The sequence below is a fragment of the Marinibaculum pumilum genome, from assembly GCF_042646425.1.
GTDB lineage: Bacteria > Pseudomonadota > Alphaproteobacteria > Ferrovibrionales > Ferrovibrionaceae > Marinibaculum > Marinibaculum pumilum.
This window is the reverse complement of sequence record NZ_JBHRTR010000054.1, coordinates 348,357-391,668: the sequence shown is the minus strand read 5'-3', so window position 1 is coordinate 391,668 and position 43,312 is coordinate 348,357. Positions and strand designations below refer to the sequence as shown.

35 protein-coding genes are annotated in these 43,312 nt (G+C 69.6%); 20 read left to right on the top strand and 15 right to left on the bottom strand.

Annotated features, from left to right (window positions below):
- Nucleotides 1-246: 246 nt before the first annotated feature.
- Nucleotides 247-1,236, bottom strand: coding sequence for a hypothetical protein (locus ACFOGJ_RS28695; RefSeq protein ID WP_379906727.1), 990 nt, complete (start codon nt 1,234-1,236; stop codon nt 247-249).
- Nucleotides 1,237-1,294: 58 nt separating this feature from the next.
- Between ACFOGJ_RS28695 and ACFOGJ_RS28690 the strand changes: the two genes are divergently transcribed.
- Genes ACFOGJ_RS28690 through ACFOGJ_RS28680 form a run of 3 tightly spaced genes read left to right on the top strand, consistent with a single transcriptional unit; the run spans nt 1,295 to nt 2,528 of the window.
- Nucleotides 1,295-1,642: a hypothetical protein gene (locus tag ACFOGJ_RS28690; RefSeq protein WP_379906726.1), complete on the top strand. Its 348-nt coding sequence runs from the start codon at nt 1,295-1,297 to the stop codon at nt 1,640-1,642.
- 4 nt (nt 1,643-1,646) lie between these two features.
- Complete coding sequence (locus ACFOGJ_RS28685) at nt 1,647-2,057, top strand: D-Ala-D-Ala carboxypeptidase family metallohydrolase (protein ID WP_379906725.1); 411 nt, start codon at nt 1,647-1,649, stop codon at nt 2,055-2,057.
- Nucleotides 2,058-2,072: 15 nt separating this feature from the next.
- Nucleotides 2,073-2,528 carry a hypothetical protein gene (locus ACFOGJ_RS28680; RefSeq protein WP_379906724.1) on the top strand — a complete coding sequence of 152 codons (456 nt, stop codon included), beginning with the start codon at nt 2,073-2,075 and terminating at the stop codon, nt 2,526-2,528.
- A 58-nt stretch (nt 2,529-2,586) separates the two neighbouring features.
- On the opposite strand, the gene ACFOGJ_RS28675 is transcribed toward ACFOGJ_RS28680, so the two are convergent.
- Nucleotides 2,587-3,582, bottom strand: coding sequence for an NADPH:quinone oxidoreductase family protein (locus ACFOGJ_RS28675; protein ID WP_379906723.1), 996 nt, complete (start codon nt 3,580-3,582; stop codon nt 2,587-2,589).
- A 118-nt stretch (nt 3,583-3,700) separates the two neighbouring features.
- Here ACFOGJ_RS28675 and ACFOGJ_RS28670 point away from each other — a divergent pair, with 118 nt between their 5' ends.
- Nucleotides 3,701-4,240 carry a nucleotidyltransferase family protein gene (locus tag ACFOGJ_RS28670; RefSeq protein WP_379906722.1) on the top strand — a complete coding sequence of 180 codons (540 nt, stop codon included), beginning with the start codon at nt 3,701-3,703 and terminating at the stop codon, nt 4,238-4,240.
- Here ACFOGJ_RS28670 and ACFOGJ_RS28665 read toward each other — a convergent pair.
- The 3 genes from ACFOGJ_RS28665 to typA all read right to left on the bottom strand — a co-directional run bounded on the left by ACFOGJ_RS28665 (nt 4,194) and on the right by typA (nt 8,473).
- Nucleotides 4,194-5,021 (bottom strand): hypothetical protein, encoded by an 828-nt coding sequence (locus ACFOGJ_RS28665; protein ID WP_379906721.1) that lies wholly within the window; start codon nt 5,019-5,021, stop codon nt 4,194-4,196. The genes ACFOGJ_RS28670 and ACFOGJ_RS28665 overlap by 47 nt on opposite strands.
- A gap of 29 nt (nt 5,022-5,050) precedes the next feature.
- Complete coding sequence (gene dacB, locus ACFOGJ_RS28660; protein ID WP_379906720.1) at nt 5,051-6,529, bottom strand: D-alanyl-D-alanine carboxypeptidase/D-alanyl-D-alanine endopeptidase; 1,479 nt, start codon at nt 6,527-6,529, stop codon at nt 5,051-5,053.
- 126 nt (nt 6,530-6,655) lie between these two features.
- The gene (gene typA / locus ACFOGJ_RS28655) at nt 6,656-8,473 is read right to left on the bottom strand and encodes a translational GTPase TypA (RefSeq protein WP_379906719.1); all 1,818 of its coding nucleotides are present in this window, start codon (nt 8,471-8,473) and stop codon (nt 6,656-6,658) included.
- A 220-nt stretch (nt 8,474-8,693) separates the two neighbouring features.
- On the opposite strand from typA, the gene ACFOGJ_RS28650 reads away from it, so the two are divergent.
- Together ACFOGJ_RS28650 and ACFOGJ_RS28645 are read left to right on the top strand one after the other, a co-directional pair.
- Complete coding sequence (locus ACFOGJ_RS28650) at nt 8,694-9,698, top strand: ABC transporter substrate-binding protein (RefSeq protein WP_379906718.1); 1,005 nt, start codon at nt 8,694-8,696, stop codon at nt 9,696-9,698.
- 4 nt (nt 9,699-9,702) lie between these two features.
- Nucleotides 9,703-12,045, top strand: coding sequence for an ATP-binding protein (locus tag ACFOGJ_RS28645; protein WP_379906717.1), 2,343 nt, complete (start codon nt 9,703-9,705; stop codon nt 12,043-12,045).
- A gap of 13 nt (nt 12,046-12,058) precedes the next feature.
- Here ACFOGJ_RS28645 and ACFOGJ_RS28640 read toward each other — a convergent pair whose 3' ends face one another.
- The 9 genes from ACFOGJ_RS28640 to ACFOGJ_RS28600 form a co-directional block, all read right to left on the bottom strand.
- Nucleotides 12,059-13,690 (bottom strand): glucan biosynthesis protein, encoded by a 1,632-nt coding sequence (locus ACFOGJ_RS28640; RefSeq protein WP_379906716.1) that lies wholly within the window; start codon nt 13,688-13,690, stop codon nt 12,059-12,061.
- A gap of 150 nt (nt 13,691-13,840) precedes the next feature.
- Complete coding sequence (locus tag ACFOGJ_RS28635) at nt 13,841-14,998, bottom strand: aminotransferase (RefSeq protein ID WP_379906714.1); 1,158 nt, start codon at nt 14,996-14,998, stop codon at nt 13,841-13,843.
- 133 nt (nt 14,999-15,131) lie between these two features.
- On the bottom strand, nt 15,132-16,118 hold the full coding sequence (dgcA, locus tag ACFOGJ_RS28630) for an N-acetyl-D-Glu racemase DgcA (protein WP_379906713.1): 987 nt from the start codon (nt 16,116-16,118) through the stop codon (nt 15,132-15,134).
- Between the two features lie 4 nt (nt 16,119-16,122).
- Complete coding sequence (gene dgcN / locus ACFOGJ_RS28625; protein ID WP_379906712.1) at nt 16,123-17,121, bottom strand: N-acetyltransferase DgcN; 999 nt, start codon at nt 17,119-17,121, stop codon at nt 16,123-16,125.
- 181 nt (nt 17,122-17,302) lie between these two features.
- Nucleotides 17,303-19,084: a putative bifunctional diguanylate cyclase/phosphodiesterase gene (locus ACFOGJ_RS28620; protein WP_379906711.1), complete on the bottom strand. Its 1,782-nt coding sequence runs from the start codon at nt 19,082-19,084 to the stop codon at nt 17,303-17,305.
- A 248-nt stretch (nt 19,085-19,332) separates the two neighbouring features.
- Nucleotides 19,333-21,558: a CHASE2 domain-containing protein gene (locus tag ACFOGJ_RS28615; protein ID WP_379906710.1), complete on the bottom strand. Its 2,226-nt coding sequence runs from the start codon at nt 21,556-21,558 to the stop codon at nt 19,333-19,335.
- A 36-nt stretch (nt 21,559-21,594) separates the two neighbouring features.
- A complete protein-coding gene (locus tag ACFOGJ_RS28610) occupies nt 21,595-22,842 on the bottom strand; it encodes an HD domain-containing phosphohydrolase (protein ID WP_379906709.1) in 1,248 nt (415 codons plus the stop codon).
- 122 nt (nt 22,843-22,964) lie between these two features.
- The gene (locus ACFOGJ_RS28605) at nt 22,965-23,426 is read right to left on the bottom strand and encodes a c-type cytochrome (protein WP_379906707.1); all 462 of its coding nucleotides are present in this window, start codon (nt 23,424-23,426) and stop codon (nt 22,965-22,967) included.
- Nucleotides 23,427-23,454: 28 nt separating this feature from the next.
- The gene (locus ACFOGJ_RS28600; protein ID WP_379906706.1) at nt 23,455-24,246 is read right to left on the bottom strand and encodes a hydroxypyruvate isomerase family protein; all 792 of its coding nucleotides are present in this window, start codon (nt 24,244-24,246) and stop codon (nt 23,455-23,457) included.
- Between the two features lie 230 nt (nt 24,247-24,476).
- Here ACFOGJ_RS28600 and ACFOGJ_RS28595 point away from each other — a divergent pair, with 230 nt between their 5' ends.
- From ACFOGJ_RS28595 to ACFOGJ_RS28570, 6 genes are all read left to right on the top strand, one after another.
- Nucleotides 24,477-25,616, top strand: coding sequence for an MlaE family lipid ABC transporter permease subunit (locus ACFOGJ_RS28595; protein ID WP_379906705.1), 1,140 nt, complete (start codon nt 24,477-24,479; stop codon nt 25,614-25,616).
- 364 nt (nt 25,617-25,980) lie between these two features.
- Nucleotides 25,981-26,754, top strand: coding sequence for an ABC transporter ATP-binding protein (locus tag ACFOGJ_RS28590; protein ID WP_379906704.1), 774 nt, complete (start codon nt 25,981-25,983; stop codon nt 26,752-26,754).
- 12 nt (nt 26,755-26,766) lie between these two features.
- Nucleotides 26,767-27,741: an MlaD family protein gene (locus tag ACFOGJ_RS28585; protein ID WP_379906703.1), complete on the top strand. Its 975-nt coding sequence runs from the start codon at nt 26,767-26,769 to the stop codon at nt 27,739-27,741.
- Nucleotides 27,742-27,830: 89 nt separating this feature from the next.
- Entirely contained in the window at nt 27,831-28,529 is a 699-nt protein-coding gene (locus ACFOGJ_RS28580; RefSeq protein WP_379906702.1) for an ABC-type transport auxiliary lipoprotein family protein, read from the top strand.
- An 81-nt stretch (nt 28,530-28,610) separates the two neighbouring features.
- Nucleotides 28,611-29,810, top strand: coding sequence for an MFS transporter (locus ACFOGJ_RS28575; RefSeq protein ID WP_379906701.1), 1,200 nt, complete (start codon nt 28,611-28,613; stop codon nt 29,808-29,810).
- 161 nt (nt 29,811-29,971) lie between these two features.
- Nucleotides 29,972-31,018 (top strand): Fe(3+) ABC transporter substrate-binding protein, encoded by a 1,047-nt coding sequence (locus ACFOGJ_RS28570; protein WP_379906700.1) that lies wholly within the window; start codon nt 29,972-29,974, stop codon nt 31,016-31,018.
- A gap of 75 nt (nt 31,019-31,093) precedes the next feature.
- Here the strand turns inward: ACFOGJ_RS28570 and ACFOGJ_RS28565 are convergent, their stop codons facing one another.
- Entirely contained in the window at nt 31,094-32,830 is a 1,737-nt protein-coding gene (locus ACFOGJ_RS28565) for an ABC transporter permease (protein WP_379906699.1), read from the bottom strand.
- Nucleotides 32,831-33,049: 219 nt separating this feature from the next.
- Here ACFOGJ_RS28565 and ACFOGJ_RS28560 point away from each other — a divergent pair, with 219 nt between their 5' ends.
- The 8 genes from ACFOGJ_RS28560 to fabF all read left to right on the top strand — a co-directional run bounded on the left by ACFOGJ_RS28560 (nt 33,050) and on the right by fabF (nt 42,893).
- A complete protein-coding gene (locus ACFOGJ_RS28560) occupies nt 33,050-33,310 on the top strand; it encodes a hypothetical protein (protein WP_379906698.1) in 261 nt (86 codons plus the stop codon).
- 112 nt (nt 33,311-33,422) lie between these two features.
- Nucleotides 33,423-35,354: an SEL1-like repeat protein gene (locus ACFOGJ_RS28555; protein WP_379906697.1), complete on the top strand. Its 1,932-nt coding sequence runs from the start codon at nt 33,423-33,425 to the stop codon at nt 35,352-35,354.
- A complete protein-coding gene (locus tag ACFOGJ_RS28550) occupies nt 35,351-36,046 on the top strand; it encodes an NnrU family protein (protein ID WP_379906696.1) in 696 nt (231 codons plus the stop codon). Before ACFOGJ_RS28555 ends, ACFOGJ_RS28550 begins: the two co-directional genes overlap by 4 nt.
- A 5-nt stretch (nt 36,047-36,051) precedes the next feature.
- Entirely contained in the window at nt 36,052-36,783 is a 732-nt protein-coding gene (locus ACFOGJ_RS28545) for an alpha/beta fold hydrolase (protein ID WP_379906695.1), read from the top strand.
- A 34-nt stretch (nt 36,784-36,817) separates the two neighbouring features.
- Entirely contained in the window at nt 36,818-37,552 is a 735-nt protein-coding gene (locus tag ACFOGJ_RS28540) for an alpha/beta fold hydrolase (RefSeq protein WP_379906694.1), read from the top strand.
- Nucleotides 37,549-38,481 (top strand): isopenicillin N synthase family dioxygenase, encoded by a 933-nt coding sequence (locus ACFOGJ_RS28535; RefSeq protein WP_379906693.1) that lies wholly within the window; start codon nt 37,549-37,551, stop codon nt 38,479-38,481. Before ACFOGJ_RS28540 ends, ACFOGJ_RS28535 begins: the two co-directional genes overlap by 4 nt.
- Nucleotides 38,482-38,582: 101 nt before the next feature.
- Nucleotides 38,583-41,489 carry an ATP-binding protein gene (locus ACFOGJ_RS28530; protein ID WP_379906692.1) on the top strand — a complete coding sequence of 969 codons (2,907 nt, stop codon included), beginning with the start codon at nt 38,583-38,585 and terminating at the stop codon, nt 41,487-41,489.
- A 138-nt stretch (nt 41,490-41,627) separates the two neighbouring features.
- A complete protein-coding gene (fabF, locus tag ACFOGJ_RS28525; RefSeq protein WP_379906691.1) occupies nt 41,628-42,893 on the top strand; it encodes a beta-ketoacyl-ACP synthase II in 1,266 nt (421 codons plus the stop codon).
- Nucleotides 42,894-43,312 lie beyond the last annotated feature (419 nt).

Here is a 43,312-nt window from a genome sequence, read left to right as displayed (position 1 = left end):
GGCGGTCCCCCCCCCAACGCATCATCAAACGGAGCGGCCGGAGAAGACGCGGTGCCCCCACTTGGGGGCGTCGGAGGGGCCGCCGAAATTGCCCCGAGTGGTTCGGGTGGGATGGGGGCCGACAATCCAGATGGTACCGGTGAAGTCGGCCAAGTTTATGGTGGGGGAGGTGGAGGTTCTGCAGGCAACCCGGCTGGCTATGCCGATGGTGGGAGCGGTTTAGTACGAATCAAAGAATATGGGTAATTACGCCATTGGCCAATGAAACTTAGCGCATAGGCCCTGAGGCAACAGAGAGTTCATCCATTTTTGAATGGCGGGGGTGAAGCAATCTCGCCATTCGTCATTCAAGCCTCTTCGAAAATGGGCCTTTCCCACCTCAGGTTCTTGGATTTTTTGAGGATCGAAGTGCATGCTTTTACCAAAATTTTCTACGATGATTTTTATCAATCCACTGTTGCTCTTCTCAAATTCCGAGTGGTCTGTGAAAGTTATATTGAAACGGTTGTCTGACTGTGAAACAGCCAACCATTGAACTATCCATCTTATGCAAGACGGATAGTGGTTCGTTGCAAACCACTCAAATTTGATAGCTTCCGGTAGTTCATCAAAGCCTTTGGGCAATGGCGGGTCGGCAAGATGACGCTGATGAGATAGCTTCCCAACCACTTCGTTTGACAGGTATTTTGCCCATGAGACAGTTGCTTGTCTTGGATCTCTTACGTGTACATGGATGTGCTTGATTCCTGCGCGATGAAGTATTTCCAGATTTTCCATACTAGGATCAAGATGGGTTTGAGAAACAGCCCCTCCCATGGCAAATATTTTTAATGATTCGGAAAGAATATAATCGTTTGGAAATCTCGCAAGGCTAATCTGAATATGGGGTATTTTTAAAGAAATAGATAAATTGTTTTGAATATAAACACTGCCTGATTTCGGCAATGTCACGACCATAATAGGAGGGATTTCTTTTCTAATCCCATCTAGCCTTAATTTTTCTTCTTCAGAAGACCAGTATCGAAAGCCGTTTAAAATGAGACTGTCGTGCAAATTCTGAGCTGATCGAAAGTCTCTATTCTTTGAGAATTTTGTGAAAAACGGGGAAACGACGTTTGTGTGGTAGTATCCGTTTTTTAGAACAAGATCTGTTTTTCTGAATGCTTCCTCTTCTCCAAATAATTCATTGTCCAGATCGACGCTATGTAGATATTTTTCGAAAATTTCGTTTTTCATATTATTCTCCGACAAATCATTTTGTCACATTTCTATTGAGCTGCGAAATGTTTCCGGATTGACGAATGTAATTCGCAAAATCGTGCATTTTATTCCACTCAAGAGACCGTTCTCCAATCAGATCAAGGTTAACTCCAAAATGCCCGAAGATCACGAAGCAAGGCAAATCGCGGCTATGGCGCTGACTCGGATCGAGAGCCACGAAGACCACTGTGCAGAGCGCTGGAGCGAAGCCCGCGACGAACTGCGGGAACTGCACCGGCGGTGGTGGTGGCTGCTGACGAGCACGATCCTCGCCGGGGCTGGGGTGCTCCTCGGGTTGTTCCGGATTTGGGCCGAACTGCAGCAGACGTTGTCGACGATTCAAATCGCGCTGCACGGGCTGCGGCAGGGCGCGGGAGGGTAGGGCAATGCCTTTGAGCCGAACCGCCATCTACGCGCGGCCGCATTTTCGCTGGGATGAACTGCGTTGCCGAGGCTGCGACGGTTCCTGCCTGCACAGCCGCGACGGCAAGCCGTTAGCGAACCCCACGGAGGCCAGCCTGGACAAACTGGAGGCGTTGCGCAACGCGGTCGGCATCCCTTTGCACCTGAACTCCGCCAGCCGCTGCCCGCTGCACAATGCGCGGGTCGGCGGCGCACCGCTGTCACAGCATCGGGCGACGGCGGTGCGGCAGTCCACGGCCTACGACATCCTGATCCGAGGTATCGATAAGTGGCAGCTGATCCGGGCCGCGGAAGATGTCGGCTTCGGCGGCATCGGTACCGGCTATCGCAGCTTCGTCCATGTGGACGATCGCGGCCATCGGGCCCGCTGGTAGGAAAGGCGACCAGAAATGATCGAGATGCTGTTCTCTGCACTTTTCGGTGGAGCCACCGGCCTCATCGGCACCCTGGTCGGCAAGGTGTTCGGATGGCTGGAGCTGCGCGAGAAGAGGAAGACCCTCGTCCTGGAACAGGCCCATGAGCTGGCGCTGTTCGATCGCCAGGCTGAATTGCGCCAGACGGAGCTTGAGTCGGAGCGAGTACTAGCCGAGACGGAAGCTTGGCGCAGTGCCCGGGTCGCCAGCTACAGCCATGACGGCGCGGCCGGCGAGAGCTATCGCTGGGTGGCCGCGGTGCTGCGCCTCGTCCGGCCGGCGCTGACCCTCACCCTGCTGCTGCTGACCGGCTGGGTGGTGATGCGGGTCACCGACCTGGGCCTGCGGGCCGAAGTGAGCAGCCAGATCGTCTACCTGGCCGCGATGGCGGTCGCCTGGTGGTTCGGCGACCGGGCGCCTGTCCGGCGGTAGATCCGCTGCACCTCTATCCGACAGTCGTGCGGGGGCGTCCCGGCATCACCCCGCCCCCTCACCCCGCCCCCGGTATCGACAGCACGATCTTGCCGGCGACCGTGCGGTCGACGAAGCGCTGCAGCGCGGCGTTGGCCTCGGTCACCGGCATGGTGTCGGTGATCAGCGGCTTCAGGTGGCCGGCATCGGCCAAGGCCAGCATGTCCTCCTTCATCCGGCGGCCGGCGAGCGGGTCCTGGCGGCCGAATTCGCCGGCGCGGACGCCGACGATGTCGCAATCCTTCAGCAGCACCCGGTTGGCGGGCGCCGCCGGCAGGGTGCCGCTGGCGAAGCCGATCACCAGCAGCCGGCCGCGGCGGGCCATGCAGCGCAGAGTCTCGGTGAAGATCTCGCCGCCGACCGGGTCGTAGGCGATGTCGACGCCGCGGCCGCCGGTCGCCTCCATCACCGCGTCGCGGAAGCTGGTGCGGTTGTCGATCGCCAGGTCCGCCCCCTTCGTCAGCGCCGCCTGGCGCTTTTCCGGCGTGGAGGCGCAGGCGATCACCCGGGCACCCATCAGGTGGCCGATCTCCACCGCCGTCAGCCCGACGCCGCTGCCGGCGCCATGCACCAGCAATGTCTCCCCCGGCCGGATCCGGCCGCGCGGCACCAGGGCGCAATAGGCGGTCGAGGCCGCGACCGGGAAGGCCGCGGCCTCCGCCATGCTGAAGCCCCGGGGTACCGCCATCAGCGCGCCTTCCGGCACCACGACCTCTTCCGCGAAGGCGCCGACCCGCAGGTTCACGATCACCGAATCGCCGACCGCGAAGCGCCGAACCTCCGGCCCCGCCTCGATCACATGGCCGGCGCCCTCGAAGCCCGGCACGAAGGGCAGCTCCGGCTTGTATTGGTACTCCCCCCGCAGCATCAGCATGTCGGGGAAGTTCGCGGCGGCGGCGGCGAGGCGGATGCGCAGCTGGTCCGGCTTCAGCGGCCGGCGTTCCTGCGCCTCCCAGGTCAGGACCCCGGGGCCGCCCAGCCGGCGGCAGATCATGGCATGGTAGGTTTCGGTCATGCCCCCGATCCTACCGACAGCCGCGCGCCCGCGCGACAGGATGATGCGCCGGCAGCCATCGGAAGCCGAACGCCGCCGCCTCGGGCGCCTCGTGCTGGCCGCACCTGGGCGCCTGGCCATGCTGCGCGGCCTGCAGCGGCTGGACCTGCCCGATGCCTGGATCGCCGCCGGCGCACTGCGCGAGGCGGCCTGGGACCAGCTGCACGGCCGGCCCCTGCGGCGGCCGCGCGGCGATGTCGACGTGATCTGGTTCGCAACCGGCGGCGATGCCGCCCTGGACCGCCGGCTGGAAGCACGGCTGCGCGCAGCGATGCCGCACATCGCCTGGTCGGTGAAGAACCAGGCCCGCATGCATCTGCGCAACGGCGATCCGCCCTATCGCGACTGCGCCGCGGCGATGCGGCACTGGCCCGAGACGGCGACAGCCGTCGCGCTGCGGTTGCGCGGCGGGCGGCTGGAGGTGCTGGCGCCATTCGGGGTGGCGGACCTGTTCGGGTTGCGGCTGCGACCGACCCCGGCCTTTGCCGGGGAAAAGCATCGGCAGTTCCGCGCCCGCCTGGCTGCGAAGCGCTGGCGCCGCCGCTGGCCCCGATTGCGGCTGGCCCGGCCGCTCAGGCCGGCGCACCGCCGCCGCGACGCGGCCGCAGCGCGCGGCTGACCAGCCAGTAGGCCAGGAGATAGGCCAGTCCGGCCGCCATCGACACCGCGCTGCCGGCGACCACCCCCAGGGCGCCGAAGGCGAAATGGGCGCAGACGATATAGGCGGTGACCGAGCCCAGGCCGAACGGGAAGTTGCGCAGCAGGCCATGCGCATGCTGCGCCGAATAGCTGGCATGGATCACCAGCAGCAGCGGGAAGAAGGTGAGCGGGAAGCCGGAGAGCAGGCCCGCCCAATGGGGCCCGATCAGGTCCGCGGTGCCGGTGACCGCCAGCACCACGGCGACCGCGGTTCCGGCCCGCACCAGCAGCATGAGCGGGGTCAGGCGCACCCGCCGGACCATCGCCTGTTCCGGGATCGCATGCATCGCCGCCATCGCCGCCGCGATGGCGACAAGGGTCAGCCCGGCGGCGGCGGCAAAGCCCAATTCCAGCAGGGAGAGCAGCCAGGCGGCGAGGCCGAAGGCGGGCAGAGCGGCGAGGCAGGCCCGCGCCAGGCCGCGAAGCCGCCGGGCCGGGTCGGTGGCGTGCCGCGAGGCCTGCCAATAGGCGTAGCAGAGCGCCAGGGTCGCGATCAGCCCGCCCAGGGTATGGCCGGCGGCGGCCACGACGAAGCCCGGCCCCTGTTCCAGCCCGATGAAGAAATAGAGGATCGCGGTGCCCAGCGGCAGGCCGGCCAGCACGCCGGCGATCCGCGGCCCGGCGCGTTCCGCCAGGATCGACAGGCCGATCACGACGCTGCCGGTCACCACGGTCTTGGCCAGCAGCAGGCCGTCGAGCATCGCCTGCCCCCTCCGCCCTCGAGCCCGGTTCAGTACTGCTGCAGGATGGCGCTGATGTCGCTGCGCACCGCGTCGAAGGCATGGCCGCGGCCGAAGGGACGGCCCTTGCGGCTGTTCACCAGGAAGGCGAAGGCGCCGAAGCCGCCGCCGCGCGCCCGCCAGTAGCCGGCGAAGCCGAACACCGAGCGCGGCTCCGACAGCCAGCCGGTCTTTCCCGCAACCCGGGTGCGCCAGTCGGTATTGCCGCGCTTGATGGTGCGGCCGCGGGCGCTCATCGGCACTTCCAGCCCGGCATAGAAGTCGGGGAAGCTGGCGGTGTCCAGGTACATGCCGTGCAGCAGGGCGACGATCGCCGCCGCGCTGACCCGGCTTTCCGGGCTCAGCCCGCTGCCGCTGAAAAGCTGCGGGTCCTGCCCGTCGCCGGGGCCCAGCACCGTCTCTCCCAGGCGGCCGGAGGCCGCGGCCAGGCTCTGCCGCTGCCCCGGCCGCAGGTCGGCGGCCAGGTCCAGGGTCAGGATGTCGGCGATGGCATTGTTGGAAAAGCGCAGCATGTCGGCCAGGATCAACCCGAGGCGCTGGCCGTTGAAGGCCATCAGCTGCCGCGCATCCGCCGGCACCGGCGCATCCTCCACCGTGACACCGCCGTCGATCCGGATGCCGCTGCGCTGCAGATAGCCGTGCAGGATCTGCCCCAGCACCAGCGGCGGGTTGCTGATCGCGCGGTGGAAGATGAAGGGGGCAGCGCCGGCCGGCATGGAGCCGCTGACATTGATGGTGTCGACCCCGTCGGCGGTCTGGCGGCCCGCGTTCAGGGCCATGCTGCTGGCATGGGTCTTCACCGCCGCGTTGATCCGCACCGCCGGGATCGGGAAGGGCAGCATCGACACATTCGCCGGCGCGCCGGCGCCGCTGCCCGGCGTGACCATCACCGCGACGGTGCCGAAGTCGGTGGCCGCGGCGGCCAGCGGGGCGTCATAGGCATGTGCGGAGCGTCGCAGCGCCTGGCAGCGGTCCTTGATCTCGCAGTCCAGCGGGCCGAAGCGCAGCAGGTTCACCCGCAGCCGGCCGGTGATCCGCTGCACGCCGCTGGCGCGCAGCATGTCGGCCATGCGGCCCAGATCGTCCTGGGTGATCGACGGATCGCCGGAGGCGACATAGATCAGGTCGCCCTGCAGCACGCCGCCCTGCACCGGGCCGGTGCCGTAGAGCGGGGTGGAGAATTCATGCCCGGCGCCATAGGTGCGCAGGGCGTCGGCGGCGACGAACAGCTTGCTGACCGAGGCCGGCGACAGCGGCTGGTCGGCATTCATCGAAGCGATCCGGTGGGCGCGGCCCTGGTCGTCGAAGCGCACCACCAGGGCGGTGACGTCGGCGCCCATCGCGGCCATCGCCGGCAGGCCCGCCGCTTCCTGCGCGCGGAGCGGCGCGGCGTTGGACAACAGGGATGCCAGCAGGGCGAGCAGGTAGAACACCGGCAGCCAGCCGGCCGGACGCAGGCCTTTCAGCACTTCCCAACCTCCATGCGGCACCTTCTCCCGGCGCCCCTTCGGCGGGGCGCGGCCGGAGAGTGGCACGGGGCGCGGGCGGATTGGAAGCCGGCCCCCGCCTGAAGATCGGAGGGCGGCCGGAAATGGTCAGGAAGCGGCGCGGCTGGCCTTGCGGCGCTCGTGCGGCAGCAGGTGGCGCTTGCGCAGGCGGATCGCCTTCGGCGTCACCTCGACCAGCTCGTCGTCGTCGATATAGGCCAGCGCCTTTTCCAGAGTCATCCGCAGGGGCGGGGTCAGCTTCACCGCATCGTCCTTGCCGGCAGCGCGGATGTTGGTCAGCTGCTTCGCCTTCAGCGGATTCACGTCCAGGTCGTTGTCGCGGCTGTTCTCGCCCACGATCATGCCCTGGTAGACCTCGGTCCCGGGCTCCACCATCAGCGCGCCGCGCTCTTCCAGGTTCCACAGGGCATAGGCCACGGCGGCGCCGTCGGCGTTGGAGACCAGGACGCCGTTGCGGCGGCCCGGGATCGGGCCGCGATGCGGCCCGTAGGCATGGAACACCCGGTGCATGATGCCGGTGCCGCGGGTGTCGGTCAGGAACTCGCCGTGATAGCCGATCAGGCCGCGGCTGGGGGCGATGAAGGTCAGCCGGGTCTTGCCGCCGCCGGAGGGGCGCATGTCCTGCAGCTCCGCGCGGCGCTCCGACATCTTCTCCACCACCGGGCCGGTATAGGCGTCGTCGACGTCGATCTGCACATTCTCCAGCGGCTCCAGTTCCTGGCCGGTCTGGGGATCGCGGCGCGACAGCACCCGCGGCCGGCTGACCGCGACCTCGTAGCCTTCCCGCCGCATGGTTTCGATGAGCACGCCGAGCTGCAGCTCGCCGCGGCCGGCGACCTCGAAACTGTCCTTGTCCTCGCTCTCCGTCACCTTGATCGCGACATTGCCCTCCGCCTCGCGCTGCAGGCGGGCCCAAAGCACCCGGCTGGTGACCTTGTCGCCGTCGCGGCCGGCCAGCGGCGAGGTGTTGACGGAAAAGGTCATCGCCAGGGTCGGCGGGTCGATCGGCGTGGCGGGCAGGGCGGCTTCCAGGTCCAGCGCGCCCAGGGTGTCGGCGACGGTGGCCTTCTGCAGGCCCGCGATCGCGACGATGTCGCCGGCCTCGCCGCTTTCGACCGGCACCCGCTCCAGCCCGCGGAAGGACAGGAGCTTGCTGATCCGCGCGCGCTCCACCTCGGTGCCGTCGGGGCGCAGGGCGCGGACCATCTGGTTGACCGCGACCCGGCCGGCCTGGATCCGGCCGGTCAGGATGCGCCCCAGATAGGGATCGGCCTCCAGGATCGAGGCGAGGATCGCGAAGGGCGCGTCCGGTTCCGCCTTCGGCGGCGGGACATGGTCCAGGATCAGGCGGAACATCGGCGCCAGGTCCTTGCGCTCCTCGTCCAGCTCGGTCACCGCCCAGCCTTCCCGGCCGGAGGCATAGAGCATCGGGAAGTCGAGCTGCGCGTCGCTCGCGTCCAGGGCGGCGAACAGGTCGAAGACCTCCTCGTGCACCTCTTCGGGGCGGGCGTCGGGGCGGTCGATCTTGTTGACCACGACGATCGGCCGCAGGCCCAGCCGCAGCGCCTTCTGGGTGACGAACTTGGTCTGCGGCAGCGGCCCCTCGGCGGCATCGACCAGCAGGATCACGCCGTCGACCATCGACAGGATGCGCTCCACCTCACCGCCGAAATCGGCATGGCCGGGCGTGTCGACGATGTTGATCCGCACGTCCTGCCAGTCGACCGCGGTGCATTTCGCCAGGATGGTGATGCCGCGCTCACGTTCCAGGTCGTTGCGGTCGAGCGCGCGCTCCGCCACCTGCTGGTTGGCGCGGAAGGCGCCAGACTGGCGCAGGAGGGAATCGACCAGGGTTGTCTTGCCATGGTCGACATGGGCGATGATGGCGATATTGCGACGGTCCAAGGGGCACACTGTCTGAAGGTTCGGGGGCGCCGCACAGGGCGCGCGCGCTGCCTTATACCCGGCGCGCTGCGGCGCGACAACGCGCATGCTGCAACTGCGAGATCGCGGGGCGCCGGGATTCTGCGCGGGGTATTGCCCGGAATACTGCTCCGAAAGGTTTGAACGGAAATTTAACGCACCCGCCCCATCCTTCCCCATGTCGGCAATCCGGAGTACCCGCATGGGCCTCTACCCCATCTTCGCGCCTGTATCGTGCCGCCCGGCGATCCGCGCCGCTGCCCTGACGCTCGCGCTGGGCCTCGGCCTTGCGGTCGCGGTGCCTGCGCGTGCGGAAGAGCCGTTCCGGATCGGCACCTCCGGCACCGGCCTGCTGGTCTGGATCGCGCAGGCCATGGGTGCCTTCGACGATGCCGGGGTCGAGGTGGAGATCGAGCGCCTGACCTCCGGCGTCGAGGGGCTGGACCGGACCGAGAACGGCACACTGGACCTGGCCGCCAGCTCGGAGTTCGCCTTCACCACCCGGGTCGCCGGTGGCGCCGACCTGTGCATCTACGGCACCCTTTCCGCATCCCGCACGGTGCAGCTCCTCGCCCATGCCGGCAGGGTCGGGCCGGCCCCGGCGGACCTTGCCGGCAAGCGGATCGGCGTGACGCAGGGCAGCGTCGCCCGCTTCTTCCTCTGGCAGTACCTGGCGCTGGAACAGGTGCCGGAGGAGGATGTCGTCCTGGTCGACCTGATCCCGAAGGACATGGTCCGGGCGATGCGCGACGGGGAGATCGACGCCGCGATCGTCTGGGAGCCGCACGCGACGCAGATCCGTGAACTGCTGCGGGACCGGCTGGTCGACTACAGGGATCAGAGCATGCAGCACTATTATTTCGTCCTGCAGGGGCCCTGCGACCTGGAGCGGCGGCGGCCGGAGGCCCTGCGCGCGGTGCTGGCGGCGCTGATCGAGGCGGACGCCCTGGCCCGGCGCGATCCCGAGCGGGCCAAGCGCTACATCATGCCGGTGCTCCGGCTGGGCCCGGCAGAGGTCGACCGGGTCTGGCCGAAACATTCGCTGGGCGTCGTGCTGCCGCAGGACCTGCTGCTGCTGATGGAGATGGAGGCGCGCTGGCTGCAGTCGGCGGGTCTGGCCGGCGACGGCGCGATCAATGCCCTGCAGCGGGTCCGGCCGCAGCCGCTGGCCGACGTTGCACCGGCGGCCGTGCAGATGGTGTGGTAGCGGCATGAAGCTGCGCACCAAGGCCCTGCTGTTCAACCTCGGGGTCAGTGCGACCGCGCTGTTCCTGGCGGCCGTGATCGCGACGGCCATCGTCCTTGTCGTGCGCATGGAGGAGAGGTCGTCGAGACTGGCCCTGCTGCGCGCCGACATGCTGCGGGCGGAGGGCCTGACCTCGGAGCTTCTCCTTGACGGCGCGGGCGAGCGGCCGCTGCAGCAATGGCGGAAACTGTCCCTCGACCTTCAGACGCGGCTGCTGGGCGAAGAGGGGCCGCTGCCCGACATGCCCCAGCTGCGGGAAGAGTTCCTCAGCCGGATCCGTGCGATGGACCAGTCGTTCGAGCGGCTGGGCCAGCTGAGCGGGGCGGAACCGGCGATCATCCGCAATGTCCTCGTGATGCGTCTGCGGACCAACAAGGACGCCCTGCTGTCCCGCATCGAGGAAATCGAGGGCGAGACGATCCTGAGTACCGCGGAACAGCACCGCTGGCTGGTCGCCGCCGCATTGGCCGCGATCGCCGTCCTGCTGGTCCTCGCCGGCAGCCACTACTGGGTCACCCGGCGCTATCTGCTGTCGACCTACGAGGAGCTGGGCGGGACGATCCGCGGCCTGGCCGACGGCCAGCTGGCCGTGCCGATCCCGGCGACGGGGAGCGGGGAGGCGGGCGAGCTGCTGGGGCGGCTGGAGGAGATGCGGGCGCGCCTCTTCGAGGCGATGCAGCGCGAGGCCGAGCAGCGCCGGCGGGCCGAGGACCTGAGCCGCGCGAAATCCAACTTCGTCGCCTCCGTCAGCCACGAGCTGCGTACCCCCCTGAGCGGCCTGCTGGGGCGGCTGGAGCTGGCAGCGGGCCGGACCGCCTTGCCGGCAATCGCCGCCGACCTGGCGCTGGCCCGCACCGCCGGCAGCCATCTGCTGGCCCTGGTCAACCAGGTTCTCGACTTCTCGCGCATGGAGGCGGGGCATTTCGAGCTGGCCGTGGCGCCGTTCGACCCGGACCAGCTGGTCCGCGGCGTGGAGGGCCTGCTGGCCGCCGAGGCGGCGGAGCGGGGCCTGCATCTGCGGACCGCCTTCGCCTTCGAAGGGGGCGAGGGTTGCCGGCTCCAGGGCGACGAGCCGCGGCTGCGGCAGGTGCTGATCAACCTGGTCGGCAATGCGATCAAGTTCACCCCGTCGGGCGAGGTCGAGGTTGCGGGCGGGGTGACGGCAAGCGGCTCCGGCCGCCGGCTGCTGTCCCTGACGGTCAGCGATACCGGGCCGGGGGTCCCGGCGGAGGCGCGGGAGCGCATCTTCGGGGAATTCGTGCAGCTGGAGCAGAGCGGCGATGCCACGCAGTCGGGTGCCGGCCTGGGGTTGGCGATCACCGCCCGCATCGTGCACCGGATGGGCGGCGTGATCAGCGTCGGCGAGGCGGCGGGCGGCGGCGCCTGTTTCCGCGTGGCGGTGGACCTGCCGCTGGCACCTGCGGCGGCGGCCCGCGAGAGCGCCGGCGCAAAGCTGCCCGACGCCCCGCTGTCGGTCCTTGTGGTTGAGGATGTCGCCTTCAACCGCGATATCGTCCGCGAGTTCCTCACCGCCGCCGGCCATCGTGTCGAAGAGGCCGGCGACGGCCGAGAGGCGCTGCGCCGCCTGGCCGGTTCCGGACCCTTCGACGTTGTCCTCATGGACATCAACATGCCCGTCATGGACGGGATCGAGGCCACCCGCCAGATCCGTGCAAGCGGTGCGGACTGGGCGGATCTGCCGATCCTGGGCCTGACCGCGAATGCCTTCCACGAACAGGTGCAGACCTATCTGGCAGCCGGCATGACCGGCTGCCTCGCCAAGCCGGTGGTGTGGGACGAGCTCTATTCCCGCCTGTCCGAGGTCACCGGGCGCAATGTCTCGCGGGTTCGCATCGATCGCCGCGACCGTGCCGCGACGCCTGCCTCCGCCGCGCCGGTTGTCGCCCCTGTTCCTGCATCGCCGCCGGTTGCAGGGATCGTCGACCGGCAGCAGATGGAGGATCTGCTGACCTATCTGGGCGCCGACCAGGCCATCGCCTCGCAGCAGGAGGCGCTGGCCCATCTCGAGGACCGCATGCCGCATCTGCCGGACCTCTGCGGCAGCCCGGTCCAGTTCACCCGGGAGGTGCATGCCCTGGCCGGCGTCGCCAGCAATTTCGGCTTCGCCGCGCTGGCGGCGCGGCTGCGGCAGCTGGAACAGGGCGGGCCCGGCGGCGGTGACGGGGCCGCGGCGATGGCCGACCTGCCGGACCTGGTCGCGGTCACCCGCCGGGAGACAGAGCGGCTGATGGCTACGCTGAGCGGAGATGCCGTCAGTTCTGCCGGTGCGCGGACCGCCGGCGGCTAGTGGGAGCGCGGCGCTAGTAGCCTTCCGCCTCCGGAAAGTACTGGTAGAGCCAGGTCTCCGTCAGGGCGCCGGCAGCCCGCCGCTTGCCCGCGCCCTTCAGATAGAGCCGCATGTCCACCGGCTCCGCGCCCGCCGCCTGCACTTCGAAAAAGGCACGGATCCGGCCCGGGCGGCCGACCACCGGATGGGCGTCCTGCAGTCCGGCGGCGCCGCGGGAGAGGGTGACTTCCGGGGCGACCTCGCCGCGGCCGAAGGCGGCCAGGTCGCCGCCCTCGAAATCCACCACGAAGCGGGTGACCCCCTCCGGGCGCGGCTGCCCGGGCACGCCGCCGGCGCCGCTCCAGGTCGCCACGGTCCGGCCCAGGGCGCGGGCGGCGGGGATCGCCCCGTCCCACAGCAGCCGATAGCCGAACGCCAGCCGCTGGCCGGGTTCCGCCGGCGCCTCCGGCACCCAGTAGGCGACGATATTGTCGTGGATCTCGTCGTCGGTCGGGATCTCGACGAGCTGCACCTGGCCGCGGCCCCAGTCCCCCTTGGGCGCCACCCACAGGGAGGGGCGGCGATCGTAGAACACGCCATCGTCCTGGTAATGGTCGAAGGCGCGATCGCGCTGCAGCAGGCCGAAGCCCTTCGGATCGCTGTCCTGGAACGAATTGGTCATCACCCGCGGCGGGTTCTTCAGCGGTCGCCAGATCCGCTCGCCGCTGCCGGTCCAGATCGCCAGGCCGTCGGAATCGTGGATCTCCGGCCGCCAGTCCCGCGCCTGCCGGCCATGGGTCTCGCCATACCAGAACATGCTGGTCAGCGGCGCGATCCCCAGGCGCCGGATCGGCGTGCGCGGGAACAGCGCGCAGTCGACGTCCATCTCCACCCCGTCGGCCGCCGTGCCGCTCTGGCCATGGTTGCGGCAGTCGATGCGGAAGGCGCCGGCGATGCTGGGGCTGTCCAGGCGCGCATAGACGATCACGCGGCCCTGTTCGCCGGGGATGCGCTGCAGCCAGAAGCCGGTGAAGCGGGGGAATTCCTCCGGCGTGTCCAGGCCGGTGTCGATCGCCAGGCCGCGGGCCGACAGGCCGTACTGGCCGCGCGCGCCGGCGGTCCGGAAATAGGAGGCGCCGAGGAAGGCGATCCAGTCCCCCTGCTGGCCCGGCATGGCGATCCGGAAGCCGGAAAAGCCGATATCGTCCGGCAGGGCCCGCGCCACATGGTCGGCCGGCATGTCGAAATAGTCCTGCCGGTACAGGATCTCCCGCGCCGTACCGTCGCCGACCACCCAGATCCGGCAGGGATCCTGGAAATAGCGGCCGAGATGGAACAGCTGCACCGGGTCGCCGCCGCCGCCATCGGCCCAGAGCGCGGCCGCCTTGCGGAAGCGGATCGCCTGGAAGGCGTCATAGTCGATGCGATCCAGGATCTCCCGGTGCGGGTTGGGGCCAGCCTGCCAGGGCCGTGCCGCGGCCGCTTCGGCCTCCGCCTTCAGGCGCTCGAAGCTGAACGGCACCGGCGGGCCGAGGATCAGGGGGCCGGCCGGCGCAGCCGGCGCGGCGGTGCCGGCGCCGTTGCCGGCAGCGGCCTGCAGGGAGCCGGGCAGCAGGCCCAGAGCGGCAAGGCTGATGGAAGCGCTCAGGATCTCGCGTCGGTTCATCGGTGGTCGTCTGTTGCGGGGCGGGCCGGCAGTGAAGCGGGCCGGCAGTGAAGCGATCTGGCAGTGAAACGGTCTGGCTGTGAACAGGGATAACAGCGAAGCGGTGGCAATGTTCCATCGCCGCGCGGCGGCCGGGTCCGGTGTCCGCGGTCAGCGGAAATGGCGCTCCATCCGGTCCAGCGCCGCATCCAGCGTAGCGGTGGACTTGCAGAAGCAGAAGCGGGCGGTGTCGGTGATCGGCGTCTCGTGGCAGAAGGCGGAGACGGGGATCGCGGTCACCCGCGCCTCCTCCGTCAGGTGGCGGCAGAAGGCGACATCGTCGCCGTTGAAGCCGGTGGAGCCGATGTCGATGTTCACGAAATAGGTGCCGGCGCAGTCGTGGGTGGCGATCCCCATGCGGCGGAAGCCGGCCACCAGGTGGTCGCGGCCCGCCTGCATGCGCTGCGCCAGTCCGTCGAAATAGCCGTCCTCCTTGTCCAGGCCGACGGCAACGGCTGCCTGCAGGTTGGGCGGCGTGGTGAAGGTCAGGAACTGGTGCGCCTTGATGACCGGCGCCAGCAGATCCGCCTGGCCCGTGATCAGGCCGATCTTCCAGCCGGTCAGGGAGAACATCTTGCCGGCGGACGAGATCTTCACCGTGCGCTCGAACATGCCGGGCAGGGTGTTGAACGGCACGTGCCGCAGCCCGTCATAGACCAGGTGCTCGTAGACCTCGTCAGAGATGACATAGGCGTCGCTCGCTTCCACGAACTCCGCGATCAGCGCCAGTTCTGCAGGCGAGAAGACCTTGCCCGTCGGGTTCAGCGGGTTGTTGAGGATCACCGCCTTGGTCTTCGGGCCGAAGGCGCGGGCCAGGTCGTCGCGGTTCAGGGTCCATTGCGGCGGGCGAAGGGTGACGATCCGCGGCACGCCGCCCGCCCGCTGCACCATCGGCACATAGGCGTCATACATCGGCTGGAACATCACCACTTCGTCGCCAGTGTCGATCAGCGACAGGATCGCGCAGATCAGCGCCTCGGTGGCGCCGGAGGTGATCAGGGTCTCGGCGGTCCAGTCCAGGTCCAGGCCGTAGAAGCGTTTCTCGTGGCGGGCCAGCGCCTGCCGGACCTCCGGAATGCCGGTCATCGGCGGGTACTGGTTCCAGCCGTTCATCAGCGCATCGGCTGCCGCCTGGCGCAGATCCTGCGGCCCGTTGTCGTCGGGAAAGCCCTGGCCCAGGTTGATGGCGTCGTGCTGCCGGGCCAGGTCGTTCATCGCCTGGAAGATGGTTGTGCCCATCCGGTCATAGATCGGATTGACCGCTCGCATGATGTTCCCTTCCCCGACTGCGCGACGCGCAGGAAGCCGACACAACCTTGTCACGGTTGCCGATTCCGCTGTCTTTAGCCGGGCAAGGCCAGGCCTTGCAATCGGAGTTTTCGGGCGCGAGGCGGCTTTCGGCTCAGCCCCAGAGGGCGGCCGGCGGGGGCATCATCCGGCTGTCGTCGAACTGGATGCCGGGATCGCGGTCGCGGGCCAGCAGCAGCGGGCCGTCCAGGTCCACGAAGTCGGCACCCTGCGCCACCAGCACCGCCGGCGCCATCGCCAGGGATGTTGCCAGCATGCAGCCCACCATGACCTTCAGGCCGGCCTCGCGGGCCGCCTGCCGCAGGTCCAGCGCCTCGGTCAGCCCGCCGGTCTTGTCCAGCTTGATGTTGACGGCGTCGTAGCGCCCGACCAGCGCCTCAAGCCCGGACCGGTCGTGGCAGCTCTCATCGGCGCAGAAGGCGACCGGGTGCGGGATGCCGGCCAGGCCCGCGTCCTTGCCGGCGGGCAGCGGCTGTTCGATCAGGGAGACGCCGAGCCGGGCGAGTGCCGCCGGCATGACGGCAAGCTCGTCGGGGCCCCAGGCCTCGTTCGCATCGACGATCAGGGTGGCGTCGGTGGCCGCGCGCACCGCGGCGACCCGGTCCAGGTCCGCCGTTCCGCCGCCCAGCTTCAGCTTCAGCAGCGGCCGGTGGCGATTGGCCGCCGCCTGTTCCCCCATCGCCGCCGGATCGTCCAGCGACAGGGTGAAGGCGGTGATCAGCGGCTGCGGCGCCGGCAGTCCGGCCAGTTCGTGCACCGGCCGGCCGGCCAGCTTCGCCTCCAGGTCCCAGAGGGCACAGTCGATGGCATTGCGCGCCGCGCCCGCCTTCATGCGCCGGCGCAGCTCCTCCCGCCCCAGGCCGCCGGCGATCGCATCGGCCTGTTCGGCGATGGCGGCGCAGACGCTGTCCACGCTCTCGCCGTAGCGGGCATAGGGGACGCACTCGCCCTGGCCGACAACATCCCCCTCGGCGATCCGGCAGACCACGGTACGGACCTCGGTCCGGGCATCGCGGCTGATCCGGAACACGCCCCGGATCGGCCAGGCCTCCGCCCCCGCGGTCAGGCTGCGCTGCGCCATCGGCTCAGGCCAGCAGGTTGTCGAGGATCGGGTCCACGCCGAAGCGCACCGGGTCGGTGGCCGGCAGGCCGGTCTGCGCCTCGATCTCCTTCAGACAGGCGCGCGCCGCCGCCTCGTCGGGCAGGTTGTGGGTGTCCACCGCCACGCCGACGAACTTCACGTCCGGGCTGGTCAGCCGGCTGCAGGCCAGGTTGTGCGCCATGCAGGCCTGCAGGTCCGGGATCGGGTAGTGCGGCAGGCCGCGCATGTGGGTGCGGGTCGGCTCGTGGCACAGCACCAGGGCGTCCGGCGCCGCGCCGTGCAGCAGGCCCAGGCTGACGCCCGCGAAAGAGGGATGGAACAGCGAGCCCTGGCCCTCGATCAGGTCCCAATGGTCGGGCTCGTTGTCCGGCGTCAGCCATTCCACCGCGCCGGAGATGAAGTCCGCAATCACCGCGTCCAGCGGGATGCCGCGCCCGGCGATGAAGATGCCGGTCTGCCCGGTGGCGCGGAAATCCGCCTTGATGCCGCGGTCGGTCAGCCCCTTCTCCAGGCTCAGCGCGGTGTACTTCTTGCCCACCGAGCAGTCGGTGCCGACGGTCAGCAGGCGCTTGCCGCTGCGCCGCTTGCCCTTGCCGGTGGCGAAGTCCTGGGTCGGGTGGCGCACGTCGTACAGGCTGCGGCCCAGCGCCTTCGCCCGCTCCGCCACCTGCGGGATGCTGCCCAGCTTCTTGTGCAGGCCGCTGGCGATGTCGAAACCGGCCTCCAGTGCCTCGAGGATCGTCTCGATCCAGCTGTCGGGCAGGACGCCGCCGGAATTCACCACCCCGATCACCATGGTCCGGACACCCTGCGCCTTGGCTTCCGCAATGCCCATGTCGGTCAGGCCGACATCGGCCTTGCAGCCCTCCAGGCGCAGCTGGCCGACGCACCAGTCCGGGCGCCAGTGCACGATTCCCGCCGCGGTCTTTGCCGCGAGCTGGTCATGGGCATCGCCGAGAAACAACAGATAGGGCTTTTCCATTCGCTCAACTCCTGCAGCGCGGCCGCCGGCCCCGGTCCTACCGGATGTCTCCAGGCTCTTCCCGGAGGCCGGCGCGGGGTCGTCGGTGGCCGGTGTCAGCCTGTGCATACCGCTGGATGATGGGGGAAGCCAAGCGCGATCTGGCAGCGCCTGCCGGGAGAAGGCCCTCGGCCGGCCACCGCTATCGTGTCCGCAGGCGCGGCTGCTCCGGCTGGTCCAGCTGCAGGGCCGGCACGGGCTGTTCCGTGGCCACCGGCGCCGGCCGCCCCGCCCAGGGAGAACTGTCCAGCCAGGCGAGGAACGCGGTCTCGTCCAGCGGCCGGCTGACGAAATATCCCTGGATCGTATCGCAACGCAGGTGACTCAGATGCTCCAGGGTCGGCTCGTCCTCGACCCCCTCCGCGGTGACCTTGAGGCTGAGGTTGTGCGCCAGCTCGATCATCGTGCGGGTGATCACCTCGTCGTCCGGCACCCGCTGCATGTTCATCACGAAGGACTTGTCGATCTTCAGCTCGCTGATCGGCAGCCGCCGCAGATAGCCCAGCGAGGTATAGCCCGTGCCGAAATCGTCGATCGCGATGCAGACCCCCATCCGGTCCAGCCGGTTCAGGGTCTCCGTTGCGCGCGCGGCGTCGGATATGATCGCCGTCTCGGTGATCTCCAGCACCAGGTGATCGGGCGCCACCTGGTGCCGCGCGAGGCTGTTCTCCACGCTGCGCGGAAAGCCGGGATTGTGCAGGGTCAGGGCGGAGATATTGACCGACACGGTCAGGTCCCAGCCCTGCTTCTGCCATTTCGCGCAATGCCGCAGCGCGGATTCCAGCACCCAGCCGGTCAGGGCGGCAATCATGCCCGTCTGTTCCGCCAGCGGAATGAACAGATCGGGAAAGATCATGCCGAGCTTCGGGTGCCGCCAGCGCAGCAGGCATTCAACCCCTTCGATCCGGCGGTGCGTCAGGTCGATCTTGGGCTGGAAGTTGAGCTCCAGCGAATCGTCGTCCACGGCCCGCCGCAGGTCATGGCTGAGCGCGAGCTCGTCATTCTCCTCGCTTTCCGGGTCGCCCTCGAAGATGGCGAAGCCGGTGCTCTGCCGCTTGGCGGCCCGCATCGCGGTCTCCGCGCTGCGCATCAGGCCATGCGCCTCCAGCCCGTGATGCGGCGCGTGGGCGATGCCGATGCCGACACCGACCATGAACTCGCTGCGGCCGATCTTGAACGGGGCCTGCATCCGCTCGACGATCTGGCTGGCGACGGTCACCGCATGGGCGAGGCTGGTCCCCGGCGGCAGCAGGATGCCGAACTCGTCGTCCCCCACCCGTGCCAGCCGGTCGCCCGCCTGCAGCACCTCGCGCAGGCGGCCGGAGGTCAGTTCCAGCAGCTTGTCGCCCGCTTCGTGCCCCAGGGACTGGTTCACCCTGTTGAAGCCGATCAGGTCCAGCAGCAGCAGCGCCAGCGGATCCTCGGTGCTGGCATGTCCCAATGCCTCCTGCACGGCGATCAGGAACTGGCTGCGGTCGGGCAGCCGGGTCAGCGGGTCGTAGATCGTCTGCTCGGCAAGATGGCTCTCGGCCCGTTCCAGCTGGCGGCCGATCTCCGCCTGGCGGCGGGCGCCGCAGACCGCGCGCAGAAGCGCGGAGGGGGAGAGATCCTCTGCCGACAGACAGTCGGCGGCACCGGCTGCCAGCACCCGCCGCAGCCCGTCGGCCGCGGTCTGGGTGGCGAAGCAGATGATCGGCAGGGCCGGCACCGGGCTGTCGAACTCCGCCAGCAGGTCGCAGATCTCGCCATGGCTCAGCGGCGGCCAGAGCAGCAGGCCGTCATGCTGGCGCTCGGCCATCTCCTGCCGCGCGGCGGCGACGCCGTCGACCTCGTCCAGGCCCAGCGGCAGTCCGGTGGCGCCAAGCGCCGCCCGGAGGATTTCCGTCGATGCCGTGCCGCGCAGGCGGCAGATCAGGAAACGCACCGACAGCCCCGCTCGGAATCCGGGCGGGGGGCAGGCGGCGCGCGGCGCGGCGCGGCGAATGCAAGTGACGGCGCTGCAGCCCTGTCGCCGATCATCCCCATGCCCATCGTATCCCGGCCCATCCTGTCCCGGCCTGCGGACGCCCCCACCCGGCGCGTCGAACCCGGCCGTCTCGAATCCCGCATCTCGCGGCGCATCTCAGGGCGCCATGGCGCCGTCGGCGCAACTATTTGCTTGTTGCATGGCAACTATTTGCTTGTTGCATGATAAACCCCGTCCCAATCGGGACCCGGTGGAGTCTGCCGGTATTCGCGGATTCTTTCCAGGTATAGATCGTAGAGGACGGACAGATCCGGTGCCTGACGCTGGCAATTTACCGCCATTTTCTCGGCACGGTCCCAGTCCTGTGCGCGATAGGCGTGCAGCATCTGGGCGTGGTTCGCGGCCAGGCTGCGGAAGCCCTCCGACCCGGCCAGCGACTCATCGCCGAGCAGCGCGAAGATCCGTTCCGCTTCGGTCTTGCCCTTGACCGCGATGAGGTCGATTTCCAGCAGCGCGAAGCCGCTGGCACCGGCGGCCGTGTTGTCGCCGATCACGACGTTGACGCCGTAGGTCTTTGACTGTCCCTCCAGCCGCGACGCCAGGTTCACCGCATCGCCCAGCACCGAATAGTCGAAGCGCTGTTCGGAGCCCATATTGCCGACCACCACCTCGCCGCTGTTCAGGCCGATGCCGATGCGCAGCGGCACGAATGGCGTCCCTGCCGCCTCCGCCTCCGCCTTCAGTGCGGCGTTCAACTCGTCCAGCCGGGCGAACATGGCCAGCGCCGCGCCGCAGGCCTTGGCCGGATGGCCCGGCACGTCCAGCGGAGCGTTCCAGAACGCCATGATGCAGTCGCCCATATACTTGTCGATGGTGCCGCCGCTCTCCAGGATCAGGTCGGTCATCGGCGTCAGGAAGCGGTTGATCAGCCGGGTCAGGCCCTGCGGATTGCTCTTGAACTGTTCGGAGATCGTGGTGAAGCCGCGGATGTCGCAGAACAGGAAGGTCATGTCCCGCATCTCGCCGCCCAGCCGCAGCCGGCTCGGGTCGTCGGCGAGCTGCTCCACCAGCGCGGGGGAGAGGTACTGCCGGAAGGCATTGCGGACCCGGGACCGCTCCGCCTCGCTCTGCAGGTAGTTCAGCAGCGAGGAGCTGAGATAGACCAGCAGCACCGCGACCGACGGCGTGACCGGGTCGAGCAGCACAAGCTGCGTCTCGTAGCCCCAGATCGAGACGCCCACCGCCAGGGCGATGCCCGCCACGCCGATCACCGCGCACCACATCGCCCCCAGGCGGCGCATCAGGAAGATCAGCAGCAGCGACAGCACGACGACATAGACGAATTCCAGCCCGTCGAACCAGTCCGGCCGTTCCAGGAAGTGCTCCAGCAGGATCTGCTCGATCGCCATCGCATGCACCTCCACCCCCGGCAGGACCGGATCGACGGGGGAGGTGCGCAGGTCCTTCAGCCCCTCCGCGCTGGTGCCGATCAGGACGATATTGCCTTCCAGCAGCGCCGGGTCGAATGCGCCGTCCAGGACACGCCAGGCCGGCAGGAAGCGGGCCGGCTCGCTGCGGGTGAAATGCACCCACAGGCGGCCCCGGCTGTCGGTCGGCACCTCAAGCCGGCCGATCCGTATCGCCGTGATGCCGGTATTGATGCCGAAATTCTCCTGCTGGTTGGCGCCGGACGCCTTCACGATGGAGGTGGAGGCGCCCTGCGCGACCCGCAGCGCCTCCGTGGTCAGGGTGCCGTAGCGCTTGTCGCCGACCCGCACGATCAGCGGCACCCGCCGGATGATGCCGTCCCGTTCCGGGATCAGGTTGAAGCTGCCATTGCCGGCGGCCGCGGCGGCGAGGCCCTCGACATTCGTGATCGCCCCGTTGAAGCCGGGGATGAAGGCCGCCGGATCGTCCCCGGCGATGGCGAAATTCCCTTTCTGGACCGGCATGCGCGCGGTCTTCTCGGCAGTGGCGACGAAACCGGTGACGACCGGCGTCTGCGCCACGATGTCCTTCAGGACATCGTCATGGTCCGGCAGCTCCGCCAGGTTCTCCTGCAGCTTCGAGGTGTCGGACAGCCGGTTCCAGACCTCGACGATGTTGCGCGGGCTGGTCTGGTCGGGCTCGGCGAAGACGATGTCCATCGTGATCACCGCCGCGCCGGCATTGGTCAGGTCGGCGACCAGCTGCGCCACCAGTGTACGCGGCCAGGGCCACTGGCCGTAGCGGGCAAGGGTCTCGTCGTCCAGGTCGACGATGCGCACCGGCAGCGGCTCGTAGGCCCGCGGCGCGAAGCGCTGGAAATAGTCGAAGACCTGGTTCCGCAGGTCGGCCAGCACGCGGCCGGGATCCGTCACCCGCCAGGCCAGGATGGCCACCAGCACCATCAGCGGCACCACGACGGGCACCTGCCTGCGCCAGCGCCTCATCGCAGCCTTCCCCGCCCCCGGGCGGGGAAGGCCCGGTCAGTCGTGAAGCCGGCGGTAGATTTCATCGAATTCCTGGTGGTGGTTGCGGAACAGGTCCAGCAGCGCCGGGTCGAAATGTTCGCGCGGGTCCAGCCTGTCATCGCCCTCGGTCATGATCGCCACGGTCTTCTCGTGGCTGAAGGCCGGCTTGTAGGGGCGTGCCGAACGCAGGGCGTCGTAGATGTCGGCCATCGCGACGATGCGGGCGGAGAGCGGGATCTGCTCTCCCTGCAGCCCGTTGGGATAGCCGCCGCCGGCCCATTTCTCGTGATGGCCCTGCGCGATCTCCGCCGCCATCGCCAGGCGCGGCGCGGCGGCGAGGATCTGGTGGCCATAGACCGGATGGCTGTTCATCTCGTGCCGCTCCTCCGGGGTCAGCGGCCCCTTCTTGCGCAGGATCGCGGCATCGACGCTCATCTTGCCGACATCGTGCAGCTGCGCGGAATAGCGGATCTCGTCGCACCATTCCGCGGGCTGCCCGGCCATGCGGGCCAGGTGGTAGCTGTATTCGTTCACCCGGACGATATGGTTGCCGGTTTCCTCGTCATGGATCTCCGCCGCGCGGGCCAGCAGGCTGATCGACAGCATGAAGGCGTCCTCGGTCTCCGCCTGCAGGGCGGCGATGCGGGCACGGCCCTCCTGCAGCTGCCGGTTGCGCACCTGCAGCTCCCGGTTCTTGGCGCGGATGCGGTCCGCCATGTCGGCCCGTTCCACCAGGTCCGCCAGGATCCGGGAGACCGGCAGGACCAGCTCCTCCTGCGCGGTGTCGAACGGAATCGGCGCCGCGTCCGGAGCGGCCTTTTCCGGCAGCCGGTTGATCAGCTGCACCACGCCGGTGACGGCATTGCGGAAGTTCTTCAGCGGGAAGCACATCACCGACCGGGTGACATAGCCGGCGCGTTCGTTCGCCGGGTTGAACCGGTAGGGCCGGTTCTTCGGGATCTTGTAGACGTCCGGAATCCGCAGGGTCTTGCCCGTGGCGCCGACATAGGCGGCGATCGCCGGCGCGTCGAGCGGGATCTCGAAGCCCTTGGCGCGGATCCGCACCCGGTCGTTCTGCACCCGCATCGCCTGCAGCCGGCGCGACCGGCCGCGGCCGCGCACGATGAAGATGCTGCCGGCCTCGGCGTTGGTCAGCAGGCGGCATTTCAGCAGGATCTTGTCCATCAGCCGGGGCATCGGCTGCGGACCCTGCCCCTCGACGAAGTTCAGGAAATCCAGGACGGTGTTGGACGACGCTTTCATGGCCCCGCTTCGACATCTTGGGTGAACCCCACCGGCCCCCGCCGGCAGGGTAGTCATTCCAGACAAGCAAACAAGATGCCGGGGTCGACGGGTGGCGGCCACCCGGTGCCGCCTGGCGGGCGCTATGGCGCCGCGGTTTCGGCCTTCAGATAGGCGAGCAGCGCGGTCAGCTCGCTTTCCTTCCTGATGCCCGCGAACGCCATGCTGCCCTTCGGCACGACCTTCTTCGGGTTTTCCAGATAGGCCGCCAGGGTCTCGTCGTCCCAGACGATGCCGCTTGCCTTCATCGCGTCGGAATACTTGTCATAGCCCTCGTAGGTGCCGGCCTTGCGGCCGAACAGCCCCTTCAGGTCAGGCCCCATCCTCTTTGGCCCGGAGACCAGGTTGTGGCATGCCTTGCACTTGTTGAAGGACCGGGCGCCGTCCTTCATCAGCTTCGCCTGGTCGTCTTCGGCGCGGGCCGCGCCCTGGGGCATTGCCAGGGCGGAAAGAAGTGCGGCCGCGGCCAGCGCTGCGGCCGGAAGAAGCAGGCGCGGGCGCCGGGCGTCCGGATGCGCCAGGCGGGGGTGTCGGGCGTCGGTCATGATGCGGTCCTCCGCTGCGTCTTGCCGGTCAGCCGGCGGGGTGGATGCCGAAGGGGCGGGCCCAGGCCAGGCCGCCCTCGGTAGGGCCGGCCGGGCGGTATTCGCAGCCGACCCAGCCGTCATAGCCCAGCCGGTCCAGCTCCCGCAGCAGCCAGGGCAGGTCCAGTTCGCCATCGCCCGGTCCGTGGCGGCCGGGTGGGTTGGCGATCTGCACATGGCCGACATGCGGCAGTGCCGCCGCCATGCGGCTGGCGACGTCGCCGCCCTCGACCTGCGCATGATAGATGTCGAACTGCAGCCGGACATTGGGCAGGGACAGATCGTCAAGGATCTGCACCGCCTGGCCCACCTGCCAGAGGAAATAGCCCGGCATGTCCCGCCGGTTGATCGGCTCTATGGTCAGGACGATGCCGCGGGGACGGGCCTGCGCCGCCGCCCAGGTCAGGTTCTCGCAGAAGGTGTGCCGGCAGGCCGCCGGATCGGCGCCGTCCGGCGGGATCCCGGCCATCACGTGGATCAGGCCGGCCTGCAATCCGCCGGCCAGGTCGAGGGCGGCGCGCATCGCCTCGCGGAAGCGGCCCTCCTGGCCGGGCAGGGCGGCCAGGCCACGTTCCCCTGCCGCGAAATCCCCGGCAGGCGTGTTCAGCAGCACCCATTGCATGCCGCTGTCCGCCAGGCGTGCCGTCAGGGCCGCCGGCGCCACATCTTCCGGGTACATCGATTCCACGCCGCGAAAGCCGGCGGCAGCCGCCCGGTCGACGCGCTCCAGGAAGGGCGCGTCGGGAAACAGGAAGCTCAGATTCGCGGCGAGCCGCGGCATGTCGCCTTCTCCCCCTGGGATCCTCGCACATTGCGCCGATTGTTTGCCCGCGGCGCTTTGCCTATTGTGCGTCGTCCGACACGCTATCGCCGAACGCCGCCCGGGAACAAGCCACCGACAGCGCGGTCCGCTGCGGGTGGCGGCGTGTGGCGGGACGTCAAACGGGCAGCCGGGATATCGGTGCGGCGGCAGGGGGCAGGGACCTTAGGGGTGCAGGGCAGCGCGTTCAGATGACCGAGGTCGAGGCTTCGCCGTACATGCGCTTCGCCCGCGATGGCGATACTGCCGTGCTGGCCCCGTCCGGGGACTGGCGGGTCCAGGACGCGGCGCGGATCGATGCGGAACTGGGCAGGGTGCAGCGCGAGGCCGGCCAGCGGCTGGTGGTGGACCTGCAGCGGCTGCACAGCGTCGACACTGCGGGCGCCTGGCTGATCTACCGTACGATTCGCGACGTGCATGCCGCCGGCGGCGCGGTCGATGCGGTCAATGCCAGTCCCGGCGTGGCGCAGATGCTGCAACAGGCGGCCCGCAACGACCGGCAGTGCGAGGTCGAGCCGAACTGGGAGAACCCGCTGCTCCACATTGTGGGCCGGGTCGGCCGCGCCACGATCTCGACGGGGCGCGACGCGCGCAGCCTCATCGCCTTCGTCGGCGCGGTGACGGAAGCGGTGATCCTGTCGCTGCTGCGGCCCTGGCGGATCCGCTGGACCTCCCTGATCCACAATATCGAGCAGACCACGCTGAACGCGGTCCCCATCATCTCGCTGATCTCGTTCCTGATCGGTGTGGTGCTGGCCTATCAGGGATCGCAGCAGCTGCTGAAATTCGGCGCGCAGATCTTCGTCGTCGACCTGATCGCGATCTCGGTCCTGCGGGAGATCGCGATCCTGCTGACCGCGATCGTCGTGGCCGGCCGGTCGGGCAGCGCCTTCACCGCGCAGATCGGCTCGATGAACGTCAACGAGGAAGTCGACGCGATGCGGACCCTGGGGCTGGACCCGCTGGAGGTCCTGGTCCTGCCGCGGCTTCTGGCGCTGGTGATCGGCATGCCGATCCTGGCCTTCATCGCGGACATCATGGGCCTGCTGGGCGGCGGCCTGATGGCCTGGCTGTCGCTCGACATCTCGCCGCGGATCTTCCTGGACCGGCTGCAGTCGACGGCGGACTTCTGGACGGTGTTCACCGGCCTGGTGAAGGCACCGGTCTTCGCCGTCGTGATCGCGGTCGTCGGCTGCTTCGAGGGCATGCGGGTAGAGCGCAATGCCGAAAGCGTGGGCCGGCGCACCACCGTCGCGGTGGTGAAGGCGATCTTCCTGGTGATCGTCATCGACGCGGCCTTCTCCATCTTCTTCGGAATCATCGGTGTCTGAGCCCCGCGACACGCGCAGCCCGCCGCCGGCGGGTGACCTGCCGCTGCCCGGTGTGCCGCCGCTCGCCGGGCTCCAGGGCCGGCCCGCCGGCGTCGCGACGGCCGCACCTGCCGGGCCGGCGCCGGCCGGGGCGCCTCCATCGGGCCCGGCTTCGGCAGGCGGAGACTGGCTGCCGCCGCCCGGTGCAGGTCTGCCGCCCGGCGCCGGACAGCCGGGCGCCTTTGCCTCCGGCCAGGCCCGGGCGTCGCGGGCCGAAGCGGAGCCGATTCTCCGGCAGGACCCGGCCAGGGGTGATGCGGCCGGGCGGGATGACGACAGGGAGGCGCCCGCGCGGGGGGATGTCGTCATCCGCGTCCGCAATCTGGTGAACCGCTTCGGCAGCCAGGTGGTGCATGACGACCTGAACCTGGACCTCTACCGGGGCGAGGTCCTGGGGGTGGTCGGCGGCTCCGGCACCGGCAAGTCGGTGCTGCTGCGGACCATCGTCGGTCTGAACCGGCCGCAGGCGGGCCGCATCGAGGTGTTCGGGCAGGATGTGCTGTCGCTGCCGGTGGCGCAGCGGCGAAAGCTGGAGGCACGCTGGGGCGTGGCCTTCCAGGATGGCGCGCTGTTCTCGTCGCTGACCGTGGCGCAGAATGTCGAGGTGCCCCTGCGGGAGCATCTGCGGCTGCCGCAGCGGCTGATGGACGAGATCGCGGCGATGAAGATCTCGATGGTCGGCCTGGCGCCGGAGGCCGGCGCCAAGTTCCCGTCCGAGCTTTCCGGCGGCATGCGCAAGCGCGCCGCGCTGGCGCGGGCCCTGGCGATGGACCCGGAGATCGTCTTCCTGGACGAGCCGACCGCCGGCCTTGACCCGATCGGGGCCGCTGCCTACGACAGCCTGATCAAGCAGTTGCAGGAAAACCTGGGGCTGACCGTCTTCATGGTCACCCACGACCTGGATTCGCTCCATGCGATCTGCGACAGGATCGCGGTGCTGGCCGAGAAGCGCGTGCTGGTGACCGGCACGATGGAGGACATGATGGAACAGGACCATCCCTGGATCAGGGAGTATTTCCACGGTCCCCGCGCCCGGGCGGCGATGCACGATATCGCCGCGCGCAGCGGCACGCCGCCGCCGGCGGCGCCTACAGCCTGAGGAGGGTTGCCCATGGAGACCCGTGCCAACCATCTCCTGATCGGCAGTTTCGTCATCATCCTCGTCGTCGCGGCCTTCTTCTTCATCATCTGGCTGGCGCAGCTGCGGATCGATCAGAAGCAGGTCTACTACGAGATCCAGTTCACGGAATCGGTCGCCGGCCTGACGGTCGGCGGCGATGTCCGGTTCAACGGCATCCAGGTCGGCACCGTCCAGGCGATCAAGCTGAACGCGCAGAATCCCGACCTGGTGACGGTTATCATCGGCGTCGATCCGTCCACCCCGGTCCGCAAGGATTCGGTGGCCAGCCTTGAGCTGCAGGGCATCACCGGGGTTTCCTTCGTGCAGCTGTCCGGCGGCACGCCGGAGGCGCAGCGGGTTCCCGGCGCCGGCTCCATCACCGCCAGCCTGCCGACGATTACCGCCCGGAAATCGTTCATCGCGGAGGTCTTCTCCGGTGCGCCGCATCTGGTGCGCAACGCCTCGGACCTGCTGGGCAATGCCTCCAAGATGCTGGACGACCAGACCCGCGACGATTTCCGCAAGATCGTCGCGAACATCCGGACGGTGACCGACGCGATGGCGCGGAATTCCGGCCAGATCGACACCTTCGCGGCCAATCTGGGGGCGATCAGCGAGGACACGAAGGCAACCCTGGCGGAAGCGCGCACCACCTTCGCACGGCTCGACAGCATTGCCGCGAACGCCGATGTCGCGATGAAGCAGGACATCCGGCCGATGCTGCGGGATGCCCGCAAGACGATGGCCGAGCTGGACCAGCTGGCCGGGCAGCTGAACGCGGTGGTGGCGGAGAACAAGGAGTCGATCAACGTCTTCACCGAACGCGGGCTGCCGGACCTGCGCAACCTGATCAACGAGTCGCGACGCATGGTCGACAACATCAATCGCGTGGCGGAGCAGCTGGAGGATGCGCCGGGCAACATCCTGTTCGGCATCTCCGACAACGGTTTCCGGCCGGGAGAGTAGGCATGATGGCATGGCGGGCAGAAGCGCGACGGGAACGGGGGGCAGGACCCGGACGGAACCGGCCGGCGGGCCTGCGACGGGGCGGCAGGGTGCTGCTCCGCCTGGCGTCGCTTGCGCTGGTCGGGGTCGGCCTCGGTGCCTGCGGCTCGATCATCGGCGGGCCGCCGCCCCAGGTCTATTCCCTCAGTCCGAAGAGCAGCTTCAGTGCCGACCTGCCGACGATCGGCGAGCGCGCCCAGCTGGTGGTCGAGCAGCCGGAGACGGCGGGCGGCCTGAACACCACCCGGATCGCGGTCAAGCCGAAGCCCCTGCAGCTCGACTATTACGCGGGCGCGCGCTGGACGGAGCGTGCGCCGCTGATGGTGCAGACCCTGCTGCTGGAGAGCTTCGAGAATACCGGCAAGATCATCTCCGTCGGCCGGCAGGCGCTGGGCCTGCGGCCGGATTTCGTCCTGCGCGGCGACCTGCGGGAATTCCAGGCCCAGTATTATGAGACCGACGGCCGGGAAGCGACGGTCCCGTACATCCTGGTGCAGTTCAACGCCAAGCTGATCGAACAGCCGGAGGAGCAGATCTTCGATTCCCGCAACTTCGAATCCTGCGTGCGCGCCGACAGCGCCGCCATCGAGGATGTGATCCGCGCGTTCGACGTGGCGCTGGGCGACGTGATGAAGGATGCCGTCCAATGGTCCCTGCGCGAGATCGCGGGCCGCGGCCCGTTCCGGTCGCTGCGCGACGTACCGGATGCCATGCATTCTGGCGGCAGCAATGGATGCCGGCCCGGCTGAACGCCGGCCGATGCCTGCCGGCGGGTCGCCGGCCTTCCCAGCGCAGGGATGACGTGCAGGACCTGAGGCACAGGCGCTGAGGTGCAGGAGCTACTGGGCAGCCGCTGGGCCTTCCTGATCCTGTTGCTGGTCGGTCGCATCGCGATGGGCTTCCAGCTGCAGGCGGTCGGGTCCGTGACACCTTTCCTGGTCGAGGAGTTCCAGGTCGACTACGCCCAGATCGGCACCCTGGTCGGGCTGTTCCTGCTGCCGGGCATCGTGCTGGCGCTGCCCGGCGGCTTCCTGGGGCAGGCGGTGGGCGACCATCGCCTGCTGCTCGCTGGCCTGGCCTGCATGGCCGCCGGCTGCGCGGTGGTGGCCTCCTCCGCCGACTTCGATACCGCCGTGATCGGCCGGCTCGCCAACGGGGTCGGCGCGGTCCTGGTGACCGTGATCGGCACCAAGATGGTGGCCGACCGCTTTTCCGGCCGCATCCTGATCCTGGCGGTGGCCCTGTTCGGCAACGGCTTCGCGGTCGGCGTGGCGACCGGCCAGGTGACCCAGGTGGCGATGGCGGACGCCTTCGGCTGGCGGGCCGTGTTCTGGGTTGCCGCCATCATCGCCGCGATCGGCTTTCTCTGCGCCGCCGCCTACCGGCCGCCGGGCGGGGTGCGGGCGACCTGGCGCCTGCGGCTCAGCTTCGGCCTCAGCCTGCGCCAGTCGGCCGCCGTCTCCATGGCCGGCCTGTGCATCACCATGCATTTCGGCGCGTTCGTCATCATGGTGGCGATGGCACCTGTCTTCCTGGCCCGGCAGGGCCTGGCGCCGGAGCTGGCCGCCGCGCTGGTGGGCATCAACACCTGGGTGGCCATCGTCGGCATGCCGCTGGGCGGCCTGGTGGCCCAGAAGGTGCCGCCGCGCCTGCTGGTCTCGCTCTGCATCCCGGTGCAGGGCCTGGCCCTGGCGGCACTGCCGCTGGGCCTGGTCGGTTTCGAGCCGGTCGCGGTCGGCGCGTTGTTCGCGGTGGTCGGGATCGCCGGCGCGCTGCCGGCCGGCACCATCATGTCGCTCGCGCCCACGGCGGTACCGCCGTCGCTGCTGGGGGTCGGGATGGGCCTGTACTGGAGCTGGTTCTACCTGGGTGCCGCCCTGCTGCCGCCGGTGGCGGGCTGGTCGGCCGACGTCACCGGCAGCCTGGGCACGCCGCTGCTGGTCTCTGCCGCGATGACCGGCGCGGTGCTGCTGGCCTTCTTCGCCTATGGCGTCATCCGGCGCGGCCTGGATCCCGCGGCGGGGCGCTGATCAACTCGGCGTGAGAACCGCCGGAGCGGCGGGGTCCCTCCTCTTTCTGCAACTCAAAGTCACTTGCATGCGCAAAGAGCCTATGGTCGATTGGCTGGCCAAGCGCGTGTCCAGCCGAGCACGTGCCCTGTCTTTCACGCGGCTTTCTTGGGAGGGGAGTCATGAATCTGAGCGGACGCATCGCCGGGCGGGCGATCGCCACCTGCGGCCTTGCGGCGGCGATCGCCGTCGCGGGCCAGGCCCTGGCGGACGACGCCAAGGAACTCAACATCTACTCGTCGCGCCACTACCAGACCGACGAGGCGCTCTACAACGGGTTCACCGAGCAGACCGGCATCAAGATCAACCGGATCGAGGACGATGCCGACAAGCTGATGGCCCGCATGCAGGCGGAAGGGGCGGCAAGCCCGGCCGACGTCTTCATCACGGTCGATGCCGGCCGGATCTGGCGGGCGGAGGAGGCCGGCCTGCTGCAGCCCGTGGAGTCCGCCGTCCTGAACGAACGGATCCCGGCAGCCCTGCGTGACCCCAACGGCCAGTGGTACGGCTTCTCCCGCCGGGCGCGGGTGATCTACTACGACAAGGACCGGGTCGATCCGGAGCTGTTCCAGACCTACGAGGATCTGGCCCGGCCGGAGGCCAAGGGGCTGGTCTGCATCCGGTCCTCCAGCAACATGTACCAGCTCTCCCTGATGGCCTCGATGATCGAGCGTCACGGGCCCGAGAAGGCCAAGGAATGGGCGGAGAAGGTGGTCGCCAACATGGCGCGGCCGCCGACCGGCAACGACACCGCGCAGATCAAGTCCATCGCCTCCGGCGAATGCGGCCTGTCGCTGGGCAACACCTACTACTATGTGCGTCTGCTGACCTCCGACGATCCCGCCGACAAGGCGGTGACCGAGCGGGTCGGCGTGATCTTCCCGAACCAGGACGGCCGCGGCACCCATGTGAACATTTCCGCCGCGGGCGTCGCCGCGAACGCCCCGAACAAGGCGGCGGCGGTGAAGTTCCTGGAATACCTGTCCAGCCCCGAGGCGCAGGGCTATTTCGCCCGCGGCAACAACGAGTACACCGCCGATGGCGGCACCGCCGGCAATGAGGCGCTGGCCTCGATCGGCACCTTCAAGGCCGATGACCTGAACGTCCGGGTCCTGGGCGAGCGCCAGTCCGAGGCGCAGATGACCTACGACGAGGCCGGCTGGAAATAGCCCGGCACCGTCACCCGACGGAACGAAGGGTCGCGTGGCAGCCGCCGCGCGGCCCTTTTTTCGTGCCTGCCTTGCTCAATCCTCGCTGCGGGCCATGCTGCGGGTCAGCAGGATGACCGGCAGCAGGCCGACGGCGACGATCGTCAGGGCGGCGGTGGAGGCTTCCCCCAGCCGTTCGTCGGAGGCCAGGTTGTAGGCCTGGATCGCCAGGGTATCGAAGTTGAACGGGCGCAGGATCAGGGTGGCCGGCAGTTCCTTGATCACGTCGACGAAGACGATCAGCAGGCCGGCCAGCAGCGCCGGCCGCAGCAGCGGCAGGTGGATGCGGCGGATCACCCCCCAGGGCCGCACGCCGAGGGTCCGTGCCGCCGCGTCGACCGATGGCGAGAGGCGGCCGAAACCGCCCGCCAGGCTGTGCTGCGCGGCTGCCAGGAAGCGGACCAGGTAGGCCGCCACAAGGCCGGCGATGCCGCCGGTCAGGACCAGCCCGGGCTGCCAGTCCAGCAGGCCGGTGGCCAGGGCGTTGAGCCCGCGGTCGATGGCGGCGAAGGGCAGCAGGATGCCGACGGCGATCACCGACCCCGGGATCGCATAGCCCAGGCCTGCCATGCCGGCCGCGGCGCGGGTGGTGCGGCTGCTGTGCATCCGGGCGAGCGCCGCGACCACGACCGCGGCCGCCACGGCAAGCGGCGCGGCGACCGCCCCCAGCAGCAGCGAATTGCCGACCAGTTCCAGGTAGCGCCTGCCGAACTGCGCATCGCCGTCCATGACCGACAGGTAGAGCAGCCGCGCCGCCGGGATGACGAAGCCGATCGCCAGCGGCAGGAGGCAGGCGATGATCGCGGCCGCGGCGCGCAGGCCGTGCAGCCGGTAGCAGGGCAGCGGCGTCTGCCGCCTCGCGCCGGCGGCGAAATGCCGGCGCCCGCGGCTGAGCCGCTCCAGCAGCAGCACCAGGATCACCGCGGACAGCAATGCCGTCGACAGCTGCGCGGCCACCACCGGCTCGCCATAGGAGAACCAGGCCCGGTAGATGCCGGTGGTGAAGGTCTGCACGCCGAAATAGGAGACGGTGCCGAAATCGGCCAGGGTCTCCATCAGCGCCAGGGCCAGCCCGGCGACGATCGCCGGCCGCAGCACCGGCAGCGCCACCTTGCCGAACAGCCGCCAGGGCCCGGCCCCCAGCGCCCGCGCCACGTCCAGCATGGTGCCGGACTGGGCCAGCAGGCCGGCGCGGGTGGACAGGTAGACGTAAGGGTAGAGCACGAAGCCCAGCATCACCGCCGCGCCTTCCAGGGTGCGGATGCCGGGGAACCAGTACTCCCCGAAGCGCAGCCCGGTGGCGTCCCGCAGCGCGGCCTGGACCGGGCCGTAGCTCTCCAGCAGGTCAGTATAGGTATAGGCCATCAGGTAGCCGGGCACCGCGAAGGGCAGCACCAGCGCCCAGACGAAGAAGCGCTGGCCGGGAAAGCGGCACATCGTGGTCAGCCAGGCACCGCCGATGCCCAGGCCCCCTGCCAGGATGCCCACCGCCAGCACCAGCAGCACCGTGTTGGTGACATAGCGGGGCAGCAGCACCTCGACGATATGCGCCCGCGTGCCGGAATCCGGGAACAGGGTGGCCGCAACCACGACCAGGATCGGCACCGCCACCAGGACCGCGATCGCCAGCCCGGCGGCACGCAGGCTGGCGGGCACGCGACCGCCGGCCGGGCGCAGGCGCGGCGGTACAGTCGTCAGCGGCGCGGTCAGCGTCTCGGACGGGGGGGCGGCGCCGGCACCCTCCGGTGCAAGGCGATGAAGCCGGTCTGTCATGTCGCTGATGGGAGGGGCGCTCGAATCTTGCTGATGACAATGAGTAGCAGTAACGGCTCCAGCCTTACGCCATGGCGGGCGGCTTTGCCAGTCCGCGCCTTGCCGCAGGGTGCGATGGCGGGAGTGCGGAACGGCACCGGGACGGGACGCGGGTGCGCTTCCCGAAGCGGCGCTTCTCCGATACCTTTGACAGGGTGGCGGAGCAGGGGCTGGACGGCCGTGCAGGACAAGACATTACTGCGATCGACGAACCAGCGGCCCTCACCCGCGCAGATCCGCTACCTGCGCCGCGGCCTGGCCCAGGCCGGCGGCAAGCTGCCGCTGTTCGACGAGGACGGGCAGCGCATCGACGCACGGGTGATCCGCGGCTGCATGGCGGCCGGATGGGCGGAACCCTGGTTCGACAACCCGATCAAGCCGGACTGGCTGGTCTGCCGGCTGACACCTGCCGGACGCGCCGCCATCGACCTCGCCCGTTGACCTTTTCCGCCCAGCCAGCCGGGATCGTTGCCCCGTGATGACGTACGTCCGACCTGCCTTTCCTGCATCGGTCATTCCCCTGTCGGCCCGTACCCGACGGACCGTCCTCCTGATGGCTGGCGGCCTGCTGCTCCCCCTGCTGCTGGCGGTGCCGGTCGATGCGGCCCTGGCGGCGGCACGACCCGGCCTGCAGGACATGCTGCAGGGCGGCCCGCACTCGGCCCCGCCGCCGGACAGCACGGAACGGCTGGCCCCGCTGCGCCGGGCGGCCGAGGCCGGCGATGCCATGGCGCAGTACAGGCTGGGCCTGGCGCTGCATGTCGGCGCGGCCGACCGGCCGGCGGACTTCGCCGCCGCGGCGCGCTGGTTCCGTGCCGCGGCCGATGGCGGCGTGGCCCCGGCGCTGACCTCCCTGGGGGTGATGCAGGCCCTGGGGCAGGGCGGGCCGCGCGACCTTGCCGCGGCGGCCGAGCTGTTCCGGCAGGCCGCGGAAGCCGGCGACCTGGTCGCCCTGGCGAACCTGTCCGTCCTGCGGCTGCTGGGGCATGGCCTGCCTGCGGACCCGGCGCGCGCCCGCGCCGACCTGATCGTTGCGGCGGAGGCGGGCATCGCCAATGCGGCGGTGATGCTGGGGCGGATCTATCGCCATGGCGACGGCGTGCCGGTCGATCCTGCAGAGGCACGGCGCTGGTTCGACACCGCCCGCGCGCTGGGCAGTCCTGCCGCCGATACCGAGCTGGCGGAGATGCTGCGCGACGGCGAAGGCCAGCCGGCGGATCCGGCGGCGGCAGTGCGCCTGTTCCGTCGCGCCGCCGATGGCGGCGACCGGCGGGCGATGAACGATCTGGGACGGGCCTTCCAGTTCGGCGACGGCGTGGCGGTCGACCCGGCGGCCGCGCTGCACTGGTATCGCCGCGCGGCGACACTGGGCGCGGTAGAGGCGATGACCAACCTGGGCTACATGCACGAATACGGCGTCGGCGTGGCCGAGGATCCGGCGCAGGCCCGCAGCCTGTACGAGGCCGCCGCCCGCCAGGACTATGCGCCGGCGATCTACAATCTGGCGGTCATGCATGCGCAGGGCCATGGCATGGAACCCGACCTCGCCGCTGCGCGCGCCCTGTACCGCCGCGCCGCGGAGCTGGGCGATCCCGGTGCCCACAACAATCTCGGCGTCCTGCTGCTGCATGGCCGCGGCGGGCCGGCCGACCGCGCGGCGGCAGTGCGTCATTTCCGCATCGCGGCGGAGGCCGGCGACGCCAACGGCCAGGCCAATTACGGCCTCTCGCTGCGCGACGGGCGGGACCGTCCGGCCGATCCGGCGGCGGCGGTGGACTGGCTGCGGCGCGCGGCGGCGCAGGGCCAGAACGACGCCCGCCATGGGCTGGCCCTGATGCTGGCGGAAGGCAGGGGGGCGCCGCCGGACCCGGCGGCGGCAGCCGACCTGCTGCGGGCCGCGGCGGAAGACGGCTACGAGGACAGCCAGTTCCGCCTTGCCGTCTGGCTGGCGGATGGCCGCTACCTGCCGCAGGACCGCCAGGCGGCGGCCCGCTGGCACCGCGCCGCTGCCGCGCAGGGCAATGTCTATGCGATGATGAATCTGGCGATCTTTGCCGCCAATGGCGTGACCGGGCCGCCCGACCTGGCGGAGGCCGCGCGCTGGTACGAACGGGCGGCGGCGGCCGGCAACCGGGATGCGCTTTTCGCCCTGGCCAGCTTCCACGATGCCGGCATGGGCATGGCGGTGGACAAGACGCGGGCGGCGCAGCTCTACCGGCAGGCCGCGCTGGCGGGACAGGTGCAGGCGATGTTCAATCTGGGCGACCTGCATCGCACCGGTCAGGGCGTTCCGGCGGATGCCGCGGAGGCCTGGGCCTGGTGGCGCATGGCGGAGGTCGAGGGGATGCTGCAGGCCGGTCGCAACCGCCAGCTGCTGGAGCAGGCCATGCCAGCGGCGGTGCAGGAGCGGGCGGCGCAGCGCTACCGGGACCTGCGGGCGGAGATGGACGCCGCCCGCCGGCAGGAGGGGGAGGACAGGCAATGACCTGGCTGATCGTGGCGACCATCTACTGGCTCGGCATCCACTTTCTGGTCGCCGGGCCGCTGCGCCCGGCGATTGCCGGCCGCATCGGCGAGACCGGCTTCGCCGGCCTGTTCTCGGTGCTCAGCGCGATCGGCCTGGCCGGGCTGATCTTCGCCTGGGCGGCGGCGTCCTATCTCGAGCTCTGGCCGCCGGGCACCCTGCTGGGCTATGCGCCGCTGGTGCTGATGCCCTTCGCGCTGCTGTTCTTCGTGCCGTCGGTGACGCAGAAGAATCCGACCTCTGCCGGCCCGCCGGCGGCCGGCAGTGCGCCGCTGCCGGTCTTCGGCATCACCCGCATCACGCGCCATCCGATGCTCTGGGCCTTCGGCCTCTGGGCGCTGGGGCATCTGCTGGCCAATGGCGACCTGGCCTCCCTGCTGTTTTTCGGCAGCTTCCTGGTGGTGTCGGTGAACGGCATGTTCTCCATCGACCGCAAGCGCCGCCGCAGCATGGGGGCGCGCTACGAGGCCTTCGTCGCGCAGACCTCGATCCTGCCCTTCGCCGCCGCGGCGGGCGGGCGCCAGACCGTCAGCTGGCGGGAGATCGGCTGGTGGCGGCCGCTCGCGGCGGTGATCCTCTATCTTGCGATCATCCATGTGCACGGCGAGCTGTTCGGCATGCCGGCAATCCCGGGCCTGACGATGGGCGGCTGACCGGCTTGGCCTGCTTCCTTCTGATCCACGGTTCCTGGCACGGCGCCTGGTGCTGGCAGAAGCTGGTCCCGCTGCTGGAAGGCGCCGGCCATGCCGCCCTGGCCTTCGACCTGCCGGGCAGCGGCGACGACCCTGCGCCGGCGGCGGAGGCCGACCAGGAGGGCTATGCGCGGCGCACGATCGAGATGCTGGACCGGGTGCCGGCCGGCCAGCCGGTGATCCTGGTCGGCCATTCGCTGGGCGGCCTGACCCTCTCGGCGGTCGGCGAGGCGGTGCCCGATCGGCTGGCCGCCCTGGTCTATGTGACCGCCGTGATGCTGCCCGACGGCATGTCCGCCGTCGCCTGGCGCGCCGGACGTCCCCCCAACCCGCCCGCGCGGGCACGGGTGATGGCGGCGGACGGTACCTCGACCATGCCGCCGGACGCGGCGCTGGACTGCTTCTACGGCGATTGCACGCCGGAGGAAGGCCGGGCGGCGGCCGCCCGCCTGGGTCCCCAGGCGATGCGCCTCTACGAGACCCCGGTGCGGGTGAGCGCGGCGCGCTGGGGACGGCTGCCGCGCTGGTACCTTTACTGCGACCGGGACGTGACCATCACACCGGAGGAGCAGCGGCGCATGGTGGGGGCGGCACCGGGCACCGCGACCTTCAGCCTGGACGCCGCGCATTCGCCGATGCTCTCGCAGGCACCGGCGCTGGCCGAGTGCCTGGTACGCATCGCGGCGGCGACCGACTGATCCGGGGCACGATACCGACGAGGGAGGAGACAAGATGGCGGTCTGCGTACTGGTCCATGGCGCCTGGCATGGCGGCTGGTGCTGGGAGAAGCTGCAGCCTCTTCTGGAGCAGGCCGGGCACCGCACCGTCGCGCCCGACCTGCCCGGCAGCGGCCGCGACCCGACGCCGGCGGCAGAGGTGACCCTGGACCGCTATGTCGAGGCCGTCGTCGCGGTGATCGAGGCGCAGCAGCAGCCCGTCGTCCTGGTCGGGCATTCCCTGGCCGGCCTGACCATCACGCCGGTGGCGGAGGCGGTGCCTGACCGGCTGCGGGCGCTTGTCTACCTGACCGCGCAGCTGCTGCCGGAGGGGCAGAGCCTGCTGGACTGGCGGGCGGGCAAGCCGCCGACCCTGATCTCGCAGAACCGGGTGATGTCGGACGACGGCCTGACCTCCACGATCCGGCCGGAAGCGCTGGTGGAGATCTTCTACGGCGGCTGCGACCCGGCCGATGCGGAGGCCGCCGTCGCGCGGCTGCGGCCGCAGGCGATGGCGCCCTCGACGGTGCCGATGCGGTGCAGCGCGGAACGCTACGGCCGGGTGCCGCGCTACTACATCGAATGCCTGCAGGACAAGGCGATCCCGATCGACGATCAGCGCGACATGCAGGCGGCGACCCCCTGCAGGCGGGTCTTCACCCTGGACAGCGACCATTCGCCCTTTCTTTCGATGCCACAGCGCCTGGCCGCTTGCATCGACGAGATCGCCCGCGCCGAAGGCGGGGCATGAGCGGCGGCCGCGCCGAGATCCCGGTCCTGGACCTGGCGGACTGGCGCGGCGGCGCGGCGCCGGCGCTTGCCGCAGCCCTGCGGCATGCGCTGGAGAAGGTCGGCTTCCACTTCGTCACCGGCCACGGCATCGACTGGTCGATCGTCGAGGCGACCTTCGCGGAATGCCGGCGCTTCCATGCCCTGCCCGAGGCGGCGAAGGCGTCGCTGCCGGTGACCCGGCAGATCACCGGCTATGTCGGCGTCGGCAGCGGCACCACCCGCACCACCGCGCTCTATGACGGGGGGCAGGCGAACCGGGTGGCCGCCTTCCTCTGCAAGCGGGAGGAGGAGGGGCTGAACCACTGGCCGGAGGGCCTGCCCGGCTTCCGGGAGCGGGTGCTCGACTACATGGCCGCGGTGGATGCGCTGGCGCAGCGCCTGCTGCCGCTTTACGAGCAGGCGCTCGGCCTGCCCGCAGGCTGGCTGGCGGGGCGGTTTGCGCCGGCGGACATGCATATGCGCCTGGCCTGGTATCCGGCCGAGCCTGCGGGTGACGCCCGCGCGGCCGATGGCGAGGGCTTCGGTGTTGCGCCGCACACCGACAACAGCTTCATGACCTTCCTGCCGCAGAACGACCTGCCCGGCCTGTGGATCCGGCCGGCGGGCCGCGACTGGACGGAGGCGCCGCATCTCCCGGGCAGCTTCCTGGTCAATTCCGGCGATGCGCTGCAACGTTGGAGCGGCGGCCGGGTGCTGTCCACCGAGCATTTCGTGCGCAACCGGTCCGGTCGGGAGCGGGTGTCGATCCCGCTGTTCTACGGGCCCGACGCGGATACCGTGCTGGACGGCATGCCCGGTCACGGCTCGGCTGTGCCGGTGACCTACGGCGCCTATACCCAGTGGTTCTCCGACCGCACCTACTGGGGCGATGACAGCCCGATGCCGTAAGCCCGGGTCGTCCGATCGGCGTAGGACGAAGTCTCGTAAGGGAAATTTAAGGCGCGATCGCCTATTCCAGTAGGTGGCTTCACATCGTCGCGGAAGAAAACGTGAGACTGCCCGGCTGGACCCTTTCCTCTGGCGCCCTGATCCTTGCTGCCTATCTGGCCGGTTCCGCCGTCCTGCTGATTTTCTTCGCCTATGACAAGTGGCATGACTATCGCCACCATCTTGCCGAGATCGAGCGCGCCGTCAGCAACGATGCGACCGTTCTTGCGGAACATACTGCCAGCACCCTGGAGGCTGTGCGCCGCACCCTCTGGGCGGCCGGCCGTCTGCGCCAGGAGGCCGGGTTTCGCGACCTGTCCGAAGCGGAGGTTGCCCGCCATGTGGCGACCCTGCAGCAGGGCGCGCCGGTCTTCCGCGCCATCGGCTGGCTGGACCGGGACGGCCGCTATCTGTGGAGCGGCGGCGAAGACCTGCCAGATCCTCTGGCGCTGATCGGCGGCGACGCCCTGCAGGCGGCGGAACGCGACTGGCGGGCCGCCGGACGTGCCGAACTGCCCATCCTCGGCATTGCCTCTCCGGTCGCCCTGGACGGCGCCGCCGGCTGGCAGCTTGCCGCCTTCCTGCCCGCCATCAATCCGGCCGGCAGGTTCGAAGGCCTCCTGGTGGGCGACATCGACCCGGCCTATTTCGCGCGGGTCTATGGCAGCGTGGCACGCGGCGACAGCGATGTCGAAACCCTGTTCCGGGGCGACGGCACCATCCTGCTGCGGCGGCCGGCGGACGATGGTCTGATCGGCACCTCGCTGGCTGGCCGGCCGTTCGTCACCGAGGTCCTGGCCTCAGCGCCGGACGGCAGCTTCCATGCCTTCGGCCTGGGCGACCAGCAGCCCCGGATCATCGGCTTTGCCACCGTGCCGGGCAGCGACCTGGTGGTGACGCTTGCCCGGCGCCGCGACGAAGCGCTGGCCGGCTTTCACGGCGCGTTGAGGGACGGGGCGGTCCGCACCGGGCTGGTGATCCTCGTCTTCGGCGCCGGGGCGGGTTACCTGAGCAGACAGATGCGGCGCAGGGAGCAGCTTGCCAGGGACCTGAAGGGCAGCGAGGCGCGCTTCCAGGACTTTGCGGCAGCCTCCGGCGACTGGTTCTGGGAAACGGACCGGGATCACCGGCTCACCTGGGTGTCCCGCCATGCGGGGGCCGGGATCGACCCGGACGACCGGGCATTGGGGCGGAACCCGATCGACCTGATCGATCCCGGCAACGTGTCGCCGCAGGCGATGGCCGAACATCTCGCCACCCTGAAGGCGCGGCAGCCATTCAAGAGGTTCTGCTATGCCCGCACGATCGACGGCCGCAAGCACTGGCTGATGGTCGCCGCCCGGCCGGTCTTCGACGAGGACGGCACGTTCCTCGGCTATCGCGGCTCGGGCCGCGACATCACGGCCATGCGGCGTGCCGAGATCCAGCTGCAGGAGGCCGTCGACGCTATTCCCGGCGACTTCATCCTGTTCGACCATGACGGCCGGCTGGCCTTCCGCAACCGGAGCGCGGCCCGGACAACAGGATCGATGGGCAGCATGGCCCGCCTGGGCGACCGGATGGAGGATATCCTGCGCCGCGGCATTGACGCGGGCGAACTTCTGGACGCTGCCGACGATCCGGAGGGTTGGATCGCCTGGCGGCTGCAGCGGCATCGCGGCTCGGGGCATACCACCCTGATACGCTTTCCAGGCGGTGTCACCGAGGTGATCGAACGGCCGACCGCGGATGGCGGCGTGATCATGCTGTGCTTCGACGTCACCGAGCGGGAGGCGTCGCGCGCGGCCCTGCGGGAAGCCCGCGACGCGGCCGAGGCGGCGAACCGCGCGAAATCCGACTTCCTGGCCAGCATGAGCCACGAGCTGCGGACGCCGCTGAACGCCATCATCGGCTTCGGCCAGATGCTGGAACTGGACCAGCCCGGCACCCTGACGGAACGCCAGAAGGAATATTGCGGCATCGTCGTGCGCAGCGGCGGCCACCTGCTGCGCCTCGTGGATGATGTGCTCGACCTGGCCGGGATCGAGGCCGGCCGCCTGGCCCTGACGGAGGGTTCGGTCGCCGTGCCGGACCTGTTCGCCGATGCGGTCGCGACGGTCCAGCAGGACGCGCAGCGGCAGGGGGTCGTGATCGAGCCCCTGCCGGCCGTCAGCCTGCCGGATCTTGCGGGCGACCGGCAGCGGCTGAGCCAGGTGCTGATCAACCTGATGTCGAACGCCATCAAGTACAACCGGCCGGGCGGCTCGGTCGGCCTGGCCGCCAGCATGCCGGACGAGTACCGGGTGCGGATCACCGTCCGCGACACCGGCATCGGCGTCGCGCCGGAAAAGGCCGCGCAGCTGTTCACCCCGTTCCAGCGCCTGGGGGCGGAGTTCTCGGCGGTGGAGGGCTGCGGCATCGGCCTCGCCCTGAGCCGGCGGCTGGTGGAGATGATGGACGGCCGCATCGGCTATCAGGCGCGACCCGGCGGCGGCAGCCTGTTCTGGTTCGAGATCCCGGTACTGGCCAGCCCTGCAGCGGCGGAAATCGCCGCCGGGATGCCGCAGCCGCGCCGCGGCAGCCGGGCGCTCGCCGGCGGCTTCTCGCTGCTCTGCGTCGAGGACAATCCGGTCAATCTGGGGCTCATCCAGCAGATCATGGCGACCCTGCCTGCATGCCGGATGCTCTCCACCCAGGACGGCGCCACCGGCCTGGAGCTGGCAAGGGCGCATGGCCCGGACGTGATCGTCCTGGACCTTCATCTGCCGGCGATGGACGGCTATGCGGTGCTACAGCGCCTGCAGGAGGATCCGGCCACTGCCGTGATCCCGGTGATCGCGCTGACCTCGGCGGCGATGCCGGCCGACGTGGAACGGGGTCTCGCCTCGGGATTCTTCGAATACCTGACCAAGCCGCTGGATATCGGCCTCCTGCTGGCCGCGATCGACAGGGCCCTGCGCGAGCGTCGCTCCGATTCCCTGGCGGGTTGAAGGGGCAGGCTGACGGCCCGCCGACGGGGGGCGCTGCTGACCGGCGGGCAAATCCGGGCTATAGGGCACAGCCGCAGGCCGTTCCGTGACAGTTTTCGGAACGGCATGGGCCATCTCCTGCTGCTTGAAGAGGACTGCATGACCGAGAAGCGCATCGTGATCACCGGAATGGGGCTCGTCACGCCGCTGGGCTGCGGCATCGACGCGGTGTGGGAGCGCCTGATCGCCGGCCGCTCGGGAATCGGCCGGATCGACCGGTTCGACCCGTCCGAGCTCCCGGCGCAGATTGCCGGCCAGGTGCCGCGGATTGCCGACGATCCGGCGGGGCTCGACCTTGACGCGGTGATCGCCGTGAAGGAGCGCAAGAAGATGGACCTGTTCATCGTCTATGCGCTGGCAGCGGCCGACGAGGCGCTGCGGCAGTCCGGCTGGCAGCCGCAGAACGAGGCGGAGCGCGACCGCACCGGCACTGTGATCGCCACCGGCATCGGCGGCTTTCCGGTCATCACGGAGGCCAAGACCGTCCTGGACACCCGCGGCCCGCGGCGCCTGTCGCCGTTCGTCGTGCCCTCCTTCCTGGCCAACCTGGCGGCCGGCAATGCCGCCATCCGCTATGGCTTCAAGGGGCCGATGGGCTGTCCGGTCACCGCCTGTGCGGCCGGCCTGCAGGCGATCGGCGACGGCATGCGCCTGCTGCTGACCGGGGAGGCGGACGTGGTCCTGGCCGGCGGCGCGGAAGCCTGCATCGACCCGCTGGCGATCGCCGGCTTCGCCGCGGCGCGGGCGCTGTCGCAGAACAACGGCGCGCCGGAGACGGCGTCGCGGCCGTTCGACCGGGACCGGGACGGCTTCGTGATGGGCGAGGGCGCCGGCATGGTGGTGTTGGAGACCGCCGAGCATGCCGTGGCGCGCGGCGCGCGGCCCCTGGTGGAGCTCGCCGGCTATGGCACCAGCACCGATGCCTATCACATCACCGCGGGCCCGGAGGACGGCTCCGGTGCTGCGCGGGCGGTGAAGACCTGCCTGGCGATGGCCGGCATGGCGCCGGAGGCGATCGAATATGTGAACGCGCACGCCACCTCCACCCCGGTCGGCGACCGGGGCGAGATCGCGGCGCTCTCCAGCATCTTCGGCAACCGGCTGCGTGACGTGCCGATTTCCTCCACCAAGTCGGCGATCGGCCATCTGCTGGGCGCGGCCGGCGGCGTGGAGGCGGTGTTCACCGCCCTGTCGGTGATGCGCGGCGTGCTGCCGCCGACCCTGAACTTCGGCGCGGCCGATGACGGGATGGAGGATCTGGACTTCGTGCCGAACACCGCTCGCGAGAAGCAGGTGGCGGCCGCCCTGTGCAACGGCTTCGGCTTCGGCGGCGTGAACGCCACCCTGGCGTTCCGGGCGGTCTGACGGCGGGAGATTGGCGGAAGGGGGGCCGGGTCAGGGCCCCCTGGCATTCACGCTGTTCTTCGACGCATCACCTCCGGCTGCCGTCATCCTCGGCCCCCGAGCCTACGGCATTCACACATTTCGCCGGCGGGGCCAGATCAGCCCTGCGGTCCTACCTTTTTGCCGTCATCCTCGGCCCCCGAGCCGAGGATCGTGGCAAGACGGCGAAGTTGCGCAGCGTCCCTGTCCCGTCATGCCCCTCGGGTCAAGCCCGAGGGCGACGGCAGCAGGGAGGCGCGTCGAAGAGATGAGATATGTGAATCGCGTAGGCCCCCGAGCCGAGGATCGTGGCAAAACGGCGAAGCTGCGCGGCGTCCCTGTCCGATTTCGGTCTCGAGCCAGGGGCGAGGTCCCTCCAAGGTCGTCATTCCATGGTCAAG

Excerpts from the sequence above, each read along its gene's own strand:
- ACFOGJ_RS28550 (WP_379906696.1), top strand. The coding sequence starts at position 35,351 with ATGACCTGGCTGATCGTGGCGACCATCTACTGGCTCGGCATCCACTTT.
- ACFOGJ_RS28680 (WP_379906724.1), top strand. The coding sequence starts at position 2,073 with ATGATCGAGATGCTGTTCTCTGCACTTTTCGGTGGAGCCACCGGCCTC.
- ACFOGJ_RS28585 (WP_379906703.1), top strand. The coding sequence starts at position 26,767 with ATGGAGACCCGTGCCAACCATCTCCTGATCGGCAGTTTCGTCATCATC.
- ACFOGJ_RS28675 (WP_379906723.1), bottom strand. The coding sequence starts at position 3,582 with ATGACCGAAACCTACCATGCCATGATCTGCCGCCGGCTGGGCGGCCCC.
- ACFOGJ_RS28565 (WP_379906699.1), bottom strand. The coding sequence starts at position 32,830 with ATGACAGACCGGCTTCATCGCCTTGCACCGGAGGGTGCCGGCGCCGCC.
- ACFOGJ_RS28665 (WP_379906721.1), bottom strand. The coding sequence starts at position 5,021 with ATGCTCGACGGCCTGCTGCTGGCCAAGACCGTGGTGACCGGCAGCGTC.
- ACFOGJ_RS28595 (WP_379906705.1), top strand. The coding sequence starts at position 24,477 with ATGACCGAGGTCGAGGCTTCGCCGTACATGCGCTTCGCCCGCGATGGC.
- dgcN (WP_379906712.1), bottom strand. The coding sequence starts at position 17,121 with ATGGAAAAGCCCTATCTGTTGTTTCTCGGCGATGCCCATGACCAGCTC.
- ACFOGJ_RS28540 (WP_379906694.1), top strand. The coding sequence starts at position 36,818 with ATGGCGGTCTGCGTACTGGTCCATGGCGCCTGGCATGGCGGCTGGTGC.
- ACFOGJ_RS28600 (WP_379906706.1), bottom strand. The coding sequence starts at position 24,246 with ATGCCGCGGCTCGCCGCGAATCTGAGCTTCCTGTTTCCCGACGCGCCC.
- ACFOGJ_RS28605 (WP_379906707.1), bottom strand. The coding sequence starts at position 23,426 with ATGACCGACGCCCGACACCCCCGCCTGGCGCATCCGGACGCCCGGCGC.
- ACFOGJ_RS28650 (WP_379906718.1), top strand. The coding sequence starts at position 8,694 with ATGGGCCTCTACCCCATCTTCGCGCCTGTATCGTGCCGCCCGGCGATC.
- ACFOGJ_RS28615 (WP_379906710.1), bottom strand. The coding sequence starts at position 21,558 with ATGAGGCGCTGGCGCAGGCAGGTGCCCGTCGTGGTGCCGCTGATGGTG.
- ACFOGJ_RS28640 (WP_379906716.1), bottom strand. The coding sequence starts at position 13,690 with ATGAACCGACGCGAGATCCTGAGCGCTTCCATCAGCCTTGCCGCTCTG.
- ACFOGJ_RS28685 (WP_379906725.1), top strand. The coding sequence starts at position 1,647 with ATGCCTTTGAGCCGAACCGCCATCTACGCGCGGCCGCATTTTCGCTGG.
- ACFOGJ_RS28535 (WP_379906693.1), top strand. The coding sequence starts at position 37,549 with ATGAGCGGCGGCCGCGCCGAGATCCCGGTCCTGGACCTGGCGGACTGG.
- ACFOGJ_RS28670 (WP_379906722.1), top strand. The coding sequence starts at position 3,701 with ATGCTGCGCGGCCTGCAGCGGCTGGACCTGCCCGATGCCTGGATCGCC.
- ACFOGJ_RS28610 (WP_379906709.1), bottom strand. The coding sequence starts at position 22,842 with ATGAAAGCGTCGTCCAACACCGTCCTGGATTTCCTGAACTTCGTCGAG.
- dgcA (WP_379906713.1), bottom strand. The coding sequence starts at position 16,118 with ATGGCGCAGCGCAGCCTGACCGCGGGGGCGGAGGCCTGGCCGATCCGG.
- ACFOGJ_RS28570 (WP_379906700.1), top strand. The coding sequence starts at position 29,972 with ATGAATCTGAGCGGACGCATCGCCGGGCGGGCGATCGCCACCTGCGGC.
- fabF (WP_379906691.1), top strand. The coding sequence starts at position 41,628 with ATGACCGAGAAGCGCATCGTGATCACCGGAATGGGGCTCGTCACGCCG.
- ACFOGJ_RS28635 (WP_379906714.1), bottom strand. The coding sequence starts at position 14,998 with ATGCGAGCGGTCAATCCGATCTATGACCGGATGGGCACAACCATCTTC.
- ACFOGJ_RS28555 (WP_379906697.1), top strand. The coding sequence starts at position 33,423 with ATGGCTGGCGGCCTGCTGCTCCCCCTGCTGCTGGCGGTGCCGGTCGAT.
- ACFOGJ_RS28695 (WP_379906727.1), bottom strand. The coding sequence starts at position 1,236 with ATGAAAAACGAAATTTTCGAAAAATATCTACATAGCGTCGATCTGGAC.
- ACFOGJ_RS28645 (WP_379906717.1), top strand. The coding sequence starts at position 9,703 with ATGAAGCTGCGCACCAAGGCCCTGCTGTTCAACCTCGGGGTCAGTGCG.